48 protein-coding genes (2 of these 48 only partly in view) are annotated in these 57671 nt (G+C 59.8%); 36 read left to right on the top strand and 12 right to left on the bottom strand.

Annotation, left to right across the window (positions count from 1 at the left end):
• The 3 genes from FFV09_RS04645 to FFV09_RS04635 all read left to right on the top strand — a co-directional run.
• Nucleotides 1–121, top strand: partial view of a nickel ABC transporter substrate-binding protein gene (locus tag FFV09_RS04645; RefSeq protein ID WP_246098470.1) — the 3' portion only. It extends 1514 nt beyond the left edge of the window; 121 of the gene's 1635 nt are visible here — the last part of the coding sequence; its start codon lies beyond the left edge, outside the window; its stop codon occupies nucleotides 119–121.
• Entirely contained in the window at nucleotides 118–885 is a 768-nt protein-coding gene (locus tag FFV09_RS04640) for a class I SAM-dependent methyltransferase (protein ID WP_141446594.1), read from the top strand. Before FFV09_RS04645 ends, FFV09_RS04640 begins: the two co-directional genes overlap by 4 nt.
• 276 nt (nucleotides 886–1161) lie before the next feature.
• Nucleotides 1162–1605: a PRD domain-containing protein gene (locus FFV09_RS04635; protein WP_141446593.1), complete on the top strand. Its 444-nt coding sequence runs from the start codon at nucleotides 1162–1164 to the stop codon at nucleotides 1603–1605.
• On the opposite strand, the gene FFV09_RS04630 is transcribed toward FFV09_RS04635, so the two are convergent.
• Nucleotides 1606–2553: an AraC family transcriptional regulator gene (locus FFV09_RS04630; protein WP_141446592.1), complete on the bottom strand. Its 948-nt coding sequence runs from the start codon at nucleotides 2551–2553 to the stop codon at nucleotides 1606–1608.
• Between the two features lie 238 nt (nucleotides 2554–2791).
• Between FFV09_RS04630 and FFV09_RS04625 the strand changes: the two genes are divergently transcribed.
• Both FFV09_RS04625 and FFV09_RS04620 read left to right on the top strand, forming a co-directional pair.
• The gene (locus FFV09_RS04625) at nucleotides 2792–3067 is read left to right on the top strand and encodes an Atu4866 domain-containing protein (RefSeq protein ID WP_141446591.1); all 276 of its coding nucleotides are present in this window, start codon (nucleotides 2792–2794) and stop codon (nucleotides 3065–3067) included.
• Nucleotides 3068–3082: 15 nt separating this feature from the next.
• A complete protein-coding gene (locus FFV09_RS04620) occupies nucleotides 3083–3835 on the top strand; it encodes an SDR family oxidoreductase (RefSeq protein WP_141446590.1) in 753 nt (250 codons plus the stop codon).
• Between the two features lie 63 nt (nucleotides 3836–3898).
• On the opposite strand, the gene FFV09_RS04615 is transcribed toward FFV09_RS04620, so the two are convergent.
• On the bottom strand, nucleotides 3899–5680 hold the full coding sequence (locus FFV09_RS04615) for a methyl-accepting chemotaxis protein (RefSeq protein ID WP_246098469.1): 1782 nt from the start codon (nucleotides 5678–5680) through the stop codon (nucleotides 3899–3901).
• 321 nt (nucleotides 5681–6001) lie between these two features.
• Here FFV09_RS04615 and FFV09_RS04610 point away from each other — a divergent pair, with 321 nt between their 5' ends.
• A complete protein-coding gene (locus tag FFV09_RS04610; protein ID WP_141446589.1) occupies nucleotides 6002–6730 on the top strand; it encodes a stalk domain-containing protein in 729 nt (242 codons plus the stop codon).
• 61 nt (nucleotides 6731–6791) lie between these two features.
• On the opposite strand, the gene FFV09_RS04605 is transcribed toward FFV09_RS04610, so the two are convergent.
• Nucleotides 6792–7607: a hypothetical protein gene (locus tag FFV09_RS04605; RefSeq protein ID WP_141446588.1), complete on the bottom strand. Its 816-nt coding sequence runs from the start codon at nucleotides 7605–7607 to the stop codon at nucleotides 6792–6794.
• Between the two features lie 467 nt (nucleotides 7608–8074).
• Here FFV09_RS04605 and FFV09_RS04600 point away from each other — a divergent pair, with 467 nt between their 5' ends.
• From FFV09_RS04600 to FFV09_RS04510, 20 genes are all read left to right on the top strand, one after another.
• Nucleotides 8075–8713 (top strand): hypothetical protein, encoded by a 639-nt coding sequence (locus tag FFV09_RS04600; RefSeq protein WP_141446587.1) that lies wholly within the window; start codon nucleotides 8075–8077, stop codon nucleotides 8711–8713.
• A gap of 129 nt (nucleotides 8714–8842) precedes the next feature.
• Nucleotides 8843–9601 (top strand): exodeoxyribonuclease III, encoded by a 759-nt coding sequence (locus FFV09_RS04595; RefSeq protein ID WP_141446586.1) that lies wholly within the window; start codon nucleotides 8843–8845, stop codon nucleotides 9599–9601.
• Between the two features lie 102 nt (nucleotides 9602–9703).
• Nucleotides 9704–10444 carry a spr1630 family ClpXP-sensitive toxin gene (locus FFV09_RS04590; protein WP_141446585.1) on the top strand — a complete coding sequence of 247 codons (741 nt, stop codon included), beginning with the start codon at nucleotides 9704–9706 and terminating at the stop codon, nucleotides 10442–10444.
• Nucleotides 10445–10483: 39 nt separating this feature from the next.
• Nucleotides 10484–11665, top strand: coding sequence for a spr1629 family repressor/antitoxin (locus tag FFV09_RS04585; protein ID WP_141446584.1), 1182 nt, complete (start codon nucleotides 10484–10486; stop codon nucleotides 11663–11665).
• Between the two features lie 248 nt (nucleotides 11666–11913).
• Nucleotides 11914–13773, top strand: a complete 1860-nt coding sequence (locus tag FFV09_RS04580) for a sensor histidine kinase (RefSeq protein ID WP_141446583.1) — start codon at nucleotides 11914–11916, stop codon at nucleotides 13771–13773.
• Nucleotides 13748–15271, top strand: a complete 1524-nt coding sequence (locus tag FFV09_RS04575) for a response regulator transcription factor (protein WP_141446582.1) — start codon at nucleotides 13748–13750, stop codon at nucleotides 15269–15271. The genes FFV09_RS04580 and FFV09_RS04575 overlap by 26 nt, the downstream gene beginning before the upstream one ends.
• A gap of 283 nt (nucleotides 15272–15554) precedes the next feature.
• Entirely contained in the window at nucleotides 15555–17036 is a 1482-nt protein-coding gene (locus tag FFV09_RS04570) for an ABC transporter substrate-binding protein (RefSeq protein ID WP_141446581.1), read from the top strand.
• A 140-nt stretch (nucleotides 17037–17176) separates the two neighbouring features.
• Entirely contained in the window at nucleotides 17177–18106 is a 930-nt protein-coding gene (locus tag FFV09_RS04565) for an ABC transporter permease (RefSeq protein WP_141446580.1), read from the top strand.
• Between the two features lie 60 nt (nucleotides 18107–18166).
• A complete protein-coding gene (locus tag FFV09_RS04560; RefSeq protein WP_141446579.1) occupies nucleotides 18167–19084 on the top strand; it encodes a carbohydrate ABC transporter permease in 918 nt (305 codons plus the stop codon).
• A gap of 125 nt (nucleotides 19085–19209) precedes the next feature.
• Nucleotides 19210–21513, top strand: a complete 2304-nt coding sequence (locus FFV09_RS04555) for a glycoside hydrolase family 3 N-terminal domain-containing protein (protein WP_246098468.1) — start codon at nucleotides 19210–19212, stop codon at nucleotides 21511–21513.
• Nucleotides 21514–21519: 6 nt separating this feature from the next.
• Nucleotides 21520–24936: an alpha-mannosidase gene (locus tag FFV09_RS04550; RefSeq protein WP_141446577.1), complete on the top strand. Its 3417-nt coding sequence runs from the start codon at nucleotides 21520–21522 to the stop codon at nucleotides 24934–24936.
• Between the two features lie 229 nt (nucleotides 24937–25165).
• Complete coding sequence (locus FFV09_RS23680; RefSeq protein ID WP_170314938.1) at nucleotides 25166–25315, top strand: hypothetical protein; 150 nt, start codon at nucleotides 25166–25168, stop codon at nucleotides 25313–25315.
• Between the two features lie 544 nt (nucleotides 25316–25859).
• The gene (locus tag FFV09_RS04545) at nucleotides 25860–27179 is read left to right on the top strand and encodes a glycoside hydrolase family 125 protein (protein ID WP_141446576.1); all 1320 of its coding nucleotides are present in this window, start codon (nucleotides 25860–25862) and stop codon (nucleotides 27177–27179) included.
• Nucleotides 27176–30526 carry a beta-galactosidase gene (locus FFV09_RS04540; protein WP_141446575.1) on the top strand — a complete coding sequence of 1117 codons (3351 nt, stop codon included), beginning with the start codon at nucleotides 27176–27178 and terminating at the stop codon, nucleotides 30524–30526. The genes FFV09_RS04545 and FFV09_RS04540 overlap by 4 nt, the downstream gene beginning before the upstream one ends.
• A gap of 321 nt (nucleotides 30527–30847) precedes the next feature.
• Entirely contained in the window at nucleotides 30848–31777 is a 930-nt protein-coding gene (locus FFV09_RS04535) for a prolipoprotein diacylglyceryl transferase (RefSeq protein WP_141446574.1), read from the top strand.
• A gap of 174 nt (nucleotides 31778–31951) precedes the next feature.
• Complete coding sequence (locus FFV09_RS04530) at nucleotides 31952–32476, top strand: Imm30 family immunity protein (RefSeq protein ID WP_141446573.1); 525 nt, start codon at nucleotides 31952–31954, stop codon at nucleotides 32474–32476.
• 48 nt (nucleotides 32477–32524) lie between these two features.
• Nucleotides 32525–33097: an SUKH-4 family immunity protein gene (locus FFV09_RS04525; protein WP_141446572.1), complete on the top strand. Its 573-nt coding sequence runs from the start codon at nucleotides 32525–32527 to the stop codon at nucleotides 33095–33097.
• Between the two features lie 190 nt (nucleotides 33098–33287).
• Nucleotides 33288–34109 carry a hypothetical protein gene (locus FFV09_RS04520; RefSeq protein WP_170314876.1) on the top strand — a complete coding sequence of 274 codons (822 nt, stop codon included), beginning with the start codon at nucleotides 33288–33290 and terminating at the stop codon, nucleotides 34107–34109.
• A 235-nt stretch (nucleotides 34110–34344) separates the two neighbouring features.
• Nucleotides 34345–35637 (top strand): amino acid permease, encoded by a 1293-nt coding sequence (locus FFV09_RS04515; protein ID WP_141450329.1) that lies wholly within the window; start codon nucleotides 34345–34347, stop codon nucleotides 35635–35637.
• Between the two features lie 3 nt (nucleotides 35638–35640).
• Complete coding sequence (locus tag FFV09_RS04510) at nucleotides 35641–36201, top strand: hypothetical protein (protein WP_141446570.1); 561 nt, start codon at nucleotides 35641–35643, stop codon at nucleotides 36199–36201.
• A 185-nt stretch (nucleotides 36202–36386) separates the two neighbouring features.
• Here the strand turns inward: FFV09_RS04510 and FFV09_RS04505 are convergent, their stop codons facing one another.
• The 7 genes from FFV09_RS04505 to FFV09_RS04475 all read right to left on the bottom strand — a co-directional run bounded on the left by FFV09_RS04505 (nucleotide 36387) and on the right by FFV09_RS04475 (nucleotide 42225).
• Nucleotides 36387–37268: a hypothetical protein gene (locus FFV09_RS04505; RefSeq protein WP_141446569.1), complete on the bottom strand. Its 882-nt coding sequence runs from the start codon at nucleotides 37266–37268 to the stop codon at nucleotides 36387–36389.
• Between the two features lie 42 nt (nucleotides 37269–37310).
• Nucleotides 37311–37754: a type II toxin-antitoxin system VapC family toxin gene (locus FFV09_RS04500; protein ID WP_170314937.1), complete on the bottom strand. Its 444-nt coding sequence runs from the start codon at nucleotides 37752–37754 to the stop codon at nucleotides 37311–37313.
• The gene (locus FFV09_RS04495) at nucleotides 37751–38032 is read right to left on the bottom strand and encodes a hypothetical protein (RefSeq protein ID WP_141446567.1); all 282 of its coding nucleotides are present in this window, start codon (nucleotides 38030–38032) and stop codon (nucleotides 37751–37753) included. Before FFV09_RS04495 ends, FFV09_RS04500 begins: the two co-directional genes overlap by 4 nt.
• Before the next feature lie 127 nt (nucleotides 38033–38159).
• The gene (locus FFV09_RS04490; protein ID WP_141446566.1) at nucleotides 38160–39398 is read right to left on the bottom strand and encodes an MFS transporter; all 1239 of its coding nucleotides are present in this window, start codon (nucleotides 39396–39398) and stop codon (nucleotides 38160–38162) included.
• A 285-nt stretch (nucleotides 39399–39683) separates the two neighbouring features.
• Nucleotides 39684–40127 carry an AAA family ATPase gene (locus tag FFV09_RS04485; protein WP_141446565.1) on the bottom strand — a complete coding sequence of 148 codons (444 nt, stop codon included), beginning with the start codon at nucleotides 40125–40127 and terminating at the stop codon, nucleotides 39684–39686.
• A gap of 2 nt (nucleotides 40128–40129) precedes the next feature.
• Complete coding sequence (locus tag FFV09_RS04480; protein WP_141446564.1) at nucleotides 40130–40873, bottom strand: tRNA(His) guanylyltransferase Thg1 family protein; 744 nt, start codon at nucleotides 40871–40873, stop codon at nucleotides 40130–40132.
• A gap of 170 nt (nucleotides 40874–41043) precedes the next feature.
• Nucleotides 41044–42225 (bottom strand): amidohydrolase, encoded by a 1182-nt coding sequence (locus FFV09_RS04475; RefSeq protein ID WP_141450328.1) that lies wholly within the window; start codon nucleotides 42223–42225, stop codon nucleotides 41044–41046.
• A gap of 260 nt (nucleotides 42226–42485) precedes the next feature.
• Here FFV09_RS04475 and FFV09_RS04470 point away from each other — a divergent pair, with 260 nt between their 5' ends.
• From FFV09_RS04470 to FFV09_RS04450, 5 genes are all read left to right on the top strand, one after another.
• Nucleotides 42486–44171: a methyl-accepting chemotaxis protein gene (locus FFV09_RS04470; RefSeq protein ID WP_170314935.1), complete on the top strand. Its 1686-nt coding sequence runs from the start codon at nucleotides 42486–42488 to the stop codon at nucleotides 44169–44171.
• 349 nt (nucleotides 44172–44520) lie between these two features.
• Nucleotides 44521–45927, top strand: coding sequence for a methyl-accepting chemotaxis protein (locus FFV09_RS04465; RefSeq protein ID WP_141446562.1), 1407 nt, complete (start codon nucleotides 44521–44523; stop codon nucleotides 45925–45927).
• A 201-nt stretch (nucleotides 45928–46128) separates the two neighbouring features.
• Complete coding sequence (fabV, locus tag FFV09_RS04460) at nucleotides 46129–47337, top strand: enoyl-ACP reductase FabV (RefSeq protein WP_141446561.1); 1209 nt, start codon at nucleotides 46129–46131, stop codon at nucleotides 47335–47337.
• A 158-nt stretch (nucleotides 47338–47495) separates the two neighbouring features.
• Complete coding sequence (locus FFV09_RS04455; protein WP_141446560.1) at nucleotides 47496–47879, top strand: hypothetical protein; 384 nt, start codon at nucleotides 47496–47498, stop codon at nucleotides 47877–47879.
• A gap of 159 nt (nucleotides 47880–48038) precedes the next feature.
• Nucleotides 48039–49532 carry an MFS transporter gene (locus FFV09_RS04450; protein ID WP_141446559.1) on the top strand — a complete coding sequence of 498 codons (1494 nt, stop codon included), beginning with the start codon at nucleotides 48039–48041 and terminating at the stop codon, nucleotides 49530–49532.
• Between the two features lie 369 nt (nucleotides 49533–49901).
• Here FFV09_RS04450 and FFV09_RS04445 read toward each other — a convergent pair whose 3' ends face one another.
• Nucleotides 49902–50654, bottom strand: a complete 753-nt coding sequence (locus FFV09_RS04445; RefSeq protein WP_425472264.1) for a hypothetical protein — start codon at nucleotides 50652–50654, stop codon at nucleotides 49902–49904.
• A gap of 266 nt (nucleotides 50655–50920) precedes the next feature.
• Between FFV09_RS04445 and FFV09_RS04440 the strand changes: the two genes are divergently transcribed.
• The 5 genes from FFV09_RS04440 to FFV09_RS04420 all read left to right on the top strand — a co-directional run bounded on the left by FFV09_RS04440 (nucleotide 50921) and on the right by FFV09_RS04420 (nucleotide 56269).
• Nucleotides 50921–52537, top strand: coding sequence for a sensor histidine kinase (locus tag FFV09_RS04440; RefSeq protein WP_141446558.1), 1617 nt, complete (start codon nucleotides 50921–50923; stop codon nucleotides 52535–52537).
• Nucleotides 52538–52543: 6 nt separating this feature from the next.
• Nucleotides 52544–53245, top strand: coding sequence for a response regulator transcription factor (locus FFV09_RS04435; protein WP_141446557.1), 702 nt, complete (start codon nucleotides 52544–52546; stop codon nucleotides 53243–53245).
• A 205-nt stretch (nucleotides 53246–53450) separates the two neighbouring features.
• On the top strand, nucleotides 53451–54368 hold the full coding sequence (locus tag FFV09_RS04430; protein WP_141446556.1) for a hypothetical protein: 918 nt from the start codon (nucleotides 53451–53453) through the stop codon (nucleotides 54366–54368).
• A 12-nt stretch (nucleotides 54369–54380) separates the two neighbouring features.
• The gene (locus FFV09_RS04425) at nucleotides 54381–55106 is read left to right on the top strand and encodes an ABC transporter ATP-binding protein (protein WP_141446555.1); all 726 of its coding nucleotides are present in this window, start codon (nucleotides 54381–54383) and stop codon (nucleotides 55104–55106) included.
• Nucleotides 55103–56269 carry an ABC transporter permease gene (locus FFV09_RS04420; RefSeq protein ID WP_141446554.1) on the top strand — a complete coding sequence of 389 codons (1167 nt, stop codon included), beginning with the start codon at nucleotides 55103–55105 and terminating at the stop codon, nucleotides 56267–56269. Before FFV09_RS04425 ends, FFV09_RS04420 begins: the two co-directional genes overlap by 4 nt.
• Nucleotides 56270–57048: 779 nt before the next feature.
• Here FFV09_RS04420 and FFV09_RS04415 read toward each other — a convergent pair.
• On the bottom strand, nucleotides 57049–57671 hold the 3' end of the coding sequence (locus tag FFV09_RS04415; protein ID WP_141446553.1) for an MFS transporter. The gene runs 907 nt beyond the window's last position; the window shows 623 of its 1530 coding nt (coding positions 908–1530); its start codon lies off the right edge, out of view; it ends in the stop codon at nucleotides 57049–57051.

Below are 57671 nucleotides of genomic sequence, written 5' to 3'. Positions count from 1 at the left end.
GTATGCGGCCGTTTATTTCCCGGATGACCTGTTCGCCGTCAACAAAAGGGTGCAGCATGCGGAAGCCGGCCACACGACATTCGAACCGATCTTGTGGAACCGATTGGACGTGACCGAATGAGCAAGCTGCAGGCGATCTCGAACTATTGGACGTCCGGCGCCGACGGCTACGACAAAGTGATCCATACGCAGTTCAAAAGCCGCCGGGAAGTCGCATTTTGGCAAAAAAGATTGCAGGAAGGGTTGGGCGATCGCCCGGCCCAGCAGGTGCTCGACGTCGGAACCGGACCGGGATTTTTCTCTATCCTGCTGTCCCGGCTCGGCCACCATCCCCAAGCGGTCGACGCTTCGCCGGGCATGGTGGAGCGGGCGAAGCGCAACGTGGCGGAGTTCGGGTTCCCCGACGTTCCGGTATCGCTCGCGGACGCGGCCGATTTGTCAGCCGTTCCGTCCGGCAGCTTCGACGCGGTCGTCTGCCGGGATGTCGTCTGGACGCTGCCCGATCCGTACCGCGCTTACGCGGAATGGTATCGGGTGCTGAAGCCCGGCGGCAGGCTGATCGTGTTCGACGGCAACTATTTGTACGAAGAAGACCATTCGCTGCCGGCCCGCGTGCGCTACGGGTTCTCCTGGCTGCTCATTCTGGCGACGGAGCGCCGTCTGCGCAAACGCGAAAGCCGCAAACGCACCGTGCTGAGCGATCTGCCGTTCGTGCAGGTGCTGCGCCCGGAAGAAGACGAGCGCGCGCTCGCGCAGGCCGGGTTTGCGGCAGTTACGCTTCGCCGCGATCATCTGTCCGCGAAGGAGCTGCCGCTGCACCATCTGAAATACGGCTTCCAAAAAGGCGTCCGGTTCATGATCGTGGCGACCAAGTCCGAGGCTTAGCCGGTTCCGCCCGTTCGGACCGTTTCGACCGACGGAGCGGTTACCGTAGACGCCGTGAGCGTGGTGATCGCGGTGATCGCGGTAGAAGCAAGGCCCTTATTCGTCAAAAGCGGCAGTCCCGTTCAATCGGGGCTGCCGCTTTTTTGCATCGATTTTGAACCTGTTTCGGACTTGCTTCGGACTTGATTCGAAAAAAAGCGGTTGACCTGAAATCGATGACACATATTAAGCTTGACCCATAGAGAACGGACAGACCCCAATAAGGAGGGAAAAACGATGAAAATCACACAAATCATTAACGAACATACGGTCATTGCGCAGGAAGAGCGCAGCGGGGAAGCGTCGTACTGGATCAAACGCCCTGAAGCAAGCGAAGAAGGGCGCCTGCTGTTCGCGGTGCTCGAACATGCTTTCGAGACGATCGAGCGGCGCTTCGGCATCGGAGCGGCCGACGTGTCGGTGCTGACGTACCGGCGCTTCGCGGAACATCTGCGCACTTCGGTGCGCCGCGCCCTGCGCGCGGAGACGCGCGCTTCGGCTACGGACGGAACGCTCGGCGGGCTGATCCGCCGGCATATGCCGGACTGTTACGCCTGCGCCGGCGAGATTCGCGCGGATCTGGAACGCCGCTGCCATGCCCGGCTGCCCGAGGACGAACTGCTCGATTTGATGCTGCATGTGCATAAAGTGGTCTCAAGCTCGGCGCAGCGTCACGCCTGATCAGGTGCTGCGGCTCTCAAGCGCAGCTTGCGCCGGCAGCGAACGAAGCCGGCGGACATCGCTCAGAGGCGGCAGGCCGAACAAGCGCACGTATTCCCGGTTGAACTGCGACGGACTTTCGTATCCTACGCGAAAAGCCGCTTCGGCGGCCTGAACCGGTTCGGACAGCAGCATTTTGCGGGCTTCCTGCAGGCGAATGCGTTTCTGGAATTGGAGGGGGCTCATGGCCGTGACTTCACGGAAATACCGATGCAGCGAAGAAGGGCTCATGCCGGCGAATCCGGCCAGCTCCCCGATCCGCAGCGGCTCGGCGTAGGCCTGCCGGATTCGGCGGATGACTTCGGCAATGGCCGCGGCACGTCCGGCGCCCGGCAGCATCTGCCGCAAAGCATGGTTTTGTTCATCGTGCAGGGCGCGGTACAGGATTTCGCGCGCGGCCATCGGGGCGAGGACGTTCAGGTCGTGCGGCGTCTCCAGCAGCCGAAGCAGCCGTACGAACGCGTCCAGCATATCCGTTCCCGCGCGGCTTACGCACAGTCCGCGCCCTGCGGACGTATACGAACCCCGCTCCGCGGGTTTGGCCGGCATCAGATCGGCTACCTGCTGCGGATCAATATGCAGTTGGGCGGCCAGGTAAGGCTGTTCGGGCGAAGCTTCGGCGACCTGGCCGGAGATCGGCAGGCCGACCGACACGGCGAAATAGTCCGACGGACCGTAGCCGTACGTTTCTTCGCCGAGCATGACCCATTTGCGCCCCTGGGCAACGAGGCAGATCGAAGGCTCGTAGACCGTATGCAGCGGAGCTGTCTTTTCCGAGCCCCGAATGATCGACAGCGCGGGGAAGCCGGTGGCATGGATGCCGTCGCTGTTGGAGAATCGGGCAATCAGCCGGGCAAGTTCGTCCAGAGCTGCCCGGGTGCGGGCAGCGTCGGAAATCGAAGTGTTCATGAAGCAGCCTCCTCGTGATCGAACAGAAAATGAACAGTAAACAGACCGGAACCGGGTATCGGAAGCCGGTCTTTTTGCTGCGCCAAGCGGCATTCCGGACTCAGGTTCATTATAGAATGCTTTTCGGAAGTTATAAAAGCTTTTGCGCGGAACAGGCAATTTTTTGCGCCGATCGTTCTACCTCCCGAAGAGGCCGGGCCCGCATAATGAGAAGGAATTCGAAGGGAGGGCGACAGCCATGCATCAAAGCCGGATCAAGCCAGAGGTGCCTGAGCCCCTGCATGATGTCGGGATGTGGGTCACGGAAGACGGCCGCATCCGTCAGGAACTTCTACCAAACGGGAGATACGACGAAGCGCGGGGCAGCCGCCGGAGTGCCTATACGGGGAGCTACCGCATTCAAGGCAGCCGAATCGTTTATGTGGACGACAGCGGGTTTACCGCGGACGGAGAGTTTCGGGAAGACGTTTTATATCATGCCGGCATGATTTTTTATCGACAAAAGCAGAACTGAAAGGGGAAATCATTCATGAAAACTGTACAAAATCAGCAGGTAGAAGGAAAAGTTGTTCTGATTACGGGGGCAAGCAGCGGGATCGGCGAATCGACGGCACGTTTGCTGGCCGCAAACGGAGCCAAAGTCGTGCTCGGAGCCCGACGCGAGGAACGTCTGCAAGCGCTGGCGGCGGAAATTCGCGCCGAAGGCGGGTCTGTCGAATATCGCAAACTTGACGTCACGCAGAGTGAAGACATGGAAGGCTTCGTGCGCTTTGCGGAAGAAAAGTTCGGCCGGATCGACGTGATCGTCAACAATGCCGGCGTTATGCCGCTATCCAATCTCGAGGAAGGCAAAATCGAAGAGTGGAACCGCATGATCGACGTCAATATTCGCGGCGTGCTGCATGGCATCGCGGCCGCGCTGCCTGTCATGCGCCGTCAGGGAGGCGGACATTTTGTCAATATCGCTTCGATCGGCGCTTATGAAGTTACGCCCACCGCTTCGGTCTACTGCGCCACCAAATATGCGGTGCGTGCGATCTCCGAAGGTCTTCGGATGGAGACGCGGCGCGAGATCCGGGTCACGCTCGTCTCTCCGGGCGTGACCGAATCGGAGCTTGCGGACAGCATCTCCGACGAACAGGCCCGCGCAGCCATGCGGGAATACCGCCGAATCGCGCTGCCCGCGCAGGCGATTGCCGAAGCGATCCGGTACGCGATCTCGCAGCCGGCGGGCGTGGACGTAAACGAATTGGTCGTACGGCCGAGCAAGGATGCCGTCTGACCGCGCGACAAAAAAGAGAAAGCCCCGATGCCTACAGGCGTCGGGGCTTCCTCTATAAGATGCTTAAGCCGTACGTTCCTGTGTCCGTTCGGCCGAATCGACCGATCGGGTCCGGAATTGTCCCGCCGCCGATTGCAGATTGTTCGACAGCTCGGCGAGCTGCTGTGCGATTCCGCTCAGTTCTTCGGCGGAACGCTGCTGCTCGTCGGCGCTGGCCGACACTTCTTCGCTCATGGCCGACGTCTGCTCGGTAGCTGCGGCGATATCGTTCATATGCTGCTCGACTTCGCGGCGCGCTTCCTGCATGCTGGTCGTCCGCTCGTCGAGCCGGCCCGCCAAATGTTCGACCTGGCCGGAAATTTTCAGCACTTCTCCGAACGTCTCCAGACAGCCGGAAATTTGCGCTTCCTGTTCCTGCGCGCTTACTCGGTTCGTCTCGAAATGCTTGTTCATGCGTCCGACCTGCTCGACGAAAGACGACAGGATCTTTTCGATCTCCAGAATGGAGTCTTTGGACTGGCTGGCCAGATTGCCCATTTCGCCGGCGACGACAGCGAAGCCTTTGCCGGCTTCGCCGGCCCGGGAAGCTTCGATAGTCGCGTTGAGCGACAGAATCTGGGTCTGCTTGACGATATTGTTCAGCTGTCCGCTGATCGAAGAAGCCAGTCTGGACTTCTCGTCGAGCTCGCGCGACATGGCGGTCAGGTCGGCCGTCCGCCGCGAGTTGTCGCGGCTCTTCGCCAGCAGCGCTTCATGCTCTCGGCTGACTTCGCCCTGCACCGAGCCGAGATGTTCGGACATGTCCGTGAACTCCCGGACATAAGAGCCGACTTCGTCGATCATGCCGCCGAGCCGGTCTGTCAGCAGGGAAGCTTGTTCCGTCTGCTCGGCCTGCTGCGTCGACCCGGCAGCGATCTCGCGAATCGCCCGCGTCAATTCTTCGGCCTGCATACGGTTCGTGCCCGAAGAAGCTTCGACGTGGCCCGCCGATTGCACGAGCGTCTGCGAGCCCTGCTTGATCTGTTCGATCATGCCCGCTACCCGCGAAGTCATATGCTCGGTCAACGTGGCGATATCGCCGAGCTGGTCTGCGGTAATGCGGGGCACCGAGATATCCAGATTGCCTTCGGCCGCTTGTTCCAGACCGCGCTTGATGCCGGATACCTGCTTGAGCAGGCGGTTGACGACCAGCAGCATGATCAGCATGGAGAGCAGCAGCACGCCCGCGAATACGGGAATGATGACGCGATAAGCGTCGGCCAGCGTGATCGACGTGACCTCGGCCAGCGTATTCGCCGAGACGTCGACCCCGAGATACCCGATCGCTTTGCCGTCGGCATCGAAGATCGGGGTGAACGAGGAGAACAGACTGCCGAACAGCTCGTTGTGTACGACAGCGGTATTGGCCGTTTGGCCGGCCAGCAACGGTCCCCCGACGTCCGCGTCGAATACGACTTCCGAGCCGAGCGGCGAATAATTCTCGTCGTCCCAATCGGCGCCGTCTACCGTATAAATCCAGCCCGCGTCCGTTTTGTTCATCATATACACGTAGAGAACGCCCGACTGCTTGCGCAGATTGGCGAGCTCTTCCCGGAGCGTGCGGTAGGCTTCGTTGTCTTCGCCCTTTTCGTAAATGGTTTGAATCGCTGCCGATTGCGTGCCCAGCCAGGCGGCCGTATTCTCGGCGAGCCGCTGCGTATCTTTTTGCATGGTAGCCAGCGCCGCCTGTTCGACTGCGGAGCGGCTCATTGCGACAATAAGAATTCCGATAACCAGAAGCGGCACCAGAATAATCAGGTAAAGCTTGCCGCGGAGCCCGAATATTTTGCGTTTGTTCGTGTTCAAGATCGATCCACCTCCCGAATGTTCGTCAGACTCTTTATTATCGTCGAAAAATGTCGCAATTTGAATAGAAGCCTGTAAACGGATAACGGCAGACGGAGCGCCGCAGAGCGGTTCTCGGATCTTCAAAGGGCGGAAGAGAGTCCACTGGTAGGCTGCCGACTCTGCCGCATTGTTTACTTCCCGGATACAATTCATTGGCTTTTTCGAGATATTCCTTCGGTATAGTGAACACATCGAGAGCAGCAAGTTCATCATTCATCGACACGGTCCGGAGGCGGAGACAAGCGCTCCGCAGGACTGCAACCCGGGAGGACCCTTCATATGAATACGAAAAAATGGATCGCAGCAGCAATGGTAGCCGGCATGACCCTTTCCGCTTCGGCAGGCGCATACGCCGCCGCGAATATCGAAACGATCAAAGCCCAACTCAATCACGGCCTCGGCTTCGTCGTGAACGGCCAGACTTACGCACCCAAGGACGCTTCGGGCAACAGCCTCGATCCTATCGTGTATCGCGATACGACATATTTGCCGGTTCGGGCTCTCGGCGAAGCGCTGAACGTGCCGGTCACGTACGATGCGTCTGCGCAAAAAGTCGTGATCGGCAAGTCCGGCAGCGGTTCGGGTCCGGTCGTCAAGCCGGATCCGCAAGCATCGGCCGGTCTCGTGAACGTCACGTATACGGCCGAGCAGAAGCAGGCGGCCAAAAAAGCGTTCGCGGCGTTCGACGGCTTCACAACGCCGTACGCGCCGATGCAGGCTGTCAAAGGCGACGTCTTCCGCAGCGTGGCGGCCGGCGGCGACTCCGTGACGTATGTGTTCGACAAGATGAAAGTGTCGATCGCGCCGCGCGACGATTCGTTCGGCTACGACTTGACGCCGGTCACGCTGTCCAACGGCGTCAAAGGGAACTGGTACAAGCCTGCCGGAACGGATATGCTGACGTTCCCGCTGGGCGATCGCTTCGTGACGATCTTCTCCGAAAAGGGTACGCTGAGCAAAGCCCAGATCCAGCAGGCTGCCGTGCACGTGGCGAAAGCTTCGTTCTAAATCAAGCTCAATCAAGCACGCAGCACGCCCCGGATCACCGCTCCCGATGTTCTCGCCCGAATCATAAAGGAAGCTTCGCCGCCGCGATCCGGATCGCGGCGGCGATTTGTTTTTCCCAGCCGAGGATGCGCTGCTGGGAAGCGTGAATCCGGCCGAGCTGGTCGTACATCAGCGTCAACTCCGCCGCCGCGGTCATGGCGCTGCCCTGCTTGACGGCGGAGCGATACCGTTTGTAGGCGGCTGCCCGCGTCTTGTTAAAAGCGGCGATCGACTTGTTCTCGGCCGTCACCTGCTTCTTGCACGCGGCGGCAGGCGCAAGCGCGTCCCTGACAAGTTTGGCTTTGGCCGCGGCCTGCTTCTTGGCGGCAGCCAACTCCTGCTGGGCCGTCTGGATCTCCAGCCGGGCGGTCTGCACGGAAGGTTTGAGGTTGTTGCGCTTCAGGTCGAGCAGGTCGATCCGCTTTTTGTTTTTGCTTTTGCGGGCTTCGGCGGCCTGCCGGCCCAGTTCGCGGTACTGTTCGAGCAGCGGGGCATGTCTGGACTTGAGCGCGGCGATCCGGGCTTGCAGCCGGTCGGCGTCGGATCGGCCGATTCGCCGGATCGCGTCGTGGACGATCTTAAGCCGGCTTGCGCTGTCTTTGCGCAGCGATTGGATCTCCATTTTCTCCAGCTTGTTGACGGTCTCAAGCGCCGTATACCCGTCGTAGGCCGTATCGAGAGCGGACAATGCCGCAGCCCAGGCGGTGTCGGGGCTTGAAGCGAAGGCGCGTTCGGGCGGCGCGGCAAGCGCAAGCAGCAGCAGGCCGAGCACAAGCAGCGGGGCGAACAGACGGACGGGCAGGCGGCATTCGAAACGGGCGGACAGACGAACGAACATGGGCAATCAGCTCCTCGTATAGGCGGATTAAACAGGCGAAAACGCAAAAAAAGCACCCTGCGGAAAGGTTCAAAAACCTTGTCCGCAGGGTGCTTCCCCGCGCCGTTTATCCTGATTTGCGTTCACTATATCATGGCCCCGGGAGCTGCGTCAATCGCTTGCGGAACGCTTGTTCGATCGATTTTGCCTGTTTCGCCCCGCGTCCAAAACCGGTACAATCAGGGCGTTGGGTAAAAAGGCAGAGGAACAGGCGGGGAGGGATCGGGATCGAGCGAAACGGAAACGGAAACGGACAATCGGAACGTAACGGGCAGGGCCAACATAACGAAAATGAAAAGCATAACGGGCAGGCGAAACATAACGGGCAGGCGAAGCGCGGCGGGCAGGGCAGCGGATCGGACGGACCTCGCGCGGGCGAAGCACCGCATTCTTCTCCGGGCAGCGGGCGGACGGCTGCGTCCGCCGGAATGCGGATCTGCGCGGCCGCTTCGGTGATTCTGGCCGCGGCCGCCGTCTGTTGCGGGCTGCGGCAGCTGTGGATGCCGGCGTGTGTGTTGGCGGCGATCGCCGCTTTGACGGCCGGCGCGGCGCTGCTGCCGCGCAAGTCCGCCGAGGAAGCGGCCGCGGGCGCCGAGGCGTCCGGGGACAGCGAGTGGCTGCTGCCCGACGAGCTGTTGGACGACTGGATTTCCGGCGGGCGTATCCGCGAAGCGCTGATCGCGGCCAGCGGAAGAAGGCAGCCCGATCCGGGCGAGCTGTCGGGCTATTCGTATTGTACCGGGTTTCAAATCGTGCTCAAGCACGAAGACGACGGTCTTCGCTATACGAAGACGTCGCCTTTTCGGCGCATGGAAGACCGGGATCTGCTGGACGAGATTTTGCGGCGCTTCCATACGGCGGGCATCCCGGTGTTGGTGACGGATCTCAATCTCGGCGCCGTGAGCCCGGCGGAATTCGCCGGGCTCTACGACGGACTGCCGAAAAGGCCGTACGACTGGGAGCCGTTCGAGCCCGGCCTGCGTATGGCGGAATCGGCGTTTGTGCAGCCGTACCGGCCGACCGGATCGCCGGCGCGAGGCGCGGGGTCTTCCGGCGGCGGACGCTGATCGCGCCGTTCTTCGCAGCGTGCCTGGCGCCGCGCCCGAATCCCATGGGAGCGGAAATGTGGTACACTGGCTGTCGGAGGCGGGAAGGATCCGCCCGACAGCTTATTGCCGGTTAAGGAGACATGCACCGTGAAATTGATTTCCTGGAACGTTAACGGCCTGCGGGCCGCAGTCACCAAAGGGTTCAACGAATATTTCGAACGGCAGGATGCCGACATTTTCTGCGTGCAGGAGACGAAGCTGCAGGAAGGGCAGATCCGGATTGAGCCTACCCGCGAGTATCATCAATATTGGAATTACGCGGTCAAGAAAGGGTATTCCGGCACGGCGGTATTCACCAAAGTCCGTCCGCTGTCCGTCCGGTACGGAATGGAGAGTGATTCGGAAGACGAAGGCCGGATCCTGACGCTGGAATACGATTCCTTTTACCTCGTGAACGTCTATACGCCGAACGCCAAGCGCGATCTGACCCGTCTGCCGTACCGGCTGGAATGGGAAGACCGCTTCCGCGATTACGTGACACGGCTGGACGCCGCCAAGCCGGTCATCGTCTGCGGCGATCTCAACGTGGCGCACCAGGAGATCGACCTGAAGAACGCCCGCCCGAATATCGGCAACTCCGGCTTTACGGACGAAGAACGCGGCAAAATGACCGAGCTGCTGGACGCCGGTTTCATCGACACGTTCCGGTACTTTTACCCGGACCGCGCAGGCGCCTACAGCTGGTGGTCTTATATGATGAAGGTACGCGAGCGCAACATCGGCTGGCGCATCGATTATTTCCTCGTGTCCGAGCGCCTGGCGCCGAGACTGACCGACGCGCGTATCGACTCCGAGAGGCTCGGAAGCGATCATTGCCCGGTCGTGTTGGAGATGGCGTCCGTTTGACGATTTCTTTAATAAAAACGACCTTTTTGCAAATTTACTTTAAAAAAAAGCGATTTTATTGTAAGATCCCCTTAGGATAAAACGATCAGGGGGGATTCGGATATGGGATACGTTTTGGGAGAAGAATTGAATAGGCATCTGGTTCGGGGCATAGAGAGTGGTTACAATACGTATGCTCTTGAAAGAAGCGAGAAGCGTCAAAGCATGCGCGTAAGTGCGGCTTATGCTTGGGTAAAAGGGAATCACATCGATGATCAAGTATCTAGGGAACTTGAGAAATTGGGTGCTGATTTTCGAGATGACAAAGCTGGATATACGTGGTCTTATCTGCAATTTTCCATTCCCGATTCGAAATCTCTCCTGCTGATCAAAAACGCAACGATTCTCAAAAGTTCCAAAAAATTGCCCGAATTGGACGTTAAAAATCCGGACAACTATTTGATCGAGCTCTCCCAAATTAATTCTAAAATAAATTTCGAAGAACTCAAACCGGAACTTCAAGGGGTCATGAAGTTTGATGAGATTATCCAAAGCTCATTAAAAGAAGTTCAAAAACAAGCAAAGCTTTCCGAATTCGATCGATTTTATATCGCGACTTATGAGATTGAACCCAAGAGTCGTATGCTGTCCAACGTTTCCCTTTGGATGCCTGAATTCAAAGAAGGAAACCGAGTGGAAATGGTTTTAATCGACGATTTGTCTCCCCATCTTGGGAAAACCGGAATAGAAATGGATGTTGAAGCAATCGGTGCACTTTCCAGTATGCCCGAGGCCGAGTATTCCGGTGAAGTTGAAGAGTACGGCTATTCGATCGTTTCGAAAAAAGCGGAAGAAAACGCATAGAAATCACGATTCATTGTTTCAGAAAGAGGGCTGCTATCTATGTTTATTGGAGAAAAACTGAAGGATATTCGTTTGTTGTATGGATATTCCCGAAGCGACTTGGCCCAAATTCTTGACGTAACCGAGCAATCCGTATGGCAATACGAGAACAATTATAATGGGCCCAAATTAGAAGTCGTGAACAAAATGAAAGATATATTCCAGGTTAAAACCAAATATTTTTATGATTCGAGATCAGTCAAGAAAGTCGTCAATCCAAGCCTGATCGCCTATCGATCCAAAGAAATCAATAGTGTGAGTCGCACCAAGTACGAAGCAGCTCATTTGGAGCATATAGAGGGATTGCTTGATCTTTTCGAAAAATATATCGTTTATCCCGAGAATAAACTTTTGGAGATTCGGGATTATTCAATCCATTTCATTATTCAAAACGAAAAAAAATTGGAAAGATCAGATATTATACAACATTTAGCGCTTTATGTTAGAGAATGCCTGAATATGAACAATCAAAATAACCGCTTGCTGTTTATTCTTGAGAAAAACGGAGCCTTTATTTTTGAAAAATCTTTGGGTAGTGAAATCGGTGCGTATAGCATATGGAGCGACCAACAACGACCGATCATCATGTTGGGAAATCAAAAAAAATCGGCTGTTCGAAGAAACTTTGATTTGGCACATGAATTGGGGCATTTGCTGCTGCATAACCAAATGGATATGAGTGAACTAACTAAATCGGAACATCAAATCATCGAGCGCGAAGCGAACGATTTTGCTGCTTTTTTCTTGATGCCTCCAATAGAATTTGAGAAAGATTTAGATACTGTGCGCAAAATATCCAATCCGAATTCCTACTTGGAATTAAAACAAAAATGGCAAGTTTCCATACAAGCCATGGCGAATCATGCTTATAGGCTAAATAAAATGACTTATGATCAACAGCGTTATTTTTACGCCTCCATGAATCGAATGAATTATACCGTACATGAACCGTTGGATCACGAATTGAAATTGGTTCGACCCGGAAAAGTTCTAAGTTCCATACGGTACATTTTCGAACAAAAACTTGCTTCGGTAGAAGAACTAATTGATTTCACTTTGTTTGATGACCTGTTGCTTTCTAAAATTTTAGGGTTTGAAGAAACTTTTTTTCAACAATACAGAAGAGAAAAAGAGTCTTATAACAATGTAACCGTCTTGGAAAGAAAACTGAAAATTCAATAGAATACAACCATACTCGTTTTAAAAATCAAAATAAGATACTTTGAAGCGGCCGTTTTGTAGCTTAAGCGGCCGCTTCTTTAATTTGAAGCAGGGGATCTTTATTTTTGCCTCTTCATGTAAAGGCTTTCATCATCTAAGGTAACAACATGGAGCCGAATGCCGATGGAAGATTCATGTCCGGTACGAGTGGACAGTCGGCCCGGACAATGCGAAAATATCGAAAAAAAGGCAGCAGGAAGGAGTCGAGCATGGATATTCTGGGCTTTTACCGCAGAACGGTCAAAAATAATTTGTTTACCAAAACCATTCTGCTCTTCTCCTTCATTACGATCGTGACGATTATCGCTTTCTCATATTTCATGTTCGTCTCGATGTCGCAGTCGGCGGTGCGGCGGGAGCTGGACAACCAGAAAGCGGCAATGTCGGCGATCGACCGGTATATCGGGCTGCGCGTCGGCGAAGCGAATTCGATCATGCCGGACATTTACCGGGACGACGCGCTGTCGCTTGACCTGTCCTACTTTTTAATTCATCCGTATTCGGATTACGTGCGCTACCGGCTCGACCGGTACAGCCAGACGGGCATCGATTCGGCAAGCGCCAAAGCCCATCTGGACAACGTGCTGGAGACGCGGCCGGATATTCGCACGCTTGCGCTGTACAGCAGCGAACAGCAGGCGCTGTACGCGTACCATCCCGACGGGGAATTCCGGGTGGTACCGGTCAATGCTTCGCAGTCGTACGTCCCCGACGCGATGGCGCTGGAGAACACGAACGTGTCGGAGCCCAACGCGTGGGTCAGCCGGGCGCTCGGAGGTGTCGGGGAAGCGATGTATTCGGTCTCGGTGCCGGTCAACGACAAGCAGAGCCTCAAAAATCTGGGGCAGCTGAGCGTCTGGTTCGATTCGAGCCGGCTGTGGAATGCGCTGACCGCTTATGAAAAAGAGTTCAAAGGAAACATTTTCGTCTTGTCCGCGGACGGCCGCGTGCTGTTCGATACGTCGGGCCGCTTTTACGGAGAACGGTTTCCGTATGCGGAGCGGCTGGAATCGGTATACGACGTCAACTCGTCGGGACCGGCGCCGGAGAACGGCCTGTACTTCAACAAGCTGGCGTCAACGTCGGGCGGCTATACCGTCGCGGGCATCATGAGCGAAGCGGAAGCGGCGCAGTCCTATCGCAATCTTCGGCGCACGATCGTGACGATCGGAGCGGTGTGCATCCTGTTCGCCATTTTGGTGCCGTCGCTGTTCATTTTCAATTTTGCCAAACGCACGAACCGGATCATCCGGCTGACCCAGCGGGTCAAGCGCGGCGATCTGAAGACGCGGCTGCAGGATACGAAAGAAGACGAGCTGGGCCAGATCGCGAGCAGCTTCGACGACATGCTGGACGAGCTGAATCAATACATCGACCGGGTGTACAAAGCGGACATCAAGCAAAAACATACCGAACTTGCGGCGCTGCAGGCGAGGGTGAACCCGCATTTTCTGTACAATACGCTTGAAGTGATCCGGATGCGCGCCGTGTCGCAGGGAGCCAAAGACGTCGGGGAGATGATCTACAGTCTGTCGATGCTGTTCAAAAGTTTCGTGCGGCAAAAAGAAAGACATACGCTAAAAGACGAACTGGAAGCGTGCCGGCTGTATCTGGAGCTGTTCCGTATCCGCTACAAAGACCGGCTCGCTTACGATATCCAGGCCGATCCGGACCTGCTCGACGCCGAAGTGCCCCGGCTGTCGGTGCAGCCGATCGTCGAAAACTATATCGTGCACGGCATTCGCAGCCGGGACGAAGACAACCGGATCGTCATCTTCGCGCATCGGGAAGAACGCGATATCGCGGTGCGGGTCAGGGATAACGGAAGAGGCATCCCGACGGAGAAGATGGCCGACCTGCAGGCCGGGCTGCTGCGAAGCGGCGAAGAGCGCGAAGGAGAAGGCGGATTCGGCCTGCGCAGCGTCCACGAACGGCTGCGTCTGCTGTACGGGCCGGAATACGGCATTGCCGTGCACAGCGCGGGCGAGGGACAGGGCACGTCGGTAGAAATCCGGTATCCGGATTCGGAAGAGGGGGAACGGCATGTACAAAGTGTTTCTGGTGGATGACGAACCGTTTATTATCGAAGGTCTGATGGACATTATCGACTGGGCTTCGTTCGGCCTGGAAGTCGTCGGCAGCGCGCTTAACGGCCGCGAAGCGCTGGAAGCGCTGCGCGATACGCCGGCGGATCTGCTGCTGACCGACATCTCCATGCCGGAGATGACCGGACTTGAGCTGATTCGCCGCGTCCGGGAATTCCGGCCGGAACTGAAAGTCATCGTGCTCAGCGGCTTCAACGAATTCGATTACCTCAAGGAAGGCATGCGGCTCGGGATCGAGAACTACCTGCTCAAGCCGATCAACGTGGAGGAACTGGAAGCGACGCTCGCCAACGTGACCGAGAAGCTGCGCCGGGCCGAGCGCGAAGAACGCTTCGGCGTGTTCGGAGCGCGGATCATCCGCGACAACGTGCTGCACCGCTGGCTGACGGACCAGATCTCGCAGGCCGAGTTCGACGAACGGGCCGGCCTGCTCGGCCTCCATTTCGGCCATACGTCTCTCGGCGTGCTGATTCTGCGCTCGGCCGACCACAGCGAAGAGCTGCCTCGGCGGGCCGAAGAAGCGCTGCAGGGCGAAGCGGACTGCATCGTGTTCCGCGATATGGACGGCGACGCGGCCGTCGTCGTGACGCTTGCCGCGCACGAAGACGAAGAGAAGCTGACGGGCATCGCCCGCAGGCTGGAGGAGCGGCTGCGCGAAGACGGGCTGCGGATCGGTATCGGCAGCGCGGGACCGCTGCCGCAGCACGGCCCGGTCAGCCGGAGCGAAGCGAAGAAAGCGCTGGAATATGCGCTGGTCGACCCGGAGCGGCGACTGTTCCGCTACGCGCCGCCGGCCGACGCGTCTTCGGCGGCGGACGTGTCCGGCACGCTGCGCGCCGATCTCGGGCGCGAGTACGGGCGCCTCGTGCTGGCCCGCGACCGCGAAGGGCTGACGAAGCGGATCGGCGAAGACATGGCCGCGATCAGCAAAGCCGAAGGCATGACGCCGGAAGAGCTGCAGGATATCGCGCTCGGCGTCTGCGCCGATTTTCGCGCCGTGCTGCGCGAAGTCAAGCGCGAGGACGACGGCGAGCCGTTTCTGCAGGTGCTGGAACGCATTCGCACCGCCACGCATATGGAAGAACTGGTCGAAGCGGTTCGTCGGGCGGCCGAAGAAACGGTCGGCATGCTGAACCGGGATACGCGCAGTCCGGTCGTGCAGCAGGTGCTCGGCCATGTCGCCGCCCATTACGGCGAAGAGCTGTCGCTCAAAATGCTCGGCTCGCAGTATCACGTGCATCCCGTCTACCTCGGGCAGCTGTTCCACAAAGAAACGGGCGAGACGTTCACCGACTACCTCAACAAATACCGGATCGAACGTGCCAAAGAAAAGCTGCGCACGACGAGCCACAAAGTGCAGGACATTTCGCGCAGCGTCGGTTACTGGGAGACGGGCTATTTTTACAAACAGTTCAGAAAGTACGTGGGCATCTCGCCGACGGAGTACAAAACGCTGCAATGAAGTTCGGGCGAGGCTTGATTCGGTGCTCCAAAGGATATGCAATCCAATCCGTTAGCCAAACCAAGCCGAACCAATGGTGGTTTTCATGTTATTTTCATGTAAATTAATCTTTCATTTTCATGGTAGAGATCGCCTTTAGGGCGGTCTTTTCTTTATTTTGTACACCGATATATTGGATTTCAATCCTTTTTGAAAGTGCTTTCATGATTTAGAGTAAAGATAGTTCTTACGGCAAGACAAGGCAGCACACACAGACAGCTATTCAAAAGAGGAGGCCAATTTTATGCACAAAGGCAAAAAAAGACGTTCGGTCGCGATCTCGATGTTGGCGGCGCTCAGTCTCGCGCTTTCCGCATGCGGAGGCGGCGGGGGGAATGCGGCATCGGGCGGCGAAGGCGACGCGGAGAATCCGGTCGACCTGATCTGGTACACGATCGGCACGCCGCAAAAAGACGTGGACAAGGTCATGACCGAAGTGAGCAAATATACAGCCGAGAAGATCGGCGCGAACGTTACGATGAAGATGATCGACTGGGGCGATTACCAGCAGAAGATGCAGGTACTGGTCGCTTCCGGCGAACCGATGGACATCATCTTCACGTCGTCCGGCGGCTTCGATTACGTGCAAAATGCGCGCAAAGGCGCGTTTATGGAACTCGACAGCCTGATCGACGAATACGGCAAGGACATCAAGGACACGATCGACCCGGCTTTCCTCGAAGGCTCCAAAGTCGACGGCCACAACTACGCGATTCCGGCCAACAAAGAGCTGCCGCAGCAGGAAGTGTGGCGCTTCAACAAAACGGTCGCCGACGAATACGGCGTCAAGACCGACGGCGTCCGTACGCTGGACAGCCTGGAGCCGCTGCTCAAGACGGTCAAAGACAAAGCGCCGGATATTACGCCGTTCGCGATGGACAAAAACTACGTGCCGTACGTACCTTACGACTACGTGATCCAGAATCTGCCGATGGCGGTCAAGCTGGACACGACGGATTACAAAATCGTGAACATCCTCGAAACGCCGGAGATGAAAGAGGCGCTGACCACGATGAACAAATACTACAAAGCGGGCTACGTCGCTCCCGAAGCCGCCACGACCGGTTCGACGACCGATCTGATGACTTCCGGCAAATGGCTGCTTGACCGCGCGCAGACCCAACCGCTCGCCGACAACTCGTGGAGCGCAAGCTACGGCTACCCCGTCGTCTCGACGCCGGCCAGCGACGCGATCATCACGAACAACTCCGTGCAGGGTTCGATGATGGCGATCTCCGCCAACTCCGAATACCCGGAGAAAGCGATGGAGTTCCTGAATCTGCTGAACACCGATCCGGTGCTGCGCAACATGGTCGATTCCGGCATCGAAGGCACGCATTACAACAAAACGGCCGACAACCGGGTCGAGAACCTGCCGGAAGCGAAAAACTACGACATGCCGTCGTACTCGCTCGGCAACAACATGCTGCTCTACCTGAACCCGAACGATCCCGAGAACAAATGGGACGAGTTCAAAACGTTCAACGAAGCGGGCGTCGATTCGCCGATCCTCAGCTTCAACTTCGATCCGAAGAACGTCTCGTCCGAACTCGCCGCCGTGCAGAACGTCAAGGAGCAGTTCTGGTCTTCCCTGATGACCGGTACGGTCGATCCGGAAACGTATCTGCCGCAGGCCATCGAGAAGTTCAACCAGGCCGGGCTTGAGAAAGTCATGGCCGAAGCACAGACGCAGCTCGACGCCTGGAAAGCCGAAAACGGCAAATAAACAGGCGGGCCATCAAGCGAACGACCCGGTGATCAAGCCGGGGCGTTCGGATCAGCAAACCAAAACGGGAATCGGGCGGGCAGGCACACGCCCGATTCTTTTTATACCGATTTCGGGGCGACAAGGAGGGCAACACGACTATGGGAAACTTTTTGAAAAACATAAACCGCAACAAAGTGCTGCTGTTCATGGTGCTGCCGGGTGCGATCTGGTTCTTCTTCTTCTCGTACCTGCCGCTTGCGGGCACGATCGTGGCGTTCAAGGAATATCGCGTCAGCCGCAAAGGCTTCTGGGCAAGCATCTTCAACAGCGAGTGGGTCGGCTGGGACAACTTCAAATTTCTGTTCAGTACGGAAGACGCCTTCGTCATCACGCGGAACACGCTGCTGTATAACATCGCGTTCATTGCGCTCGGCCTGGTGTTCTCGGTACTGATGGCGATTATTTTGTCCGAGCTGGTCAGCCGGAAAATGTCGAAAATTTATCAGACGGGCATGTTCCTGCCGTACTTCCTCTCTTGGGTCATCGTCGGCTACTTTGTGTTCAGCTTCCTGAGCATGGACCGCGGCCTGCTGAACCAGATGCTGGGCTGGGTCGGCATGGAGCCGGTTCAATGGTACTCGGATCCGAAGTATTGGCCGTATATTCTCGTCTTCGTCAATCTGTGGAAAATGGTTGGCTATAACAGCGTCGTCTATCTGGCGGCAATCCTCGGCATCGACCGGTCGCTGTACGAAGCGGCGATGATCGACGGCGCGAACAAATGGCAGCAGATTCGCCGGATCACCATTCCGATGCTGACGCCGATCATTACGATCATGACGCTGCTGGCCGTGGGCCGGATCTTCTACGCCGACTTCGGGCTGTTCTACCAGGTGCCGAGAGACTCGGGCACGCTGTACGCCGTGACGAACGTTATCGATACGTACGTCTACCGCGGACTGATGACGACAGGAGAGATCGGCATGAGCGCCGCCGCGGGCCTGTATCAATCGGTCGTCGGCTTCACGCTTGTCATCGTGGCGAACTACGTGGTGCGCCGGATCGACAAAGACAGCTCGCTGTTCTAAAAAAAGCAGATTGCTCAAGCGATTTTTGCATAAGGAAGTTCAAGAAAGGAAGGTGTCTTCATGGCCCGCAAACCGAAAGCGATCCGAGATTTTCAACAGATTACGCCGGTATGGAACGTCATTTTCAACCTGATCGCCGGCATCTTTGCTTTTATGTGCGTGTTTCCGTTTCTGTTCGTCGTCATTATCTCCCTTACGGACGAAAGCGTGCTGGCAAGCGAAGGCTACCGGTTGATTCCGTCCAAATGGAGTCTCGGCGCGTACCAATACATCTTCGAGAGCGGCGATACGCTGCTGCGGGCTTACGGGGTGACGATCGCGGTCACGGTCATCGGCACGATTCTCAGCCTGTTCATGATCGCGCTGTACTCGTACGCGATCTCGCGCCGCAATTTCCGCTACCGCCGCTTTTTCTCCATCTTCGCTATCTTGACGATGCTGTTCAACGGCGGTATCATCCCGACCTACATGATCGTGGCGCAGCTGCTCGGGCTCAAGAACAGTATCTGGGCGCTCGTGCTGCCGCTCGCGATGAACGCGTTCTACGTCATGATCCTGCGTACGTTCTACGCGACCAGCGTGCCGGACGCGCTCGTCGAATCGGGCAAAATCGACGGCGCCGGCGAGTTCCGCATCTTTTTCAAAATTATCGTGCCGCTGTCCCTGCCGGGTCTTGCGACGATCGGATTGTTCAGCACGCTCGGGTATTGGAACGACTGGTTCAACGCGCTGCTGTATATCGACAATCCGAATCTGGTGCCGCTCCAGTCCATGCTGATGCGGATCGAATCGAGCATGCAGTTTATCCAGCAAAACTCGGCCAACAGCAATATCAGCATGGCTGCGCTCCAATCGCTGCCGCAGGATACGGCGCGCATGGCGATGGTCGTGCTGGCGACGCTGCCGATCATTTTCGCCTATCCGTTCTTCCAACGCTATTTCGTGCAGGGTTTGACCCTCGGAGCGGTGAAAGAATAAGTCGGAGTTCGGAATAACATTCGGATTGAAAAAAAGAGCACGGCGGACGCAGCGCGTCCGCACGCCAAAGAGGAGGACCGCCCATGACGGAACAGACAAGAGTTGCGGTGACGGAGAGACCCTGGATGAACAGAGACTTGTCGGCCGGTCAGCGCTCGGAGCTGCTGCTTGCCGCGATGACGGCGCGCGAAAAAGTGGGGCAGCTTATTCAGCCGTTCGGCTGGATGACGTACTCGCGCCAGGGCGGAAAAGCGGAATTGACCGAAAGTTTCAAAGAGCAGGTGCGCGCGGGCGACGTCGGTTCGCTCTACGGCACGCTGCGGGCCGATCCGTGGACGGGCGTCACGCTTGCGACCGGATTGTCGCCGGCGGAAGGCGCCGAAGCGGTCAACGAGATCCAGCGCTACGCCGTGGAATATTCGCGGCTCGGCGTGCCGCTCTTGATCGGCGAGGAATGCTCGCACGGGCATATGGCGATCGGAGGCACGGTGTTCCCGGTGCCGCTCGCGATCGGCAGCACGTGGAACGTCGACTTGTACCGGGACATGTGCCGGGCGGTCGCCGCGGAGACGCGGGCGCAGGGCGGAGCGGCGACGTATTCGCCGGTGCTCGACGTCGTGCGCGATCCGCGCTGGGGCCGGACCGAAGAATGCTTCGGGGAAGATCCGTTCCTGATCGGCGAAATGGCGGTCGCTTCGGTGGAAGGGCTGCAGGGGCAGCGGCTCGACGCGCGAGATAGCGTCGCGGCGACGCTGAAGCATTTTGCGGGCTACGGCGCTTCCGAAGGGGGGCGCAACGCGGGCCCCGTACATATGGGCTGGCGCGAGCTGCTCGAAGTCGACCTGTATCCGTTCGAGCGGGCGGTTCGGGCGGGAGCGGCTTCGATCATGCCGGCCTACAACGAGATCGACGGCGTGCCGTGCACGACGAACGAGCGTCTGCTCGGCGGCATCCTGCGCGGCGAATGGGGCTTCGACGGTCCGGTCATTACGGACTGCGGCGCGATCGACATGCTGGCGGCCGGGCACGATACGGCCGAAGACGGCGAAGACGCGGCGCTGCAATCGCTGCGTGCCGGCATCGACATGGAGATGTCCGGCGAGATGTTCGGCCGCCATCTGCTGGCGGCGTTCGAAGCCGGCCGGCTGGAAGCGGACGTGCTGGACCGCGCGGCGCTGCGCGTGCTGAAGCTCAAGTTCCGGCTCGGGCTGTTCGAGAGCCCGTACGCCGACGCGCAGCGGGCCGCCGATATCATCGGCAGCGAAGAGCATGTGCGGCTTGCGCGGGCGCTTGCGGCCGAGAGCGTCGTTCTGCTCAAGAACGACGGAGGCGTGCTGCCGCTTGCGGGCAGCACCGGCCGCGTGGCGGTCATCGGTCCGAATGCGGACCGCGGCTACAACCAGCTCGGCGATTACACGTCGCCGCAGCCGGAAGGGAGCGTCGCGACCGTGCTGCGCGGCCTGACCGAGCGGCTGGGAGCGGAGCGCGTCTCGTACGCGCCGGGCTGCCGCATTCGCGGCGAATCGCGCGAAGGCTTCGCGCGGGCGCTGGAATGCGCGGCGGAAGCGGACGCCGTCGTGCTCGTCATGGGCGGGTCGAGCGCCCGCGATTTCGGCGAAGGCACGATCGACCTGCGGACCGGAGCTTCGATGGTCACGGGCGAGGCGGTCAGCGATATGGACTGCGGCGAAGGCATCGACCGCATGACGCTGGGGCTGTCGGGCGTGCAGCTCGACCTGATCCGCGAAGTGAGCGCGGCGGCATCCGGCAAGCCGGTCGCCGTGGTCTATATCGGCGGGCGCCCGGTCGTGGAGCCGTGGGTGGAAGATCATGTGCCTGCGCTGCTGCAAGCATGGTATCCGGGGCAGGAAGGCGGCCATGCGATCGCCGACATCCTGCTCGGCGACGTCAATCCGTCGGGCCGCCTGACGATCTCGGTGCCCAAGCATGTCGGGCAGCTGCCGGTCCATTACCTCGGCAAGCGCTCGCGCGGCAAACGGTATCTGGAAGACGATTCGAAGCCGCGCTATCCGTTCGGCTACGGGCTCAGCTACACGTCGTTCGAGTATTCGGATCTTGAGCTGTCGCAGAGCCGGCTGGCGCCGGCCGAGATCGAAGCCGGCGGCCGTGCGACCGTGTCGGTAACGGTTCGCAATACCGGGGAGCGCGCGGGAGCGGAAGTCGTCCAGCTCTACGTCTCCGACGCGGTCAGCGCCGCGACCCGTCCCGCGAATGAACTGAAAGGGTTTCGGAAAGTGTGGCTGGAACCGGGCGAGAGCCGGCAAGTGAATTTTGACATCGGCGCGGAGCAGCTCCGCTATATCGGACCGGAGCTTGTATCGGTCGTCGAACCGGGACTGTTCCGGCTGCGGATCGGCCGTCATGTGCAGGATACCCACAGTATCGACTTTATCGTCGGAGAGGAATGAGAAGCTATGCAGCGTTTGAACCGTTTTATCCATGAGCTGTCGCAGCGCCAGTGGCTGCGTCAGGAAGAACTGAAGAGTTGGGACATTACCCGGTCGACCTACGGTCTGCCGGGCCAATATACCGGGGTCGAGCCGTATCCGCAGGGCAAAGAACTGAATCCTTTTCCGAGCAAGAACGGCACGACCTATTTCTTCCGCGCGAAGCTTGAACTGCCGGCAGATTGGAACGCGGACACCGCGGGGCTGATCTTCGATTCCGGCGGCGAAGGGCTGCTGCGGGTGAACGGCGCTTCGTATCAGGGCATCGACGACAACCATACGTATGCCACGCTTGATCTCAAGCATGTCGGCCGGACGCCGGAACTCGAAATCGAAATGTTCGATATCATTCCCGAGCCCCACGATCCGCTGAACCGGCAGGCGACGATCAAGCCGCCGATCACGTCGATCCGCAGTCTGCTCGTGCTGCCGAACGAACCGGTGCGCAGCCTCATGTACACGGTGACCGTCGTGCGCGATTCGGCGGCGCTGCTGCCGGACACCGATTTCCGCCGCGTGCGCCTGATGGAAGCTCTGCACGGCGCGATGGATGCTTTTACCGGATTGAACGAAGCGGACGTGCGCGAAGGCGCGGCGGTATCGAACATCGAACAGCAGCTTCGCACCCGTACGCTCGAGATCGGAGGCAACAACGCCGAAGGCCGCGAGATCATGGTCGGCCAGTCGCATATCGATATCGCCTGGCTGTGGCCGGTGCGCGAGACGGTGCGCAAGACGAGCCGCACGTTCTCGAGCGTCGATACGCTGATGCGCGAATATCCGGATTATCTGTACACGCAGAGCCAGCCGATCCTGTTCGATTTTCTCAAGCAGAACGATCCCGAACTGTACGAGCGGGTCAAAGCCCGGATTCGCGAAGGGCGCTGGGAACTGGTCGGCGGCATGTGGGTCGAACCGGATCTCAACATCCCGAGCGGCGAATCGCTGATGCGCCAGATGCTGTACGGACAGCGCTTCTACCAGGAAGAATTCGGCAAAATCTCGCGTATCGAATGGCTGCCGGACACGTTCGGCTACTGCGCGTCGCTGCCGCAGATTCTCAAGCACGGCGGCGTGGACTATTTCATGACGACGAAGCTGAACTGGAACGATACGAACGTGTTCCCGTACGATCTGTTCCATTGGGTCGGCATCGACGGAACGCCGATCCTGTCCTACCTGAACCACGGCGTCAACGAGCACACGCATCCCAAAGACGTGCACGAACACTGGCAGTCCTACCGGCAAAAAGACAAACATCCCGAGCAGATGCTGCTGTACGGGCACGGCGACGGCGGCGGCGGCGTGACGCGCGAGATGCTGGAGTATATCGACCGCGCCGAGCTGATGGTCGGCCAGCCTTCGAGCCGCTACGGCACGGCGGCGGAGTTCTTCGACGGCATCCGCCAGGCGGAGCCGGAACTGCCGGTCTGGCGCGGCGACCTGTACCTGGAGCTGCACCGCGGCACGTATACGACGCATGCCTACAACAAGCGGGCGAACCGCAAAGCGGAAGTGCTGTACCGCGAAGCGGAACTGTGGAACGTGCTGGCGGCGGGCGCGGACGAAATCGTGGGCATGGAAGCGCTGGAGATCGCGCATACGGCGGAGTCTGACGGCGAAGTACCGGCCGGGCTTGGCGAAGCCGGGCGCGGCGAACTGCTCAGTTTGGGAGCGGACGGCACGCTGCCGGCCCTGCGCACCCATGCCGGCTACGGCGAAGCGCTGGAATCGCTGCACCGGGGCTGGAAGCTGATCCTGCTCAACCAGTTCCACGACATTATTCCGGGTTCGGCGATCACGGAAACGTACGAGACGTCGGACGCGGAATACGCGGAAGTATTCGCCGAAGGCAGCCGCAGCCTCGATATCGGCACGCAGTCGCTGACGGAGCGGATTCATACCGAAGGTGAAGGCACGCCGTACGTCATTTTCAACAGCCTCGGCTGGAATCGCTTCGCGTCCGTCACGATCGAACAGGCGGCCGGGCAGGAAGCCTACGACTCGGCAGGCGAACCTCTGGAAGCCGACTACGACGAAGGCAGCGCAAGCCTGACCGTGTACGTGCCGCATATTCCGTCGCTCGGGTACACCACGATCTGGCTGCGCGAAGCGGGATCGGGAGAGGGAGTGGCTGCGGGAGCGGGAGCGGGCGAACAATCGGCGTCTTCCCTGCGGGAAGCGGCAGACGCTTCGGCGCTCTCGGCGGAATCGGAGTTCCCGGCGGCAACGAAGTCCTCCGTATCGGACCGTCCGGACGCGGATCTTCCGGACTTGGCTCTTCCGGCACAATCGGCGATCGCGCCGCACGCCGGCTTGGCTGCGGAAGACGGGTTCCCGGACGTCTGGGAGACACCGCATTACACGTTGACGTTCAACGACCGGGGCGAGATCGTCTCGCTGATCGACAAGCAGGCGGAGCGCGAAGTGATCCGGCCGGGCGAAGCGGCGAACGTCTTCCAGTTCTTCCATGACCGTCCGACGCAGTGGGATGCGTGGGACATCGATCCGCGGTTCGAGCAGCAGCCTGCGGGCGCGGCCGAGCTGCTGGAACGTTCGGTCGTCACTTCGGGCGGCGTGCGCGACGTGCTGCGCTTCCGCTGGAAGCTGGGCGAATCGATCATTGAACAGGATCTGATTTTGTACAAATACGACCGCCGTATCGATTTCAAGACGCACGTCTCGTGGCACGAAGCGCACAAGCTGCTCAAAGTGGCATTCCCGGTCGACGTGCTGGCGGAAAAAGCGACCTACGAAATTCCGTTCGGTTCGCTGGAGCGGCCGACGCATCGCAATACGAGCTGGGAACAGGCGCAGTTCGAAGTGTGCGGACACCGGTTCGCCGACGTCTCCGAGCGCGGCTACGGCGTCAGCCTGCTGAACGATTGCAAATACGGCTACGACATTCAGGGCAGCACGATTCGCCTGTCACTGCTCCGGGCGCCGAAATGGCCGGATACGCAGGCGGATCTGGGCGAACACGACTTCACGTATTCGCTGTATCCGCACGCGGGCAGCTGGGTGGATGCCGATACGGTGCAGGCCGCCGCGGCGCTCAATCAGGAGCTCCCGGTCGTGCGGACGACTGCGCACGCCGGCCATCTGCCGCCTTCGATGTCGCTGATTATTTTCACGGGCGAGCATGTTATACTGGACACGGTCAAGCCGGCCGAAGACGGAACCGGCATCATCGTGCGGATGTACGAGTCGGCGGGCGGCCGCGAGACGGTCGGACTGAACTGGCGTCACCTCTTCGAGCGGGCGTTCTTGTCCGGCGCGCTGGAAGAAGACGGCGAAGAGCTTGAGCTGCTCGAGAACGCCGCCGTATGGCTCACGTTCAAGCCGTACGAGATCAAGACGGTCAAACTGATCCGGCGGAGCTAGACCCGAATCGGACCGGACTCCGGCTTGCGTTCGCTTCGGTCCCTTTGCTTCATTCGCCGGCGCTCCGCAGTAATCCGACAGCCGTTTTGACGGCCGGACCGGTTGCTGCGGCGCGCCGGTTTTGGGTTGAAGCGGCCAGGGATCGGGGATCGGTCCGCGAATCCGGCGAATCGAGCAGAGCAAACCGGGTCGAACCGGATAGAATCAAATTGGATTGGATTGGATTGGATTGGATCAAAGCAAATCAATACCGAACCAAACCAAACTAAAACCAAGCCAAATCGAAGCCAGCAAAAACCAAGCCAAACCAAATCAAATCGAAGCCAGCAAAAATCAAACCAAAGCCACACAAAATCAAACCCAAATCCGGCAAATGTGATCGAAAAGTCAACATTTTGCTGCTAAAAAGGCCGGATTCATACAAATGTGATCATAAAGTCAACATTTTGAGCGCATCCTCGCCGATTTTCGCTTTTTTCGCCAAAAATGTGTTCATAAAAGCAACATTTTGATAAAAAAAGAGCTTTCAAGCGGAAAATGTGGTCAAAAAGACAACATTTCCTCGGAAGAGTCGAAAAGTGGCAAGCAAGAAGCAAGAAGCAAGAAGCAAGAAGCAAGAAGCAAGAAGCAGGAAGCAGGAAGCAGGAGTCGGAAAGCTCAAAGCAGAAAGCGGAAAGCAGTAAGAATCAAGCAGCAGACAAGTCGCACAAACAAGCACGCACGTCGCATAAAGCAGCAGACAAGTCGCGCAAAATAGCAGACAATTCGCACAAACAAGCACGTACGTCGCATAAAGCAGCAGGCAAGTCGCGCAAACAAGCACATACGTCGCATAAAGCAGCAGACAATTCGCACGAACGAACATGCAAATCGCATAAATCGCACGAGCACCTTCAATCTTTTCCCAAAAAGGAGCGATTCTCTTGGAACAATTCAGACTTCCCAAAATCCCGATGCCCAAATTCGAACTGCCGCAGGCGGTGCAGGCCGTGCTGGACGAGGCGGACAAAGAGCTGGCGCACCGTCCCAAGCTGCTGCAACTGTTCAAGAACTGTTTTCCGAACACGCTGGAGACGACGACCAAGCTTATGGACGACGGGACGACGTTCGTGATCACCGGCGATATTCCGGCCAGCTGGCTGCGGGACTCGGTCGAGCAGGTGGTGCATTACATTCCTTTTGCCAAAGAAGACAAGGATCTTCAGCGGATTATCGGCGGGCTGATCAAGCGCCATGTCCAATACGTGCGGATCGATCCTTATGCCAACGCGTTCAACGAATCGGCCAACGATTGGCACTGGAACAAAAACGACGGCACCGAGATGTCCCCGTGGGTGTGGGAGCGCAAGTTCGAGATCGACTCGCTCTGTTTCGTCGTGCGTCTGGCTTACCTTTATTGGAAGGAAACGGAATTGACAGACATTTTCGACGAAGATTTCCGCGTAGCCATGGAAGAGATCGTCAAGGTGTTCCGCACCGAGCAGTATCATATGGAGCAGTCTCCGTACCGTTTCGGCCGCGATAACGGCATTGCGCACGACACGCTGCAAAACAAAGGGCTCGGCATGCCGGTCAACTACACGGGTATGGTCTGGTCCGGCTTCCGCTCAAGCGACGACGCGTGCGATTTTCATTACAACATCCCGGGCAATATGTTCGCGGTCGTGGCGCTGCGCCAGATGCAGGAGTTTTTCGAATGGATTTTCCGGGATCAGGATTATGTGCGCGAACTCCAAAAGTTGGAGCAGGAAATCGACCGGGGCATCGCGCTGTACGGCGTGTACCGCCATCCGGAGTTCGGGCCGATCTATGCGTACGAGACGGACGGCTTCGGCAACCACTGCCTGATGGACGACGCCGGCACGCCGGGGCTTATGTCGATTCCTTACCTGGGTTACACGAGCGCCGACGATCCGATTTACCAAAATACGCGGCGCTTCGCATTGAGCAAACAAAATCCGTTCTATTACGAAGGCACGGCGGCAAAAGGAATCGGCAGTCCGCACACCCCGCCGAATTACGTCTGGCATATGGCGCTTTCGATGCAGGGCTTGACGGCACAGACCAAGGAAGAGAAGCTTGAGTTGATCGCCATGCTGGAGAACACGGATGCGGACACCGGCTATATGCACGAAGGGTTCCATGTGGACGACCCGACGGTGTTTACGCGCAAATGGTTCGCCTGGTCGAACAGCCTGTTCTCGCAGCTTGTGTACAAATCGATGAAGGAGGGCATCCTGTGAGTGAAACTTATTTGAAAAAAGCGGCGGAGCCGGTGAACGGACGGGTGATCTTTTTCCGCGATCCGAGCTTTCCGGCTTCCGGCCCGCTGCCGAGCCTGAAAGAACTTGGCGCGTACGGCGTCGTGACGAGCGCGGCCGATCTCGGCGACGCCCTGAACGATCGCTGCGGCGACGGAAACGGCGTATTGGTCAATCTGCATGCGCCGTATTTCCCGGAGAGCGCCTGGAGCAGCATCCTGAAGTTTCTCCAAAAAGGCGGCGGCCTGCTGAGCGTCGGCGGCGCGCCGTTCAAGCGTCCGGTACGACAGGAAAGCGGCCGCTGGCGGATCGGCCCGGAGCAGACCGGCTACCACCAGCAGCTGCATATCCATGAAGCGCTGCCGGTGGACGCTTCCCGGGCGGTCCGCCTGGAAGCTTCGCCGGAGCGGCCGCTGCTGCGCGGCGACGAGATCCTGTTCGGCGGAGCAGCCGGCGCGGAGCCGGGCTCCGCTGCGGGCTCCGAACCGGGCGCGGACTCGCCCGGAGCAAGCGTCGGCACCTGGAATCTGGTGCCGCATACGACCCGCGACGCCGATCTGCCGGAGCAGATGGGCTCGGCGGGCACGATGAGCACGTTCATCACGCCGCTGCTGCGGGCGTACGATGCGTCGGACCGGCCGATCGCGGCGCCGGTCGTGCTGTGGGAGCAGGTGCGAGGCGCCTTCGCCGGCTCGCGCTGGATCTTCGTGAACCGTCCGCTGACGGCGTCGCTGTCCGAAGGGCAGGGGCTTGAAGCACTGGCCCGCTGGGCCGCGTTCTGCGCCCGGGAGACCGCGGAGCTGTCGCTTGCGACCCGCAGCGCGGTATACGAGCCGGGCGAGCGCGCGCGGCTGACGCTGCGCGCGCAGATCATCCGGCGCGCCGGGCTGCCGGCGAATCTGCCGGCTTTTGCGGGGCAGGAAGACGTCGGCCGGCTGATTACCGGCGGCAAAGTCGAGCGGATCGCCAAAGCCGGCGCGGGCCAAGCGCCGCAGGCGGCTGCGCGGCCGAACGGCGAAGCGGCGCAGCAGGCGCCGGATGTCTGGACGTTCCGCCTGAGCGTCGCGGCGCCGGACGGCTCGGAAGCGTTCGCGCGCGAGATCGCGGCGCCGGTCACGTACGACTGGACCACGCTGAATATTCCGCTGGCGTTCGACGTCGGGCCGGGACTGTATCTCGTCACATGCGCCGCCGAATCGCCGGAAGGCGAAGTACGCGTGCTGAAGCAGGGCTTCTGGGGGCAGGACGAGCATCTGCTCTCTTCCGGCAGCCCGATCTCGGCGAACCGCGATTATTTCGTTCAGGACGGACGTCCGCTGCCGATCGTCGGCATGACGTATATGACGTCGGACGTGGCGCGCAAATTCCTGTTCCTGCCGAACGCGGCCGTCTGGGACCGCGATATGGCGGCGATGGCGAAAGCCGGCATCAACTGGATTCGGACCGGCATCTGGACCGCGTACCGCAATGTGATGCAGGTCGACGGGCATGCGTCCGAAGAAGTGCTGCGCGCGATCGACGCGTTCCTGCTGACGGCTGCGAAGCATAAGCTGCATGTGACGTTCACGTTCTTCTCGTTCACGCCGGAGACGTGGGAAGGCAAGAATCCGTACCTGGACCCGCAGAGCGTCGAAGCGCAGAAGCGCTTTATCCGCTCGATCGTCAGCCGCCATACACGGACGACGCACGTCGATTGGGACCTGATCAACGAACCTTCGATGTTCGATCCGCTGCAGATTTTCTCGAACGGGCCGCGTTCGCTGCATGACGAATACGAGCGGGCCGCTTTCGTGACCTGGCTCAAGCACCGCCACGGCTCCATTCACGAGCTGCGCGAACATTGGAATATGACGCCGGCCGAACTGCCGTCGTTCGAAGCGGCGGCCGTGCCGGAGTTCGCCGACATCAACTTCGACGTGCAGGATATGCACAAAGGCAAAAAAGGCACGCGCTGGCTCGATTATTCGCTGTTCTCGGTCGAGATGCACAGCGCCTGGGCAGCCGAGCTGACGTCGTCGATCAAGCAGTTGGTCCCGGATCATCTCGTGACCGTCGGGCAGGACGAAGCGCTCGGCGCGCAGCGTCCGTCGCCGCTGTTCTACGAAGATGCGGTCGATTACACGACGGTACATTCGTGGTGGCTGAACGACAGCCTTGTCTGGGACGGCGTATTCACGAAGACGCCGGACAAGCCGAACGTGATTCAGGAGACCGGCATCATGTACGTGGAGACGCCGGACGGCCGGGCGAAGCGCAGCGAAGCCGAGCTGCGCAACTTCCTGGAACGCAAATACGCGTACGCCTTCTCGACGGGCGGCGCCGGCGCGATCCAGTGGATCTGGAATACCAATTTCTATATGGATAACGCCAACGAATCGCATATCGGCGCGCTGCGCGCCGACGGCACGGAGAAGCCGGAAGCGGACGTCTCGTACGATTTCGGCAGCTTCATGGCGCAGGTGCGCGACCTGTTCCAGGGACGCCGCCTGGAAGAAGTGGCGGCCGTATTCCCGTATTCGAACGATTTCTCGAACCGTTCGTTCGCGGTCGAGAGCACGAACCGGCTGACGCGGGTGCTGACGTACGGGCTCAAGCTGCCTTTCCGGGCCGTGTCCGAATACCGGCTCGACAGCCTCAAGTCCCATCCGGCCAAGCTGATCCTGCTGCCGAGTCCGCACAACATGGACGAAGATTCGATGAAGAAGCTGCTGCGCATCGCCAAGACGACGCAGGCGACGCTTGTCGTGACCGGACCGGCGGGACTCGACGCCTACTGGCACGAGTCCGACCGCGCCGACAAGCTGCTCGGCATCCGTACGCTGTCGAACGTGCGGCGCGAAGAGATGCTGGAGCTTGACGGCGCGCGCCTGCCGGTCTCGTTCGGCGGGCGCCGCATCGCGGAGACGCTCAAGGAAGTGCCGGCCGACGCTCAGGGCCGGGCGGACGCGGTACTCGACGTGCCGAACGGCAAAGGGCGCTTGATCTGGAGCCCGCTGCCGCTCGAACTCGGATCAGGCGACGAGCCGATCGCCGCCTTGTACCGCTACGCCGCGAAGCAGGCCGGCGTCGTCGACGACCTGGACTGGCTGGCCGGCGGGGAATTGGCCGGCGTGTACGGCCGCAAGCTGAACTTTGCAGCCGGCAGCCTGTACGTATTCGTATCCGAATACGCCTGGGACACGGAGATCAAAGTCCGCGACCGCGCGAGCGGCAAAGTGTACGAGTTCATGCTCGAGAGCGAACGTTCCGTGCTGTTCGCGGCGGACGCTTCGGGCGCGGTTACCGCGGTCTACCGGCCGCATGAAGTGGAGATCGAAGTCGGGGAATAGGCACGCAAGCAGACGGACAGCCTTCCGGGCATCGGCGGATGCCTCAAGATTTTCGGGCTTTGCGGATCGAAGCCGTCTTCCGCCAAAACCGACTTCTTACCGGTTCGGACGCGTTTTCCCATGCGGAAAACGCGTCTTTTTTTAACGTCAAAAAAGGCGTCCCCGACCGGACCCTCGCCATGTTCGAAGACGTCGTTTTGCCTGCTTTCTGAGTCACACCGCCGTGTAAGGGTTAATTGGAGAAAGTGCGACGCAGGGGATTTTTTGTTGAAACTTTTTGGCAGAAGTCCGCGTCTATTTTGAACAGGAGGTGCTTGACCCATGAAAACCTACACTCGTGCGGCGAGCCTGCTCGGCGTACTGCTGCTGAGCGGAGCTCTCGCAGCTTGCGGTAACGATTCGGAACCCGCATCTCAGACCGAGCCGACCGGAACGGCCGCGACTTCGGGCAGCGACAACATCGAGGAACCGGCGACGGCGCCGGCCGACGAAGCCTCGGCGGGCGACAAGGAAGCCGGCGCGGCGGACGCGTCCGATTCCAAGGAAACGGCGGCTGCGGACGGCAAAACGTCCGGTGACCCGGCTTCCGGCGACAAGGCATCCGAGGACAAAGCGGCTGCCGGCGATACGGCGGATGACAAAAAGCCGGCCGCTTCCGGCGGAACCGACTCCAAGAATGCCGACTCCAAGACTGCCGATGCCAAAGACAGCGCGTCCGGCAGCACCGGAGCGGCAGCCCCGGACATCAAGCCGGCCGACAAAGCGAAGCAGGGCAAAAAAGGCGCCGGTGCGGATCGGCCCAAGACCGAGAATTTCGAAGTGGCCGGAGCGGCTTCGACGGATAACGTGACCGGTACGCTGCAGCAGGGTTACGGCTATGCCTTTTACGCGATGGAAGGGCTGAAGTTCGATGCCGAGAACAATCTGCTGACGATGGCGGACAATCCGGATTATTACGCGACGATCACGCCGCTCGCCAAAGGGTACGGATTGGCCGGGCTGCGGACCGAAGGACAAACGGCGCTCAAAGGCTACGGCAAAGCATCCGAGCTCAAAGGCTCCCAAATTCCGGCCGCGCTGTCGTCTTCCCGCTTGTTCATGTCGGCCGAAGGCAACGGCGGAGCCGGACAATTCGCGCTGTGGGAAACGCAGAGCAAAGGTTACAAGCTTGCGATTCATATGCCGGAAGGCGCCGACGCCGACAAGTTCGCGCCGCTCGTGTACGCTTCGCTGTCCACGCTGGCGGACTGAGCCTGTCCTTCCTTTTTCGCATAAAGCTTCGCAAACCGAATCGCCGCAGAACAGGCTTCTGCCGCGCATTCCGACGAACCGTGCCGCCCGGCACGGTTTTTGCTTGCCGCCGTATGGGGTATGATATACATGCGCGAAGAAATAATTCAGAAGCGAAAGCGGGGGCGATTGCCGATGCCGGACCGAAAACTGCTGGACGAGCTGTACCGCATGCGCGACATGAACGGAAACGACGACGATCTGGCCCGGTTTACCGATATTTTGAGCGAAATTTGCGAGACCGCCGCGGCGGACGTCATCCCGGACTTGTGCCGGATGCTGGAAGACGACGTGATCGAACCGAGCGCCGCCGGCGACCTGCTGGAGACGATTTTCTATATTTCGGAACGCTGCGGCATCGACGAGAGCATGCGTTATTTGGCGCTTGGCGTTCCGGGGCTGTTCCCCCGGGCGGAAGGCTGGGCAGTGCGGCTGCACCGGATGCTGCTGCACGCCGACCGGCCGGACGCCCCGTATATCGCCGCTTACGGCTCGGCTGTTTATGGCCTGCCGTCGCGGATGGTCCGCCGGATCGTCAACGCGCTGCTTGAGATCAAGCGTGTGCAGCCCGAGCTGTACGCGGACCGGGTAGACCGGTTCACGGACGCTTTGATGCGCGGCGAAGCGAGCGGCGGCCCCCGGGTCTGCACGCGGCGTTAAGCCGCAGGATTGGGCAAGAAGCAAGAAGCAAGAAGCAAGAGGCAAAAGATGGAGGTGGCGGACGTGACGATGACTCCCGAACAATTTAGAGCCGCCTGGAACGAGGCCGCGGACGGTCCTCTCCTGCGTTTCGATGCCGAAGCGCTGGAGTCGGTGCCGATCACGGAAGAGGCCGGGCGGTTTTTGCGCGAAGCGGGCCTGCCCGGCGATTCGGCTCCGTATTTGGAATTCCGGTCCGGCGAAGGACGCCTGTCCGATTTGAAGACGGCGTTCGGCATGCCGAAACAATATTCGGCTTATTGGCTGCTCGGCTCGACGGGTTACGGCGATCCGGTCTGCCTGAAGGCGGGCAGCTCGCAGGTCGTCTGCATCCGTATGGACCGGGGCGGCACCGAATGGTTCATCAATTCGTCGGTGCCGAAATTCGCGGAATTTCTGCTCGTCTATGCGCAGCTCGTCCAGCGGACGGTTCGCGCGGGCGGCCCGGACGCTTTTCTGGAAAATGAAATTCCGCAGGAAGAGTTGAAATGGGTCGTGCGGGAATTCGGCCGGATCGATCCGGCAGCGTTCGCGCAGGGAACGTTTTGGCGGGACGAGGTCGAAGAGCGGCTGCGGCGCTGAGCGGCGCTACATAACGCAAAACCGTTTTCCCGGCATGCAACCAAAGCCCGATGGTGTGCGTCTATGTCTAAAACCCTTTCGACCCGGGCATTTGGCGGGGAACGAATGGACAGGAGGGCTTTGGATGGGCTTGTCGGGGCAAAAGAAAAGAAAATGCGGATTTGCGCGAAAAAAAACGGATGGTTGGGCTGTGATCTTGTTATTGGGTGCGTTGACGGCGGGATGCGGCAGTTCGGGAGAACCCCATTCTTCTTCCGCAGCGGAACCGGCTGCGGCGAAAGGAGAAACGCAAGCCGCTGCGGACAGCGTACGTCCGGCAGGCGAGCGAGCGGCCGGTTCCGGGGACGATTCCGGATCAGGCACCGCGCGGCTGATCGATCCCGCCCTTTACGCGGGGACTGCGATCGGACGCGAGCAGATCGACCTGCTGAACGATCTGCTCGCGGCGCAAAATGCGGGTGACGCGAGAGGTTATGCGGCGCTGTTTGCGGCAGATACGCCCGAAGCCGAGACGAAGATTGAGTTTGGGGTCGAGCGGATCGGGCTGTATGCCGGCAGTGCCGAATCGAACGGGACGGCGCAGGTGGAAGGAGCCGTTCGGGAAACGGCGCAGGGCAGCGATCATCCGATCGTCTATACGCTCGAACGCGAGACGGACGGTTGGCGGATCGGCGGTATCAAGCGGGCTCAGGGCCCTTACGCGGACGAGACCGGTTATGCCGGCGAGTCGGCAGAGATCGTCAAGCTGATCAATGCCGGCACCCGGTACCGGAACGCGGGCGACGCGCAGGCGTATGCTAAGCTGTTCCGACCGGACGCGTCTATGCGCAGCCTGGACGAGTCTCCCGGCAAGGTCGAAGAAACGCTCATTCCCGATATCGGCTTTCCGAACGGGGACGGGACCCTGATTGTCAACGTGCTTCAGCGTTACGAAGGGCAGACGGACGTTCACGTCCGGGCATTTGCCCTCGGCAAAGAAGGAAGCCGATGGATCATACTGGATATCGATTGACGGCAGCAACGTAACAGTCACATTCCTTCACCGACGGACGTTTTGCGTCTGTTCGGTGATTTTTTGCGCGAGGACATGCGGATCGGCTCGTTTTGTTGTAGGATAGAGTGTGCGTCTCGCGAACGCGGGACTGCATGACTGCATCACAGAATCGGAGGAACATCAAGTGGAGTCTGCACACAAGCCGGAAGGCGACAAGCTTCAGAAAAAATTGCTGCCCCGGCATATCAGTTTTATGGCCATGGGCGGCGTCATCGGCACGGGGATTTTCAAAGGCAGCGCCGAGACGATCGGGCTGGCGGGGCCGGGCGTCGTCTTGACGTATCTGTTCGGCGGACTGCTGCTGCTGATCGTCATGGGCGCGATCGCGGAACTTGCGAGCGTCTACCCGAACCGCAATATGAAAGATTTCGTCCGGCAGGCGTTCGGCCCCCGGCCCGCTTTTATCGTCGGCTGGCTGTACGCGTTCCTCATGCTGACCGTCTGCGTGATCGAAGTGACGGCGGCAGGGTCGTTCCTACAATACTGGATGCCCGGCGTGCCGCTCTGGGTACTCAGTCTGGCCAGCGCCGCGCTCATTCTCGGCATTAACCGTATGAGCGTCGAGAGCTTCGGCGAGACCGAGTTTTGGCTGGCCGGCATCAAAATCTTTATGATCGTCGTCTTCGTTCTGCTGGGCGCGGGGCTGCTGTTCGGCCTGATCCCCGGAGCGAGCGGCGAAGCGCCGGGGCTGCGGAATTATACGGCACACGGCGGCTTCCTGCCGAACGGCTGGCTGTCGGTCTTCTCGGCGCTGCTCGTCGTCATGTTTTCGTACGGCGGCTCCGAATTGATCGGCCTGACGCTTACGGAAGCCAAAGACGCGGAGAAAGTCATGCCCAAAGTCGTCAAAAGCTTTATCCTGCGCGTCGTCCTGTTCTATACGCTGCCGATCCTGGTCATCTGCGGATTGATTCCATGGAACCAGCTGGCCGGGCAGAACAGCCCGTTCGTACAGGTGCTCGAAGCGACCGGCCTGAGCGGCGCGGCGCATATCATCAATTTCATTCTCGTGACGGCGGTGCTGTCGGCGGCGAATTCCAGCATCTACGGCGCGACCCGGATGCTGCATTCGATGGCGGCGGCCGGCGAAGCGCCCAAGCTGCTCGGTACGACGACGAGCAAGGGCGTGCCGGTCGGCAGCCTGCGCCTGTGCGCGGCGGTGCTCGTGCTCGGCGCTCTGGCGGCTTTCTTCATGGGCAACAGCCTGTTCTCGTTCCTGCTGGCGGTGCCGGGCTTCGTCGTCCTGATCGTCTGGGGCTCGATCTGCCTCGCCCAGCTCAAGCTGCGTCCCGTGTATCCCAAAGCGCCGACGTTCCGCATCTGGGGCTATCCGTACTTGACCGCGGCAACCGCGGTCATTCTGGCGGTGATCGCGGCAGGCTTCCTGCTTGATCCGCAGAACCGGCTCAGCATCGGGGTATGCGTCGGCGTGCTGGCGCTGCTGATCGTGTGGTCGATCTTCAAGTTCAAGCGATCGGAGGCGTAAAAGATGACGATGCAGATCCCGGACCGCTTCAACTACGACGCATTCTTGGACTGGGATCTGCTCGGCATGCAGCCGGGGCCGCTGTTTGATCCCGCCGCTTACGGCCTGCGGCCGCAGGGCGGATTTACGGCATGCGAGCGCGGCTATGTATGCCGCTTCGGCGTAGACGGCGAACGCCGGCTGAAGCTGGAGGAGCTTCTGCTGCTCGGCGGAGCCGAATCCGCCGATCCGCCGCCGCTTAGCGGCGTGCGGGCGGAACGATCCCGTTCTTCCGGCCCGTTCCACCGGTACGCGAACCTGAATCTTGCGCTGGAGTACGGCGGCACGATCTGGCTGGGACGCGATGCCGCAGCGGAGGCCGGCAGGAGCGCAGGCGGAGAAACGCGGCTGATCGATTACGGCGATCTGCGGGCGTTGACCTTCGAGCACGGCGAGTTGAAGCGGGTCGAAGCTTACGGCAGCCTGATGGCGGAGATCCGCTCGGCGGAAGATCTAAGTTCCGCCGAGAAAATCGAGCTGGCCTGCGAGCTGACGCTGCCGCGCAGCGAGCGGCTGACGTATTGAGCGCTTTGGCCGGAAGATGGCGGAAGCCGACGGAAGTTGCGTTCAAAGTGCTGTGCACCGAAAAGTCATACGCGAAAAAAATGCACCAAAAAGCCATGCGTGAAAAAGCCATACACGAAAACCATGCACCCAAAAAGCCTGTCCGCGACCTCGGTCGCGAACAGGCTTTTTTGTGGTGCGGTGCCCTACAGATAGGGCCCGAAGCAGGTCTTCGCCCGCTCCCAGTCGACGCCGAGCCGGCCGCGCCAGCCGGCCCACGGCATCTCCAGGTCCGAGCGTCCCTGCGTCGTATCGAATTCCATGCCGGCTTCGATGATGTCTTCGTAATCGGTCCAGACCCCGCGCTCCATGTCCAATCCCATATTCGGGATGACGCCGAGCCAGGCCAGCACGTCGAGCAGGCTGCGCCGCGTGCCGCCGTTGCCGCGCAGCACTTTTTCCGCGCTGAGCCGCTTCTCCAGCTTGCCCGGCGTCTCGTCCGGCTCGGCCCGGGACAGCGCTTCGAGCAGGCGCTTGAGCGCGTCCGCGTCTTCGGCGGTCGGCATCACCGGCGGCAGGTCGACGCGCTCGCTCAGATCGGCATAGATTCCTTCCGGCGAATGCCAGCTGTAGCCGAGCCAGAGCGATTCGCGGATGCGCGACAGCGTAATGGGCCGGCCCAGCGCATGTTCGGAATGGCCGCAGACGCCGCAGGCGAGCAGTTTGCGCGCCCGGCGATATTCATGCGGGGGAGCAAGCCGGGCAAAGCGCAGCGAGACCGGTCCGTTCGCCCCGCGCCGGTAGCTTCCGCCGACGGCCGCGACAAATTCGCCGGCGAGGCGGTCTTCATTCAGCCGTTCGTCCCGACCTAGCTCCGCAATTGCCTCGATCAGCCGGTCGTGCTCCAGCGTGACCAGCTCGTTGGCCGTCCAGCCGATCTCTGCCATAAACGCCTGCTCATCGGCGGACAATACCGATTCGTCGTACAGGCTCGCGCCGAGCTGCGGATCGTAAGTGCCGTTGTCGTAGGCGTACAATTTTTTGAACAAGGCGACGCGCTTTTTGTAAGTCTGATCGATAGAGGGCATCGGAGTCTCCTTAGCAAGCAAAATGTGCACCATGGCGATTTGTCAGATTCCTTCTATACCGGCGGCAGGTTTGAAAATAAAGGTCTCCACACCCAGTATCTTGGAAAACCTGAAATCCGCGTCGGCAGTCACCAATACAAGATCATGCGTGATGGCTGTCGCCAGAATTAAAGCATCCGGCATTTTGATTTTTATAGGCTGATCCATCGTAGACAGCTTATCTCTAAGATTTCCGGCGGTTTTTGCGATTATCGGAGTAACGGACAGAAATTCTTCGGCCTCTTCCAGTTCAAAGTAATTTACGAAATCGATATTGTTCACTTTGCTTTTGCCCGATAAAAACTCGGCTTGAGTAATGACCGAATAGAAGACGAGAGAACCTTGGACGAGTAATTTCCCGAACAGGGATTGTACTTCGTTTTCGTAAGGCTCTTTGTACACTTTGGAAAGTTCGATGGCCGCGTTGGTATCGAATAGGTAATTCAATCCCACTCCTCCCGCATCTTTTTGGTATGGACGGATAAGGATTCCGCTTCTTCCAAAGATAAAGTTCCGGCCCATTTCGCCATTCTTTGCATGCTTGGATGCAGATTGGCCTGTCGTTCGGGAGCATTCAAAAGCGTTTTAAAATGTGCGGGTTCTTGCTGGAATTCGGACTTCTGTATCAGCTCAATAATTTTATTTTCGGACATGCCCAACTGTTTGGCCGTATCTCTGACAACGCTGCGTACATGCAAAATAGCCTCGATTTCGCGCTGCTCCATATCCGCTTCCTCCTTCAATCACTTGGACTCGATTTTGCGCCTTCCGCATCTCCGTTACATTTCGAGTATAGCACAACCCAAAACACCCGCGATCGCAAGGTCGCGAGCACGGGTGTCTGGGCGGCGGTCAAGCCGCGAGCTCGCCTTTTCGGGTGCGGCTCAGGTAGATCATGAGGAAGACGAATGCGGCTGCGAACGACGCCGTAATGATCCAGATCGGAATGCGCGGGTCGAGCGTGTACGCCCAGCCGCCGACGATGCCGGCCGGGGACGTGAGCAGCAGAATGACGACGGACAGCATGGAGAATACTTTGGCCCGTTTCTCGTCGTCGATCGCGTTCTGCACGGCCGCTTCGAGGTACGGCGAGCTGATCATCAGGCCGACGGCAGCGAGCACGGTGCTCAGACCGACCCAGAGCAGGTTCGGCGTCGGCCAAAGCACCAGCATGACGTTCGACAGCACCGACAGCGCGAAGCCCGCCATCATCGAGCGCGTCTCGCCTTCGGCCGGAATCTTCGGCATGATGAACCAGAGCGCGAGCAGCATAATGACCGACGAGACGGCCGGCACGAGCGAGATCAGCCAGCTTTCGATATGCAGAAAATCGGCCAGGTACAGCGACAGATACGTCGTTTTGAGCGTCATCTGGAAATTGAACAGGATGTAGACGACGAAGATCAGCATTAGGCTGCGGCTGGCGAACAGGTCGCGGATCGCGCCGCTGTAGTCGATCAGGCTCGCTTTGAGGCCGAGGGCTTTCGTTTCCTTCATCTTGCGGTAGCCCATTTCCGTTTCCCTCGTCGTCACGTGGCGCCCGATGAACTGGAACGTCATGAGCACCGAGCAGAGCACGTACATGATCCGAGTGCCGTCGACGAGTCCGTAATGGCTGACCAGCAGGCCGCCGAGCGGGGCGAACAGTCCGCCGACGACGCCGATGATCTGCAGCAGCGTGAACACGTACGTCCGGTCTTTTTTCGGCGTGTCTTCGACGATCAGGCAGTAGAACGCGACGTGCGGCACTCGCTGCAGACCGTTAATGCACGTGGCGAGGACGAAAAACCAGACGTTTTGCGAAAACGCGAAGATCAGCATCGCCACGCTCCAACTGAGCACGTCGAAGATCAGAATCGCGCGTTTGCGGCCCAGCCGGTCGGTCAGGTAACCGCTCATAAAAGCCGCCAGCACCTGCACGAGCAGCCCGAGCGTGGTAATCCAGCCGATGTTCGTCTCGGTGACGCCCAGCTCGTACATATACAGCGTCGCATACGTCGCCATCATGCTGTACGGAATGAGGAAAAAAGGCTCGAAAGCCAGGCAGCCCCGGCTGTTGCCGCGGAGCCTCGGGAAAAACGTGCTTGCCATGCGATACTTCCTCCGGTGTCTGTAAGTTGATTTGGGTTAAAGCGTTTTCGGTCCTGCTAAAACACCTGCTAAAATATAGGGTACTATAGAAGAAACGAAAAATATAGGCGAACAACGAAAAAGGAAACGGAGGGAAAAAAGCATGGCTGAACGTACGTCTATTATCGAAGTGGTTCCGTACGATCCGAATTGGAAAAACGAATTCGCGAACATCGCGGCCGCCGTCCACGGGTGGATCGGCGACCTCGACGCCGTCATGAAAAATCCGGACGGACTCCAATCCTGTCAGACGTCCGCCGTCTTTTCCAATGTAAAAGTCCCGCCCGCCGAAGTGACCGTGTACAGCTCGTCGAAGCCTTCCCCGATCGAAGGGCGGACGAGCTTGTTCAGCACGCTCCGAATACCGATTTCGCGCACGAACGACTTGCCGGTCCGCTGCGCGTTGCGCCGAATACTTTCTGCATAATCCGGTTCGAAGTAACAGCCGACGACGGAGAACCGATGTCTTTTGGCGGCCTCGATATAAGTCATCCGGTCTTCCGGCAGCGGATTGGTGTTGTCGACGACGAACGGCTGCTTCGCTTCGAGCAGGGCGTTCAGCAGCAGCTTTTCCCGGTGGCGCGTCTTGAGCATGTCCATGTTGAGGCGCAGATGGGTATCGACATACCGCTCTTTGTAAAAAGTCGATTTGCCCGAAGCCTGAATCCCGATCAGAATGACGCATTCCATCGTTACACGTCCTTTTCGCGGTCCGAATAAACGAAGCGGTTGATATAGGCGCGATCCTGCGAGAAAACGGGGATGTCGAGATCGACTTCCCATCTGCGGCGGACGGCCGTACCTTTGAGGAACTCCCGTTTGACGACGCAGGCGCCGCGTTTTTGCCAGGCGGGCAGGTCGTTCCAGTTCAATCCTTTTTCCGCAAACAGTTTCTCCTGCAGCGAGCTGCCGTCCAGGCCCTGCAGTTCGCGGTGGGCAAAATGGGCTTGGGCGAACATGGAGATACTGTTTTTCGTGGCGTCCATCTGTCTCCACAGAAAATAATTCGTCACTTCGTCCAGCGGCAGCACCCAGGCGCGCGCATCGAACGTGGCGAGCGGCCGATCCGGGTAAACGGCGCGAATCTCTTCGTTGAACTTGGCGGTGGCGATCGAAGAGGCGACAGAGACCATTTTCTGCAAGTTGTTCTCGAACCATGAAGAGGTCGTCAATTTGTCGTAGTTCGTCAGCAGGATCGAGATTTCGTCGCTTTGATGGTAGACCAGCTTGCAGCCCATAAGGTTCAGGGCGAGATACTTGCACGTTTCCCAAAAAGCGCGGATCAGCGGTTCGTCGAACGGTTTGTCCATACCTTTGGTAAACGAGTGGAAATGGCAGCCGTCGATGCGGATCACGACAGGCATGCGGCCGGGCAGGTAATGGCGGAACGCATTTTCGTAACTTTTCATGCGTGCGCCGAAGTCGTCGATAGGCATGGGCGGCAGGCTCCTTTTTCTTTTCTGGATGTGCGGCAAGACGAATCGTGGAACAGTAAAATCGAAAAAAGCCGACGATGCGGAAAAACCCGCAGCCGTCGGCTTTCGATTCGGGCGACGAGCGCGCCGGGCGCATGCCGCAATCGGCACGGCCGAAGCGAGCCCGAAGATTAGCTTTCGCCCAGCAGTTTGTCCGCCGCGATCGCGAGGAACGCCTGCGCGGCGATCAGCAGCGCGCGTTCGTCGATATCGAAGCGCGGGTGGTGATGCGGGAACGCCGTGTCTTCGCTGTCGTTTTGCGAGCCGACGTTGAAGAAATGGCCCGGGCGGTGCTGGAGATAGTAGGCGAAGTCTTCCGCGCCCATCGAAGCGTCGAGGCCGAACAGCGACTGTTCGCCGAAGCGGCGAACGAAAAGGTCGCGCACCTGTTTCGCCTGCTCGGGCGGATTGACGAGCGCCGGATAACCGTTGACGTAATCGAGCGTGTACGTGGCGTGCTCGGCGAGTGTGATGCCGTGCACCATATCGCGGATATCGCGTTCGAGCTGCTTCCGCACGTCCGGATCGAAGCTGCGCACCGTGCCTTCGATCTTCGCTTTGTCGGCGATGACGTTAAAAGCCGAGCCGGCCTGGAACACGCCCACGGTGACGACGGCGGGATGCAGCGGGTTGATATGGCGGGCGACGATATGCTGGAGCGACGTGACGAGCTGGCTGCCGACGACGATCGCGTCGACCGTCTGGTGCGGCTTGGCTCCGTGTCCGCCTTTGCCCTGCACCGTAATGACGAACGAGTCGACCGCCGCCATCGACGGGCCCGACGAGACGGACAGCTTGCCGAGCGGCATATAGCTCGCCAGATGCGCGCCGTACACTTCGTCGACGCCGTCGAGCGCTCCGGCTTCGATCATCGAGATCGCGCCGCCCGGCAGTTTCTCTTCGGCATGCTGGAAAATAAAGCGCAGGCTGCCGCGGAGTTCGCCCTGCCGGTCCGCCAGCACTTTGGCGACCCCGAGCAGCGTCGAAGTATGGCCGTCGTGGCCGCAGGCGTGCATGACGCCCGGCGTCTGCGACTTGTACGGCACGTCGTTCTCTTCGTCGATCGGCAGGGCGTCGAAGTCGGCGCGGAACGCGATCGTCGGGCCCGGCAGGGCGCCTGTCAAATCTGCCAGAATGCCGTTGCCGCCGACGCCGGTACGCACGTCATAGCCGAAACTTTTGAGCGTATCCGCGATAAAGCGCGCCGTGTTCGTCTCCACGAACGACAGCTCCGGGTTGGCGTGCATATGACGGCGCCACTGCACGATTTGTTCATACTCGCCTTCAAGGCGGTCGATCCACTGCTGCTGAATAGTCGTCATGTGAGGCTGGCCTCCCGTTTATCGTGATAAGGTCCGAATCTCGCCCTGAAGCGATCGGCCGGGTTGATCTGGTTTCCAAATTATCACTTTCACCGGAAAGCGTCAAATGAGCGGACTTTGCACGCGGCGAACGACTTTTTTCGACAAAAAGCGTTACATAATGAAGAGTGCCTTCCGATAATAAAATGGAAGATCTGCAAGTTCAAGATGTAATCTTGGACAAACCCCATACACCAGAGAGCAGGATGCACATGAAGGTTAGAACGAAATTATTCGCGATCATACTGCTATTGGTAGCGGTATTGGTCGGAAGCGGCGCGCTGGCGTTGAACGCTATCGACCAAAGCGTGCGCAACGGCGAACGGCTGGAAGACAAACTGGAAACGCAAAAGTTTCTGAAGCAGATGCAGTACCGCATGACCGGACTTGCCAACGACGAGCGGGGTTACCTGCTGACCGGGGATCCCGAATATGCGGAAGGCATGGGCAAAAAAACGGAAGAGATCCGGCAGCTGCTGAGCGGCGGAGCGGAGAAGCTCGAAGGCAGCGATGCCGCGGCGCTGCAAAAGATCGACGAAGCGCTGGAGCGGATGCTCGCACTGAACGCCCAAGTGGTCGGGCTTGTCGCGGACGGCAGCCGGGCCCAGGCGCAGGCGCTGCATTTCGGGGAAGAGCGGACGCTGCGCAAGCAGGAAGTCGATCCCGCCGTTAACACGTTCGTGGAAGCGCTGGACACGGAAGTGTCGCAGCTCAAAGCGGATAACGCCGCCGAGGCGCGCCGCAACCAGAGTATTTTGCTCTACGTTGTGATCGTTTCCGGCCTGGTCGGGATCGGTCTCGGCTTCTGGCTGCTGCGCACGATCATGAAGCCGCTGACGCTCATGAACCGTCAAATGCGGGAGATCGCGGAAGGCGACGCCGATCTGACGAGCCGGATCGAGCTGCGGCAAAAAGACGAGTTCGGCACGCTGGCCGGCAGCTTCAACTTGTTCGTCGGTTCGCTGCGCGAGATGATGTCCCGGATCGGCGACGCTTCTCAACAGCTTGCGGCGGCTTCCGAACAGTTCTCGGCCAGCGCCGAGCAGTCCAAATCGACTTCGCTTCAGGTCGCGGCTGCCATGCAGCAAATCGCGGAGCGTTCGGTCGACCAGGCCCAAATTGCCAAGAACAGTACCGATTCCGCCCACCTCACCTTGGAAAAGATTACGCAAATCGCTTCGGCGACGTCTGAAGTGTCTTCGGTGTCCAAAGAGATGAGCCGGCAGGCGGCCGAAGGCGAACAGGCGGTTACCCGTATCGACGAACAGATGTCGGATATCGGCACGGCGGTCGGCGAAGCCGACGACCGTATCCGCAAGCTTGCGCTGCACGCGCAGCAGATCGACGAGATCACGACGCTGATCAACGAGATTTCGGCGCAGACGCATCTGCTCTCGCTGAACGCTTCGATCGAAGCGGCGCGAGCCGGCGAAGCGGGCCGCGGCTTTACGATCGTTGCAAGCGAAGTGAAGAAGCTGGCGGATCGGTCGGCGGATTCGACGCGCGAGATCAAAGAGCGGGTCGTCAGCATCCAGCACGAGACGCGGGCGGCAATGGATACAATGGACGACGTGAAGCTGCGGGTGCAAGCAGGCGCGCAAGCGAGCCGCGAAGGCGCGCGGCGCTTCGGCGGCATTCTGAACGCGATCGGGGAAGTGTCCGGCCGGACCGAAGCGATGGCGGCTTCGACCGGAGGCGTGCATGACAGCTTCGCCGAGGTGTCCGGTTCGATGGAGCGCGTCAGCGCAAGCACCCAGGACATTTCCGGCGGGACGCAGGAGATCGCGGCGGCGACCGAAGAACAGCTCGCGGCCGGCGAAGAGATGCTGAGCGGGGCGTCGTCGCTGAACCGGTTGGCGGAAGACCTGCAGCTGCTGGTGTCGCGCTTTAAGGTGTAAGGGCGGGTTATATTCGGAAAAGCGAAAAGCGAAAAGCGAAAAGCGAAAAGCGGAAGGCGGCAGCCGCCCGGATCGGGCGATTGCCGCTTTTTGTGCGCGGTACGGCGCGGATCGGAAGCATGCCGAATCACACATTTAATTGTGGAAAATAAAATTTTTAAAAATTTTCTCATAAAAGGTTTTAAAACTCGCTAACTTGGATATAATACCTAATAGACAGTAAGAACTAGACCCAAAGACCTTCAAGAGTAGGAAAATGAGCTAATACACAGAGAAAAGCAGCATTTTCAGCAGTTAATTAGGTCAAAAGTCCCTTTTTACTCCAAAATGATAAAAGAGGTGCAATTCAATGGATAACCGTCTGAAAATGCTGTTCGGAAGCTTGCTTACCCGGGTATTGGCCGCTGCCGTGTTGGGCATGCTGCTTCCCGCTCTTTTGAACGTCGTGCTCATGAGCGATTTCGTGCAGCAGGCCAATGTCTGGAAAGTCGGTCCCTTCGTCGTGTCGATTGCGGGCTTTGTCATCTCGTTCGTGCTGCTGTTCTTCATTGTAAAAGGCATCGTGCGTCCGATTCGGGCGGCGGCGTCCCAGCTGGATCGGATGGCGGACGGCGATTTCACGCAGCGCCTAGATGAAAAGGACCTGCGGCGGACCGACGAGACCGGCACGCTGGTCCGCGCGGTCGATCGGATGCAGACGGCTTCGTACGGGATGCTGTCGATCGTTTCCCGGGAAGCCGCAGAACTCAAAAACGCGACGCAAATCGCGCAGGACAAATTTGTCGTGATGGAGAACGGGCTGCGCGAAGTGTCGGCCACGACCGAATTGATGTCGGCGGGCATGCAGCAGACGGCGGCTTCCGCCGAAGAGATCGACGCGTCGACCCAGGAGTTCGAACGGGCGCTCGGCTCGATCGCCAAGCGGGCCGAAGAAGGCGCGGAAGAAGCCGGCGAAGTCAGTGCGCGGGCGATGGAAATTCAGGAGAATCTGGCGCAGGCCATGGAAAAAACGACGAAAGTCTATACCGAAGTCAAGCAGGGACTCGATTCGGCGCTTGAAGAGTCGCATTCCGTCAACATGATCCGGACGCTGGCCGATTCCATTCTCCAAATCGCGCAGCAGACCAATCTGCTCGCGCTCAACGCTTCGATCGAAGCGGCCAGAGCGGGCGAAGCGGGCAAAGGCTTCGCGGTCGTCGCCGACGAGATCCGCAAGCTTGCCGACGCGTCGAAGCGTTCGGTCGAGCAGATCCACGGCGTCACGGAAAAAGTCGTCAGCTCGGTCGACAACCTGCAGCGCCATTCCGGACGCCTGCTGGACCTGATGACGACAGAGATCGCGGCCGATTACCAGATGATGCAGAGCAACGCGGATTCCTATTTGCAGGATGCGCTCAATATCGAGAACATGGTCGCCGATTTCAGCGCGACGAGCGAACAGCTCAATGCGTCGGTGCAGAACCTGGCCAAAGCGATCAGCGAGATCGCGGCGGCGAACGGCGAAGCGGCCGAAGGCACGCAGACGATCTTCTCGCAGGCGTCGGACGTGCTCGAAGCTTCCGAAGAAGTGGTCGTGCAGGCACGCCGCACGGGCGAAAGCTCACAGCGGCTGGACGGAATCGTCAATCATTTCCGCTTCACGCACGAGACGCAGGGCTCGCAGCCGCAGCTGCTGCAAACCGATTTCCCGGCTTCCGCGGACGGTTCGGCCGGCGCCCAGGCGGCGCGCGCGCTTCCGGCTTCGCGGCCGGCCTGAACAGACTCCGCCGCGTTTTGAAATCCGGTTCGTACGGGCGGCGCGGCTGCCTCATCAAGCGAAGTTCCCGTCCGGGGACTTCGCTTTTTGCCGTGAAAAGTGCCTTATCGCCGAAAAGTTGGTACACTGTTACGGATGGACGGTTCGCGCGCAAGCGAAGAACTCCGTCCAAAGAACCGAAAAAAGCGAGGGACAACAACCATGATTATCAAACCGAGAACGCGCGGATTCATCTGCACGACCGCCCACCCGGACGGCTGCGCCGCGCAGGTTCAACAGCAAATCGACTATATCGCGTCCAAGCCGCGGCTCGAAGGACCGAAGAACGTGCTCGTTATCGGCGCATCGACCGGCTACGGATTGTCGGCCCGCATCGCGGCCGCTTTCGGCGCCGGCGCGGCGACGGTCGGCGTCTACCGCCCAAGCAAAAGCACGGCGACCCGTACCGCGTCCGCGGGCTGGTACAATTCGGCCGCGTTCGAGCGCAAAGCCGCCGAAGCGGGACTGCGTTCGTTCAGCGTGACGGGCGACGCTTTCTCGGACGAGACGAAGGCCGCAGCGGTCAAAGTGATCCGCGAAGAACTCGGCCAGGTCGATCTGGTCGTCTACAGCGTCGCTTCGGCGCGCCGGGTCAACCCGAAGACGGGCGAAGCGGTCAATTCCGTGCTCAAGCCGATCGGCGCTTCGTACACGAACAAGACGGTCAATTTCCACACCGGCGAAGTGAGCGAAGTGACGATTGACCCGGCGACCGAAGAAGAAGTGGCGGCGACCGTCGAAGTGATGGGCGGCGAAGACTGGCAGCTGTGGATCGACGCGCTGAGCGAAGGCGGCGTGCTGGCCGAAGACGCGACGACGATCGCGTATTCGTATATCGGCCCGGACCTCACCCAGCCGATCTACCGCGAAGGATCGATCGGCCGGGCGAAAGACCATCTGGAAGACACCGCGCTGCGGATCGGCGAACGACTCTCGCCGGGCGGCGGCCGCGCTTTCGTCTCGGTCAGCAAAGCGCTGGTCACGCAGTCCAGCTCGGCTATTCCGGTCGTGCCGCTGTACGTGTCCGTCCTGTACAAGATCATGAAGGAAAAAGGGCTGCACGAAGGCTGCATCGAGCAGACGCATCGGCTGTTCGCGGATCGCCTGTACGGCGGCGAAGTGCCGGTCGACGAGCAGGGCCGTATCCGTATCGACGATTGGGAGATGCGCGGCGACGTGCAGCAGGAAGTGGCCGATATCTGGGCGCGCATCTCGTCGGACAATATCGACGAACTGAGCGATCTGGCCGGCTACCGCGCAGAGTTTTTCCAGCTGTTCGGCTTCGAGACGGACGGCGTCGATTACGAAGCCGATTCCGATCCGCAGGCCGGCATGCCGGAAAGCAGCCTGCGCCGGGTCGAGTCGGAGTAGGTTTCGGGCGGGAAGCGGCCGGCTGCGGGCGCCGGGTGAACCGGCGACCTGGCGGCAGGCGGCCGCCCCAACAACGATGATGCAGGCAAACGTACTGCATCGCATACAAGCGAGGGACTCGATTCGGGCGGATTGATCGACGAGAGGAGGTTTTGACTTTGCGCGTATTGGATCGTTATTACCCGACGATAAGCTGGGTGCTGCTCGCCTTGATGGCGGTCAGTTTGTTTATTCTCGACAACGCGTACACGATGCCGCTGCTGCTTGCGCATCTGCTGCTGACGGCGCTGCGCAACCGGCGCGTGATCGCCGGCGTGTTGCGGCAGTCCACGTCCGGCCAGAAAGCGGTGATGCTGCTGTCTTTTGTCGCCGCGGTCGCGGGTTCGTTCCTGTTGATCGGGTATGGCGGCCGGTTTCTGATCTCCCAGGGCATCGGACCGGTGTTCCAGTATATCTGGATCGCGGTCGTGATTGCCGTGGCGGTTGCCGCGCTGCGGGCCGTCGCTATTCGCTCGGGGCTGCGCCTGGGGCAGCGGGAGTAAGGCAGCGCGAGCACGGCGGCGCCCACGAAGACCGGATCGGTTCGCGCAGGCGGACCGATCCGGTCTTTTGGCCTGCGCCGGGAAGAGGAGCGGCGCAGCGGTTGGACAGACCCGGAAGCGGTTAAAAAGCTGCATACGCAGCGCAAAAGGGGTGGGAGCATGAAGCCGGCTTTTTCTTCGTATCAGGACGACCCGCAGGTGCAGCAGCGCCGTTGGCGTATCCTGATCATACTTAATCTGTTCACCTTCATGGCGACGCTCGACGGCAGCATCGTCAACGTGGCGCTGCCTTCGATCTCCAGCAGCCTCGGCCTGGAGCTGGGTCATGCGCAGTGGGTATCGAGCATCTATCTGATGGCGATCTGCTCGTTCATTCTGCTGTTCGGGCGCCTGGGCGACATATTCGGCAAAATCCGCATATTCCGTATCGGCACGATCGTGTTCGTGGTCGGGTCCTTATTATGCGGCCTGAGCGGCTCGCTCGCCACGCTGATCGCCGCACGCGTCGTTCAGGCGATCGGCGCGTCGATGACGATGGCGAACAGCCAGGGCATCGTCACCGACATTTTCCCTTCGACCGAACGCGGCAAAGCGCTCGGCCTCGTCGGCACGTTCGTCTCGCTCGGCAGTATTGCCGGGCCCGGCGTCGGCGGCCTGATGGTCGGCTCGTTGGGATGGGAATCGATCTTCTGGATCAACGTGCCGCTCGGCCTGCTCGCGATCCTGCTCGGCGCCAAGCTGCTGCCCCGGGATCTGCGGACCGCGAAACGGTCGATCGACGGCGGAGGCAGCCTGCTGTTCGCCGGCTTTATCGTCTCGCTCGTCGCGGCGATCCTGCTCGGACAGGAGATCGGCTACGGCGACTGGCGCATCCTGGCGCTGTTCGCGTTCGCGGCGGTCTCGTTCGCGCTGTTCCTGCGCCGGGAGTCGTGCATCGACGAGCCGATGCTGAATCTGGGATTGTTCCGCAATCCGCTGTTCTCGCTCAGCATTCTGTGCGGCTTCCTCGTGTTCGTCAGCATGTTCTGCTATAACATCATCGCGCCGTTCTACCTGCAATCGATCCTCGGCCTGTCGCCGAGCAGCGCGGGCTGGACGATGATGCTCTATCCGCTCGTCATGGTCGTCGTCGCTCCGCTGAGCGGCGCGATGTCCGACCGCTTCGGCTCGGAATGGCTGACGTTTATCGGCCTGCTGCTCATGGTGGGCGCGCAGGCCGGACTCGCGTCGCTGCACGCCGGCAGCCCGCTGGTCGTCGTCGGCGGCTGCATCGCGCTGCTCGGCCTCGGCGGCGGACTGTTCCAGTCGCCGAACAATTCGCTCGTCATGTCCACCGTGCCGCGCCCGCAGCTCGGCATCGCCGGCAGCGTCAATTCGCTGATCCGCAACCTCGGCATGGTGACCGGCATCGCCGTCGCCACGACGACGCTGTTCGGCGTCATGAGCGGGAAGGCGGGCTACCGCGTCACCGGCCTGATCCCGGACCGGCCGGATATTTTCCTGAGCGGCATGCACGTCGTGTTCACCGTCTCGGCCTGCATCTGCGTCGTCGGCGTCCTGCTGACCGGCTGGCGGCTGTTCGGACGCAAAAGCCGGCGCGGAGAAGGCGGGCAGCCGGAGCCGCAGGCTCGGCCTAAGCCGAAAGAAGCTTGATTTTTGCTTGTTCGCGGGGCGCGCTGTAGCGGCTGTGGCGATAAAAGGATGAAATTGTTGGAATTGTCGAGCACCTCGAATAAAATGTTGCCGTATTGAACACATTTTCTCCGTAAAAGACCATTTTGGAGGAAAAAGTGATCACCGCGGCAACATTTTTTGCGTATTAAGCTTTTTTTCTTATCAACCTGCTTAAAAAGTGATCGTATTGAACACATTTTTGCCGAAAAGCGAAAAAAAGCGGTGAAATGTGATCATTTTGCACACATTGCTAAACGGCTGTTCCGAAGCACGAAGTCGACGTTCCAAACGGCTTGTTCTAAAAGATTTTTTCCAAAACTGCATGTAATCAAGCAGCAAGTATGGCGATCACAGCAGCTGTTCCGGAAAATGCCCGACCGTTTCGTAGCGGCACGCATATTTTCCTTCGGAAGCGGAATGCAGCAGCTGCCGATCGACCAGACTTCGCAGCAGTACGTTCGCTTTGCGATGTCCGAACCGGTACGTGTCTTTGAGGTCTTTGGGCCGGATCGGACGTCCCAGACGCCAGGCAAAGCGGAGCACTTCTTTTTCCTCGGGCGTAAGGGTTGGCGAAGTTTTTCGACTATCGAACAGCAAAGGCCCCACACTCAACTGAAGCAGCATCCGGCAGACGTCGGGGCGGGTGCGGATCTCGTCGAAGGAGAAGTGCAGCATTTTCCAGTTCATCCCGGTAAGAAAAGAATCGCGGTTCAGCGCATAGCCGAATTTCTCGCGGTCCATGTCTTTGATATGGCTCTGGAAGCCGTCGCATTCGATGCCGATCCGTCCGCCGCTCTCCGGCAGGAAAGCGAAATCGAGAAACTGCGAGCGGCGGTTCCAGTCGTGGATCTCGTACTCCGGGTGCAGATGGTCGAAACTGCCGATCAGCGGCCACCACACCTGTTCGAGAAACAATTTCTCCGCGTACTGATGTCCCCGCTCCAGCCGGCCGCGCCGTTCGCCGGAGCGTGCATCCAGATGCCGTCGCATGAAAAGGGAGTGGGCCAGTTCGAATTCGCGTGAAGCTGCTGCGGCTGCGGCCGGACGGCGAACAGGCGGCGGGTTGGGCGTTGTGGTCTTGTGTGTGCTTGGCTGGGACAAGGGAATACCTCCTTCGAAAAATAGCGCCGGGCGCAAAAAAACGTCCTCTCCGCCGCTTGGGCCGGGAGGACGTTCTTCGTCGCTCGATCGCTTCTTCGGGAAAAGTATAGCACGCGGAAGCCGCCTGCCGCACGTCCGCTCCCCGGTTTAACTTTTGTTAATGTTCCGTTTAGCCGACGGTTAACGCGCCATGCTATGATAAGACAGAATTTAGGCACACACGAAGCGAGAACATAGACAGATCCAACCGGACGGGAGATTCAGATATGACGATCAAACGCAGGCTTTTCATCTCCAATATCCTCATGATTGCGATTCCGATCGTGCTGGCGATCATGCTGTCGTCGCTGCTTGCGCTGCTGCTGTGGAGAGAGTTCGATTTCCGGTTCGAAAGCAGCGAAGATTATTACGGGGTACGGGATTCCGTCATGCAGGCGTCGCTTGATCTGCTGGGCAGTCCGGACCCCGAGGCGGAAAAATTGAGTTTTATGATCAGCCGGGTCGACCGCATGCTGACCAACAACGATATGGCGCTGCGGATCTATGAGACGTCCGGCCAGGCTGCCGATCTGACTTCCGATCTGACTTCCGATCAAGTCTCCGATCCGTCGTCCGATTCAGCCTCCAATCCCGCATCCGCCCGAACCTCCGATCCGTCGTCCGGTCCGGCTGCCGCACAAGCGCCGGCCGGCACGCCGGCGCAGCTCGGCACCGGCCTGCTGGCGTATTCGCTGGGCGGCGAGCCGTTTGCCGATCCGCGCCTGGCCCAAGCGCTTGGCGCGCTCGGCGGCACCGGCCTCGTCGGCGAAGACGGCCGCGAGCTGTACGTGTCCGAGACGAGCGCCGGCGGCGAGAGCTACCGGATCGAGCTGTACAGCACGCGCGACGATTCGGTGGAAGCCGAAGTCGGCCATCCCGGCGGAGGCTTATGGGTGCCGATCTCGATCCTGCTCGGCATGGTCGCGGTCGTCGCGCTGACCAGCCGGTTCCTGACCCGGTTCGTGTTCCAGAAAATCCGGCAGCCGCTGGAGATTCTGGCGGACGGCGTGAACGAGATCCGCGACGGCAACCTGAATTACCGGATCGACTATACGCGCAAAGACGAATTCCGGCCGGTATGCGAAGCGTTCAACGAGATGGCGGGCCGGCTCAAAGAGTCCGTCTGGGCCGTGCAGAAACAGGAGATGAACCGCAAAGAACTGCTGGCCGGCATCTCGCACGACCTGCGTTCGCCGCTGACTTCGATCAAAGCGTACGCCGAAGGGCTGCTCGACGGAGTCGCGGCGACGGAAGAAGCGCGGCATCGCTACGCGGCCATGATCCGGACCAAAGCCGGCGATATCGACCATATGGTATCGCGGCTGTTCCTTTTTTCCAAAATGGACCTGGGCGATTATCCGAATTATCCCGAAGACCTTGATCCGCACGAAGAATTGGAGAGCTTTTTCCGCGCGGTGGACGACGAATATGCGCATCAGGGTCTTCGCGTGAAGCTCGGCGCCATGGAGCAGGGGCTGATGCTGCACGTCGATCCCGTTCAGTTCCGCCGCGTGCTGTCGAACGTCGTGGAGAACAGCCTGAAGTACAAAGAACGTCCCGAAGTGACCGTGTCCGTCGAGATGTACCGGGCCGGCACGACGCTTACGATCGCGGTATCGGACGACGGGCCGGGCGTGACGGACGAGGCGCTGCCGAAGCTGTTCGACGTCTTTTACCGCAGCGACGCTTCCCGCAGCAGTCCGAACCGGGGCAGCGGACTCGGTCTGGCCATCTCGGAAAAAGCGATCACGTTCATGCACGGCACGATCAAAGCGGAACATGCGGACGGCGGCGGGCTGCGAATCGTGATCGAACTGCCGCTCCGTCCAATCAAGGAGGCATAGACAGACATGAAGAACGGCAAAAAGATATTGATCGTCGAAGACGACAGCGCGATCGCGGAGATCGAACGGGATTATCTGGAGATCGACGGATTCGGCGTGGAGCTTGTCGATAACGGCACGGACGGCATTGTGCGCGGAAGCAGCGGGGAGTTTGATTTGATCCTGCTCGACGTGATGCTGCCGGGCGCGGACGGGTTCGCGGTCTGCCGCAAACTGCGCGAGACGATGGATATTCCGATCCTGATGGTGACGGCGCGGCAGGAAGACATCGACAAGATCCGGGGGCTGGGACTTGGGGCGGACGATTATATCGTGAAGCCTTTTTCGCCGGGGGAGCTGGTCGCGCGCGTCAAATCGAACCTCGCCCAGTACGAACGTCTGCGCAGCCGCAGCGCGATGCCCGCGGACGGCGAGCTCAAGGTCGGTCAGATCGCGATCCGCCCGCAGTCGCGGCGCGTCTATGTGCGGGGCGAAGAGCTGACGCTCAAAAACAAAGAGTACGAGCTGCTGCTGTTCATGCTCGAACATGCCGACATGGTGCTGAGCAAAGAGACGCTGTACGAGAAAATCTGGGGCTACGACGCGATCGGCGACAGCGCCACGGTGGCTGTCCATATCAATCGCCTGCGGGAAAAGATCGAAGACAATCCGGGCGATCCGAAAGTGATCCAGACGGTGTGGGGAGCGGGATACCGGTTCAAGGCATAGCCGTCCGTTTGTAGGAAAAGAGTCCGCAGGCGCGTTCGCGCCGGGGCTCTTTTTTTTGGCGGAAACTATTTAAGAACGGTTTAAGGTTTGTTTAGAAAGTTCGCGCAAGCCGTTTATTTCCCCGCGGTACGATAAGGGTGCGACAAGGAAGTCCTTCACCGGACCTCCACCCAGCCATTCAAATCGAAAACGGGGAGAGAATAACATGAAAAAAAGTATGCGCACCAAAACGATCGGCGTCATGGCGGCAGGCATGGTCTTAACGGCAAGTCTCGGAGCGGCGGCTTATGCGAACGGCAATGCGTACGACAATTTCCGCGACGCGGCGATCAAGACGGCGGAGAACGACAACTCGACCCTGACGTCGAATATCGAAATTCGCCAAAACGGAGCGGTGACGGCAAGCGGACGGTTGAACGTGCAGTCGGCGGGCGAAGAAAGCTATTCCTCGGGCCAGTTCAAGATCGGCGGCAAAACGCTTGACGTCGAGCAGTCTACCGAAGACGGCAAAGTGATTCTGCGCAAAGGCAGCGAATATTATTCGCTCGACGCGCAGCCGCAGGACCTGCAGGAGAAGCCGTTCGAATCTTCGCCGAGCGCGGAGCGCCTTATGGAAGCGGCGAGCGACCTGCTGCTGGGCGACATCAAGAAAAGCTTCACCGAAAGCGGCGATACGATCACGCTCGACCTGACGGACGCGCAAATTCCGGAACTCGCGAATCTCGCGATGAACGCGATGCTGGAAGCGGGCGCGCAGCGCGGAGAAGAGGCGTTGGCAGGCGAAGCGCAGTGGCACTCGGATTCGGAGTGGGCGGACTTCGATCAGGCGTCGCTGCTGCCGATCAAATCGGACGGACGGATCGAGCGTGTACGACTGGAAGCTACGCTTGCAAACGGAGCGATCGCAACGTTGAAAGCGACGATCGGCGTATCGGGCCTTGACGCGGACGGCCAGAAAACCGAAGCGGAAGCGTCGATCGACAGCGCGTTCAGCCAAATCGGCAGCACCGTTCCGCAGGATATCGACGTGACGGGCCAGACGGTAAAGCCGCTCGAGCTGCCTGAAGGCGCGGAACACGGACGCTTCGGTCACGGGCCTTTCGGTCCGGACCGTTCCGAATAAGGAGGACTGAACATGACCGTCGTTCGTATCGAAAACCTGACGAAGAAGTATGCCAACCGTCGCGGCGTGGACAATCTGTCGTTTGAAGTGCGGGCCGGGGAGGTGCTCGGCCTGCTGGGCCCGAACGGCAGCGGCAAGACGACCGCGATGAAAGCGATGACCGGGCTGATCCGCCCCGATTCGGGACGAATCGAGCTGCTGGGAATGGACCCGGCCGAACGGCTGCCGGCCATTTTGGAACGGACGGGCTGCATGATCGAGACGCCCGGCCTGTATCCGTACCTGACGGCGGAGCGGAATCTCCGGCTGACCGGCCGCTTCTATCCCGGTTTCGATACGGGCACGGTCGAAGACCTGCTCGACCGGGTCGGCCTGCTGCCGTACCGCCGGGAGAAAGTCCGGCGGTTCTCCGTCGGCATGAAGCAGCGTCTGGCGCTGGCGTGCGCGCTGCTGCCGCGGCCCGACCTGCTCGTACTCGACGAGCCGACGAACGGCATGGACATCGAAGGCACCGCGATGTTCCGCGAACTGCTGCTGCAAGAGCGCGCACGCGGCTGCGCCGTCGTGTTGTCCAGCCATCTGGCGCACGAGATGGAGCAGCTCTGCACGCATGCGGCCGTGCTGCGCGAAGGCGTGCTGGTCGACCGCGCTTCGGTGTCCGAAGCGCTGGACCGGTATGGCAGCCTTGAGCAGTATTACCTGAGCGTGACGCAGGAGAATGGGAGGAATGCGGGATGAGTACGCGAATCGAAAGCGTGGACGGAAGCCGGCCGGCTTCGGGCGGCCCGGTCGGGGCTGCCGAAGCGGGCAGAGCGGACGGGCGGATCGGGGCTGCCGAAGCGGGGAGGGCGGCCGAGCGGATTGGCGCTGCCGAAGCGGGTAGAGCGGCCGGGCGGATTGGCGCTGTCGAAGCGGAGAGAGCGGACGAGCGGATCGGCGCTGCCGAAGCGGGTAGAGCGGCCGAGCGGATTGGCGCTGCCGGAGAGGGCAGAGCGGCCGGACGGATTGGCGCTGCCGAAGCGGGTAGAGCGGCCGAGCGGATCGGGGCTGTCGAAGCGGGTAGAGCGGACGGCCCGGTCGGTGCTGCCGGAGGAAGCGAAGTTTCCATCGTGCCAAGCGCGAACCGCGCCGGGCATGCGGGCAGCGCGGGGCCGACGTTCGGCGCGATGATCGCCCGCTCCGCCGAAGTCGAACTGGGCAAGATTGCGGCCCAGTTCAAGTATCGGGCGCTGCCTCTGCTGATGGCGCTTGCGCCGCTGGCTCTGCTGCTGCTCAACCGCACCGAAGGAAGCTTCATTCGCTTTTCGCCCGAGAATCTGCCGTTCACGCTGCTGTCGCTGGCGGCTTACGTGCTGCTTCCGCTAGTCGCGTGCATGCTCGCGGCGGATCTGTTCGCCGGGGAACGGGAGCGCGGCGAACTGAAAATCCCGCTCACCCGCCCGGTCAGCCGCAGCGCTCTTGCGCTCGGCAAAATCGGCGCCATGCTCGCCTACCAGGCCGGATTGCTGCTGCTCCTGCTGGTGCTGTCGCTGGCGGCGGCGCTGCTGTCCGGCGCCGGATTAAGCGATCTGAACGTGCCGGGCATCGTCGGCGCCTACGTGCTGACGCTGCTGCCCGCAGCCGTCTTGACGGCGTTGGCGGCGTTCGCTTCGACGCTTGCCCGCAGCGCGACTCTCGGTTTCATGCTGGGCGTCGCCCTGATCGCCGTCATGAACGGCGCCGGCCTGCTATTTCCTTCGGCAGCCCCGCTGCTTGCGGCCGATTACGTGACGCTGTACAAAACGGTCATCGGCTCCGGCATCGCCTATGCGCAGCTCGGCCTGGGCGCCGGCATCCTGCTCGGCTGGGGTGCGATATTCACAGCCGCTCAGCTGCTGGCGTTTGACGGACAGGAAGTGTGAGCGAGCGGCTGGGCGAGCGCGAAGGCGGCGCTGCCCGGCGGTGGCAAGCCTAACAAAAAACGTTCCGACCGGCGTCAGCGGTCGGAACGTTTTTTTGGGGTTTTGCCGCGGCGGATCGGTGGGGGGAGCCGGCGGCTGCGGCAGAACCTTGCTCTGGGCAGTGCTGCAGCTTCGGAAGCGCTGCGACCTTCGGTCGTGCCTCGCCCACGGCAGAATCCGAATCTCTGGCAATACCTTATCTTGTGGCAGCGACTGACCGGTGGCGGCGCCACTCCATTCGGCAATGCCTCTCCCCCGGCAGCCCCGCGATCTTAGGCAGCCCCGCCCCTCCAATATGATCGAATGTGATCAAAATGCGCACTTTTTGCCCGTAAATCGAGGGCAAACCAGAAAATGTGATCATTCCGATCACATTTTCCCGCATCCAACGGCTAAATCTCGAATTTTGCCCGAAAATGTGATCATAAAGGCAATATTTATTGGCGAAACTGCGATATAGGCGGAAAATGTGATTAAAAAGCTCACTTTTCAGCTTGCGTTTCTTTTCGCAGCCATGCAGCTTCGTCCCCTTGCGACTCTGCAACTCTGCAACTCTGCAACTCTGCAGCTCCCGGTCCGCAGCTCCGCAATCCTCGAACCTCGCTCAGTCTCGAACCCCGCTCAGTCTCGAACCCTGCTCAGCGTCGATTCCCACTAAGCGTCGAACCCCTCGCAGCGCCCACTCCCGCTCAGCACTTTCCCCCGTCTGCGATCCAGCCGTCCAGCCAGCCTCCAAAAAACTAGTTAAACCGCCGGATATGCGGCGAGCACAGCGCGGTCAGCAGAATGACGATGCCGACGCTTGCGAAGATCGCGATCGTCGGCAGGCCGCCGATCGTATCGGCCAGATGGCCGACGATCAGGTAGCCGACCGGCAGCAGCGCGAACGAGCCGAGCATGTCGAGGCTGGCGACGCGGCCGAAGCTTTCGGCGGGGACGAGTTCCTGCAGGCTGATCTCCCAGATGATCATGAACATCATCATGCCGAAGCCTTCGAGGACCATCGCCATGACGAGTCCCGGCACCCACGTGATGACGGACAGCAGCAGCAGGGCGACGCCGCCGAGCAGCGCGCCGCCGTAGGCGACCAGGCCGCGGCGCTGCCAGTCGCGCTTGGAGCCGAACAGCACGGCGGCCAGAATCGCGCCTACGGCCGTGCCGGCCATCGCGATGCCGTACACGGAAGGCGGCAGTCCGTGATGGACTTTGAACAGCCACGGCACGAGCACGGCCACAATGCCGGTATAGCAAATATTGAGCAGCGAAAAGGCGAGAATCGTAATCCACAGCCACGGCAGTTTGCGCAGCACATGGACGCCTTCCATGAACTCCGCGCCGAAGCCGGACAGCACGGAAGGGGTTC

It is taken from the genome of Saccharibacillus brassicae, assembly GCF_006542275.1.
Classification (GTDB): domain Bacteria; phylum Bacillota; class Bacilli; order Paenibacillales; family Paenibacillaceae; genus Saccharibacillus; species Saccharibacillus brassicae.
Note: the sequence above shows the minus strand (reverse complement) of the source record. Positions and strands in the feature narration are given on the sequence as shown.

What these genes read in the sequence shown, in the direction of transcription:
- FFV09_RS04640 (WP_141446594.1), top strand. Translation starts at nt 118, where the DNA reads ATGAGCAAGCTGCAGGCGATCTCGAACTATTGGACGTCCGGCGCCGAC.
- FFV09_RS04635 (WP_141446593.1), top strand. Translation starts at nt 1,162, where the DNA reads ATGAAAATCACACAAATCATTAACGAACATACGGTCATTGCGCAGGAA.
- FFV09_RS04630 (WP_141446592.1), bottom strand. Translation starts at nt 2,553, where the DNA reads ATGAACACTTCGATTTCCGACGCTGCCCGCACCCGGGCAGCTCTGGAC.
- FFV09_RS04625 (WP_141446591.1), top strand. Translation starts at nt 2,792, where the DNA reads ATGCATCAAAGCCGGATCAAGCCAGAGGTGCCTGAGCCCCTGCATGAT.
- FFV09_RS04620 (WP_141446590.1), top strand. Translation starts at nt 3,083, where the DNA reads ATGAAAACTGTACAAAATCAGCAGGTAGAAGGAAAAGTTGTTCTGATT.
- FFV09_RS04610 (WP_141446589.1), top strand. Translation starts at nt 6,002, where the DNA reads ATGAATACGAAAAAATGGATCGCAGCAGCAATGGTAGCCGGCATGACC.
- FFV09_RS04605 (WP_141446588.1), bottom strand. Translation starts at nt 7,607, where the DNA reads ATGTTCGTTCGTCTGTCCGCCCGTTTCGAATGCCGCCTGCCCGTCCGT.
- FFV09_RS04600 (WP_141446587.1), top strand. Translation starts at nt 8,075, where the DNA reads ATGCGGATCTGCGCGGCCGCTTCGGTGATTCTGGCCGCGGCCGCCGTC.
- FFV09_RS04590 (WP_141446585.1), top strand. Translation starts at nt 9,704, where the DNA reads ATGGGATACGTTTTGGGAGAAGAATTGAATAGGCATCTGGTTCGGGGC.
- FFV09_RS04585 (WP_141446584.1), top strand. Translation starts at nt 10,484, where the DNA reads ATGTTTATTGGAGAAAAACTGAAGGATATTCGTTTGTTGTATGGATAT.
- FFV09_RS04580 (WP_141446583.1), top strand. Translation starts at nt 11,914, where the DNA reads ATGGATATTCTGGGCTTTTACCGCAGAACGGTCAAAAATAATTTGTTT.
- FFV09_RS04575 (WP_141446582.1), top strand. Translation starts at nt 13,748, where the DNA reads ATGTACAAAGTGTTTCTGGTGGATGACGAACCGTTTATTATCGAAGGT.
- FFV09_RS04570 (WP_141446581.1), top strand. Translation starts at nt 15,555, where the DNA reads ATGCACAAAGGCAAAAAAAGACGTTCGGTCGCGATCTCGATGTTGGCG.
- FFV09_RS04565 (WP_141446580.1), top strand. Translation starts at nt 17,177, where the DNA reads ATGGGAAACTTTTTGAAAAACATAAACCGCAACAAAGTGCTGCTGTTC.
- FFV09_RS04560 (WP_141446579.1), top strand. Translation starts at nt 18,167, where the DNA reads ATGGCCCGCAAACCGAAAGCGATCCGAGATTTTCAACAGATTACGCCG.
- FFV09_RS04555 (WP_246098468.1), top strand. Translation starts at nt 19,210, where the DNA reads ATGAACAGAGACTTGTCGGCCGGTCAGCGCTCGGAGCTGCTGCTTGCC.
- FFV09_RS04550 (WP_141446577.1), top strand. Translation starts at nt 21,520, where the DNA reads ATGCAGCGTTTGAACCGTTTTATCCATGAGCTGTCGCAGCGCCAGTGG.
- FFV09_RS04535 (WP_141446574.1), top strand. Translation starts at nt 30,848, where the DNA reads ATGAAAACCTACACTCGTGCGGCGAGCCTGCTCGGCGTACTGCTGCTG.
- FFV09_RS04530 (WP_141446573.1), top strand. Translation starts at nt 31,952, where the DNA reads ATGCCGGACCGAAAACTGCTGGACGAGCTGTACCGCATGCGCGACATG.
- FFV09_RS04525 (WP_141446572.1), top strand. Translation starts at nt 32,525, where the DNA reads ATGGAGGTGGCGGACGTGACGATGACTCCCGAACAATTTAGAGCCGCC.
- FFV09_RS04515 (WP_141450329.1), top strand. Translation starts at nt 34,345, where the DNA reads ATGGCCATGGGCGGCGTCATCGGCACGGGGATTTTCAAAGGCAGCGCC.
- FFV09_RS04510 (WP_141446570.1), top strand. Translation starts at nt 35,641, where the DNA reads ATGACGATGCAGATCCCGGACCGCTTCAACTACGACGCATTCTTGGAC.
- FFV09_RS04505 (WP_141446569.1), bottom strand. Translation starts at nt 37,268, where the DNA reads ATGCCCTCTATCGATCAGACTTACAAAAAGCGCGTCGCCTTGTTCAAA.
- FFV09_RS04495 (WP_141446567.1), bottom strand. Translation starts at nt 38,032, where the DNA reads ATGGAGCAGCGCGAAATCGAGGCTATTTTGCATGTACGCAGCGTTGTC.
- FFV09_RS04490 (WP_141446566.1), bottom strand. Translation starts at nt 39,398, where the DNA reads ATGGCAAGCACGTTTTTCCCGAGGCTCCGCGGCAACAGCCGGGGCTGC.
- FFV09_RS04485 (WP_141446565.1), bottom strand. Translation starts at nt 40,127, where the DNA reads ATGGAATGCGTCATTCTGATCGGGATTCAGGCTTCGGGCAAATCGACT.
- FFV09_RS04480 (WP_141446564.1), bottom strand. Translation starts at nt 40,873, where the DNA reads ATGCCTATCGACGACTTCGGCGCACGCATGAAAAGTTACGAAAATGCG.
- FFV09_RS04470 (WP_170314935.1), top strand. Translation starts at nt 42,486, where the DNA reads ATGAAGGTTAGAACGAAATTATTCGCGATCATACTGCTATTGGTAGCG.
- FFV09_RS04465 (WP_141446562.1), top strand. Translation starts at nt 44,521, where the DNA reads ATGGATAACCGTCTGAAAATGCTGTTCGGAAGCTTGCTTACCCGGGTA.
- fabV (WP_141446561.1), top strand. Translation starts at nt 46,129, where the DNA reads ATGATTATCAAACCGAGAACGCGCGGATTCATCTGCACGACCGCCCAC.
- FFV09_RS04450 (WP_141446559.1), top strand. Translation starts at nt 48,039, where the DNA reads ATGAAGCCGGCTTTTTCTTCGTATCAGGACGACCCGCAGGTGCAGCAG.
- FFV09_RS04440 (WP_141446558.1), top strand. Translation starts at nt 50,921, where the DNA reads ATGACGATCAAACGCAGGCTTTTCATCTCCAATATCCTCATGATTGCG.
- FFV09_RS04435 (WP_141446557.1), top strand. Translation starts at nt 52,544, where the DNA reads ATGAAGAACGGCAAAAAGATATTGATCGTCGAAGACGACAGCGCGATC.
- FFV09_RS04430 (WP_141446556.1), top strand. Translation starts at nt 53,451, where the DNA reads ATGAAAAAAAGTATGCGCACCAAAACGATCGGCGTCATGGCGGCAGGC.
- FFV09_RS04425 (WP_141446555.1), top strand. Translation starts at nt 54,381, where the DNA reads ATGACCGTCGTTCGTATCGAAAACCTGACGAAGAAGTATGCCAACCGT.
- FFV09_RS04420 (WP_141446554.1), top strand. Translation starts at nt 55,103, where the DNA reads ATGAGTACGCGAATCGAAAGCGTGGACGGAAGCCGGCCGGCTTCGGGC.